General features: G+C 66.5%; 53 protein-coding genes and 3 tRNA genes (1 of these 56 running past the window's edge). 20 read left to right on the top strand and 36 right to left on the bottom strand.

The window, feature by feature from the left end; translation table 11 throughout:
- Both NFC73_RS14530 and NFC73_RS14525 read right to left on the bottom strand, forming a co-directional pair.
- Positions 1-132 carry the beginning of an ankyrin repeat domain-containing protein gene (locus NFC73_RS14530; RefSeq protein WP_254751325.1) on the bottom strand. It extends 582 nt beyond the left edge of the window, so only the first 132 of its 714 coding nucleotides appear in the window; it begins with the start codon at positions 130-132; the stop codon falls past the left edge of the window.
- Between the two features lie 10 nt (positions 133-142).
- Positions 143-727 carry a GlcG/HbpS family heme-binding protein gene (locus tag NFC73_RS14525; protein WP_254751323.1) on the bottom strand — a complete coding sequence of 195 codons (585 nt, stop codon included), beginning with the start codon at positions 725-727 and terminating at the stop codon, positions 143-145.
- Between the two features lie 265 nt (positions 728-992).
- Between NFC73_RS14525 and NFC73_RS14520 the strand changes: the two genes are divergently transcribed.
- From NFC73_RS14520 to NFC73_RS14510, 3 genes are all read left to right on the top strand, one after another.
- Complete coding sequence (locus tag NFC73_RS14520) at positions 993-2,255, top strand: sensor histidine kinase (protein ID WP_254751321.1); 1,263 nt, start codon at positions 993-995, stop codon at positions 2,253-2,255.
- Positions 2,252-2,878, top strand: coding sequence for a response regulator (locus NFC73_RS14515; protein ID WP_254751319.1), 627 nt, complete (start codon positions 2,252-2,254; stop codon positions 2,876-2,878). The genes NFC73_RS14520 and NFC73_RS14515 overlap by 4 nt, the downstream gene beginning before the upstream one ends.
- Positions 2,879-3,048: 170 nt before the next feature.
- Positions 3,049-3,252 (top strand): cold-shock protein, encoded by a 204-nt coding sequence (locus tag NFC73_RS14510; RefSeq protein WP_013599688.1) that lies wholly within the window; start codon positions 3,049-3,051, stop codon positions 3,250-3,252.
- 77 nt (positions 3,253-3,329) lie between these two features.
- Here the strand turns inward: NFC73_RS14510 and NFC73_RS14505 are convergent, their stop codons facing one another.
- Positions 3,330-4,463 (bottom strand): acyl-CoA dehydrogenase family protein, encoded by a 1,134-nt coding sequence (locus NFC73_RS14505; protein ID WP_254751427.1) that lies wholly within the window; start codon positions 4,461-4,463, stop codon positions 3,330-3,332.
- A gap of 163 nt (positions 4,464-4,626) precedes the next feature.
- On the opposite strand from NFC73_RS14505, the gene NFC73_RS14500 reads away from it, so the two are divergent.
- Both NFC73_RS14500 and NFC73_RS14495 read left to right on the top strand, forming a co-directional pair.
- Positions 4,627-6,354, top strand: a complete 1,728-nt coding sequence (locus tag NFC73_RS14500; RefSeq protein ID WP_254751317.1) for an AMP-binding protein — start codon at positions 4,627-4,629, stop codon at positions 6,352-6,354.
- Positions 6,355-6,356: 2 nt separating this feature from the next.
- On the top strand, positions 6,357-6,863 hold the full coding sequence (locus tag NFC73_RS14495) for a MarR family winged helix-turn-helix transcriptional regulator (protein ID WP_104063182.1): 507 nt from the start codon (positions 6,357-6,359) through the stop codon (positions 6,861-6,863).
- Positions 6,864-6,896: 33 nt separating this feature from the next.
- Here the strand turns inward: NFC73_RS14495 and NFC73_RS14490 are convergent, their stop codons facing one another.
- Positions 6,897-7,475: a helix-turn-helix domain-containing protein gene (locus NFC73_RS14490; protein ID WP_254751315.1), complete on the bottom strand. Its 579-nt coding sequence runs from the start codon at positions 7,473-7,475 to the stop codon at positions 6,897-6,899.
- Positions 7,476-7,541: 66 nt separating this feature from the next.
- Between NFC73_RS14490 and NFC73_RS14485 the strand changes: the two genes are divergently transcribed.
- The gene (locus NFC73_RS14485; protein ID WP_254751313.1) at positions 7,542-8,516 is read left to right on the top strand and encodes an NAD(P)/FAD-dependent oxidoreductase; all 975 of its coding nucleotides are present in this window, start codon (positions 7,542-7,544) and stop codon (positions 8,514-8,516) included.
- A 7-nt stretch (positions 8,517-8,523) separates the two neighbouring features.
- Here NFC73_RS14485 and NFC73_RS14480 read toward each other — a convergent pair whose 3' ends face one another.
- The 4 genes from NFC73_RS14480 to NFC73_RS14465 all read right to left on the bottom strand — a co-directional run bounded on the left by NFC73_RS14480 (position 8,524) and on the right by NFC73_RS14465 (position 12,854).
- Positions 8,524-9,300, bottom strand: a complete 777-nt coding sequence (locus tag NFC73_RS14480) for an enoyl-CoA hydratase (RefSeq protein ID WP_254751312.1) — start codon at positions 9,298-9,300, stop codon at positions 8,524-8,526.
- Between the two features lie 65 nt (positions 9,301-9,365).
- Complete coding sequence (mmsB, locus tag NFC73_RS14475) at positions 9,366-10,280, bottom strand: 3-hydroxyisobutyrate dehydrogenase (protein ID WP_254751310.1); 915 nt, start codon at positions 10,278-10,280, stop codon at positions 9,366-9,368.
- Entirely contained in the window at positions 10,273-11,355 is a 1,083-nt protein-coding gene (locus NFC73_RS14470) for an enoyl-CoA hydratase/isomerase family protein (RefSeq protein WP_254751308.1), read from the bottom strand. Before NFC73_RS14470 ends, mmsB begins: the two co-directional genes overlap by 8 nt.
- On the bottom strand, positions 11,355-12,854 hold the full coding sequence (locus NFC73_RS14465; protein ID WP_254751306.1) for a CoA-acylating methylmalonate-semialdehyde dehydrogenase: 1,500 nt from the start codon (positions 12,852-12,854) through the stop codon (positions 11,355-11,357). Before NFC73_RS14465 ends, NFC73_RS14470 begins: the two co-directional genes overlap by 1 nt.
- Positions 12,855-13,128: 274 nt before the next feature.
- On the opposite strand from NFC73_RS14465, the gene NFC73_RS14460 reads away from it, so the two are divergent.
- A complete protein-coding gene (locus tag NFC73_RS14460; RefSeq protein WP_254751305.1) occupies positions 13,129-13,935 on the top strand; it encodes an exodeoxyribonuclease III in 807 nt (268 codons plus the stop codon).
- A gap of 34 nt (positions 13,936-13,969) precedes the next feature.
- A complete protein-coding gene (locus tag NFC73_RS14455; protein WP_254751303.1) occupies positions 13,970-14,974 on the top strand; it encodes a DUF8083 family protein in 1,005 nt (334 codons plus the stop codon).
- Positions 14,975-15,037: 63 nt separating this feature from the next.
- On the opposite strand, the gene NFC73_RS14450 is transcribed toward NFC73_RS14455, so the two are convergent.
- The 15 genes from NFC73_RS14450 to NFC73_RS14380 all read right to left on the bottom strand — a co-directional run bounded on the left by NFC73_RS14450 (position 15,038) and on the right by NFC73_RS14380 (position 27,599).
- On the bottom strand, positions 15,038-16,090 hold the full coding sequence (locus NFC73_RS14450) for a LacI family DNA-binding transcriptional regulator (RefSeq protein ID WP_254751301.1): 1,053 nt from the start codon (positions 16,088-16,090) through the stop codon (positions 15,038-15,040).
- Between the two features lie 115 nt (positions 16,091-16,205).
- Positions 16,206-17,183, bottom strand: a complete 978-nt coding sequence (locus tag NFC73_RS14445) for a carbohydrate ABC transporter permease (protein ID WP_254751299.1) — start codon at positions 17,181-17,183, stop codon at positions 16,206-16,208.
- A complete protein-coding gene (locus NFC73_RS14440) occupies positions 17,180-18,145 on the bottom strand; it encodes a carbohydrate ABC transporter permease (RefSeq protein ID WP_254751297.1) in 966 nt (321 codons plus the stop codon). Before NFC73_RS14440 ends, NFC73_RS14445 begins: the two co-directional genes overlap by 4 nt.
- 93 nt (positions 18,146-18,238) lie before the next feature.
- Positions 18,239-19,576: an ABC transporter substrate-binding protein gene (locus NFC73_RS14435; RefSeq protein ID WP_254751295.1), complete on the bottom strand. Its 1,338-nt coding sequence runs from the start codon at positions 19,574-19,576 to the stop codon at positions 18,239-18,241.
- A 306-nt stretch (positions 19,577-19,882) separates the two neighbouring features.
- Positions 19,883-20,155, bottom strand: coding sequence for a hypothetical protein (locus NFC73_RS14430; RefSeq protein WP_254751293.1), 273 nt, complete (start codon positions 20,153-20,155; stop codon positions 19,883-19,885).
- A 105-nt stretch (positions 20,156-20,260) separates the two neighbouring features.
- Positions 20,261-20,872 carry a hypothetical protein gene (locus tag NFC73_RS14425; RefSeq protein WP_254751291.1) on the bottom strand — a complete coding sequence of 204 codons (612 nt, stop codon included), beginning with the start codon at positions 20,870-20,872 and terminating at the stop codon, positions 20,261-20,263.
- On the bottom strand, positions 20,869-21,438 hold the full coding sequence (locus NFC73_RS14420; protein WP_254751426.1) for a DUF6286 domain-containing protein: 570 nt from the start codon (positions 21,436-21,438) through the stop codon (positions 20,869-20,871). Before NFC73_RS14420 ends, NFC73_RS14425 begins: the two co-directional genes overlap by 4 nt.
- 74 nt (positions 21,439-21,512) lie before the next feature.
- Entirely contained in the window at positions 21,513-21,890 is a 378-nt protein-coding gene (locus NFC73_RS14415) for a hypothetical protein (RefSeq protein ID WP_254751289.1), read from the bottom strand.
- Complete coding sequence (locus NFC73_RS14410) at positions 21,887-22,078, bottom strand: hypothetical protein (RefSeq protein WP_111907359.1); 192 nt, start codon at positions 22,076-22,078, stop codon at positions 21,887-21,889. The genes NFC73_RS14415 and NFC73_RS14410 overlap by 4 nt, the downstream gene beginning before the upstream one ends.
- Positions 22,075-22,566, bottom strand: coding sequence for an Asp23/Gls24 family envelope stress response protein (locus NFC73_RS14405; protein ID WP_254751287.1), 492 nt, complete (start codon positions 22,564-22,566; stop codon positions 22,075-22,077). Before NFC73_RS14405 ends, NFC73_RS14410 begins: the two co-directional genes overlap by 4 nt.
- A gap of 71 nt (positions 22,567-22,637) precedes the next feature.
- The gene (locus NFC73_RS14400) at positions 22,638-24,314 is read right to left on the bottom strand and encodes a glycoside hydrolase family 32 protein (protein WP_254751285.1); all 1,677 of its coding nucleotides are present in this window, start codon (positions 24,312-24,314) and stop codon (positions 22,638-22,640) included.
- A gap of 120 nt (positions 24,315-24,434) precedes the next feature.
- Positions 24,435-26,030: a glycoside hydrolase family 68 protein gene (locus NFC73_RS14395; protein ID WP_254751283.1), complete on the bottom strand. Its 1,596-nt coding sequence runs from the start codon at positions 26,028-26,030 to the stop codon at positions 24,435-24,437.
- Positions 26,031-27,238: 1,208 nt separating this feature from the next.
- Positions 27,239-27,314, bottom strand: a tRNA-Phe gene (locus tag NFC73_RS14390).
- A gap of 48 nt (positions 27,315-27,362) precedes the next feature.
- Positions 27,363-27,436 (bottom strand) — tRNA-Asp (locus NFC73_RS14385).
- A 90-nt stretch (positions 27,437-27,526) separates the two neighbouring features.
- A tRNA-Glu gene (locus NFC73_RS14380) sits at positions 27,527-27,599 on the bottom strand.
- 167 nt (positions 27,600-27,766) lie between these two features.
- On the opposite strand from NFC73_RS14380, the gene NFC73_RS14375 reads away from it, so the two are divergent.
- Both NFC73_RS14375 and NFC73_RS14370 read left to right on the top strand, forming a co-directional pair.
- Complete coding sequence (locus NFC73_RS14375) at positions 27,767-28,813, top strand: PHP domain-containing protein (RefSeq protein ID WP_254751281.1); 1,047 nt, start codon at positions 27,767-27,769, stop codon at positions 28,811-28,813.
- Positions 28,814-28,866: 53 nt separating this feature from the next.
- The gene (locus tag NFC73_RS14370; protein ID WP_248763038.1) at positions 28,867-29,811 is read left to right on the top strand and encodes a DMT family transporter; all 945 of its coding nucleotides are present in this window, start codon (positions 28,867-28,869) and stop codon (positions 29,809-29,811) included.
- A 6-nt stretch (positions 29,812-29,817) separates the two neighbouring features.
- Here the strand turns inward: NFC73_RS14370 and NFC73_RS14365 are convergent, their stop codons facing one another.
- A complete protein-coding gene (locus tag NFC73_RS14365) occupies positions 29,818-30,444 on the bottom strand; it encodes a class I SAM-dependent methyltransferase (protein WP_254751279.1) in 627 nt (208 codons plus the stop codon).
- Between the two features lie 72 nt (positions 30,445-30,516).
- Between NFC73_RS14365 and NFC73_RS14360 the strand changes: the two genes are divergently transcribed.
- From NFC73_RS14360 to NFC73_RS14350, 3 genes are all read left to right on the top strand, one after another.
- The gene (locus NFC73_RS14360; protein WP_056348808.1) at positions 30,517-30,945 is read left to right on the top strand and encodes a metallopeptidase family protein; all 429 of its coding nucleotides are present in this window, start codon (positions 30,517-30,519) and stop codon (positions 30,943-30,945) included.
- A 10-nt stretch (positions 30,946-30,955) separates the two neighbouring features.
- Positions 30,956-31,876, top strand: coding sequence for a cation diffusion facilitator family transporter (locus NFC73_RS14355; protein WP_254751278.1), 921 nt, complete (start codon positions 30,956-30,958; stop codon positions 31,874-31,876).
- 213 nt (positions 31,877-32,089) lie between these two features.
- On the top strand, positions 32,090-33,505 hold the full coding sequence (locus NFC73_RS14350; RefSeq protein ID WP_254751276.1) for a C40 family peptidase: 1,416 nt from the start codon (positions 32,090-32,092) through the stop codon (positions 33,503-33,505).
- A gap of 62 nt (positions 33,506-33,567) precedes the next feature.
- Here NFC73_RS14350 and NFC73_RS14345 read toward each other — a convergent pair whose 3' ends face one another.
- The 5 genes from NFC73_RS14345 to NFC73_RS14325 all read right to left on the bottom strand — a co-directional run bounded on the left by NFC73_RS14345 (position 33,568) and on the right by NFC73_RS14325 (position 40,846).
- Positions 33,568-34,410 (bottom strand): ABC transporter permease, encoded by an 843-nt coding sequence (locus NFC73_RS14345; RefSeq protein WP_254751274.1) that lies wholly within the window; start codon positions 34,408-34,410, stop codon positions 33,568-33,570.
- Between the two features lie 79 nt (positions 34,411-34,489).
- On the bottom strand, positions 34,490-35,446 hold the full coding sequence (locus tag NFC73_RS14340) for an ABC transporter ATP-binding protein (protein ID WP_254751425.1): 957 nt from the start codon (positions 35,444-35,446) through the stop codon (positions 34,490-34,492).
- Positions 35,447-35,520: 74 nt separating this feature from the next.
- The gene (locus NFC73_RS14335) at positions 35,521-36,924 is read right to left on the bottom strand and encodes a LolA family protein (protein ID WP_254751273.1); all 1,404 of its coding nucleotides are present in this window, start codon (positions 36,922-36,924) and stop codon (positions 35,521-35,523) included.
- A 100-nt stretch (positions 36,925-37,024) separates the two neighbouring features.
- Positions 37,025-39,784, bottom strand: coding sequence for a PEP/pyruvate-binding domain-containing protein (locus tag NFC73_RS14330; protein WP_254751272.1), 2,760 nt, complete (start codon positions 39,782-39,784; stop codon positions 37,025-37,027).
- 24 nt (positions 39,785-39,808) lie between these two features.
- A complete protein-coding gene (locus tag NFC73_RS14325) occupies positions 39,809-40,846 on the bottom strand; it encodes a universal stress protein (RefSeq protein WP_254751271.1) in 1,038 nt (345 codons plus the stop codon).
- A gap of 416 nt (positions 40,847-41,262) precedes the next feature.
- Between NFC73_RS14325 and NFC73_RS14320 the strand changes: the two genes are divergently transcribed.
- Complete coding sequence (locus NFC73_RS14320) at positions 41,263-41,895, top strand: NAD(P)/FAD-dependent oxidoreductase (RefSeq protein WP_254751423.1); 633 nt, start codon at positions 41,263-41,265, stop codon at positions 41,893-41,895.
- On the opposite strand, the gene NFC73_RS14315 is transcribed toward NFC73_RS14320, so the two are convergent.
- Both NFC73_RS14315 and NFC73_RS14310 read right to left on the bottom strand, forming a co-directional pair.
- The gene (locus tag NFC73_RS14315) at positions 41,892-42,521 is read right to left on the bottom strand and encodes a copper resistance CopC family protein (RefSeq protein WP_254751270.1); all 630 of its coding nucleotides are present in this window, start codon (positions 42,519-42,521) and stop codon (positions 41,892-41,894) included. The genes NFC73_RS14320 and NFC73_RS14315 overlap by 4 nt on opposite strands.
- Before the next feature lie 114 nt (positions 42,522-42,635).
- Positions 42,636-45,029, bottom strand: coding sequence for an ATP-binding cassette domain-containing protein (locus NFC73_RS14310; protein WP_254751269.1), 2,394 nt, complete (start codon positions 45,027-45,029; stop codon positions 42,636-42,638).
- A gap of 119 nt (positions 45,030-45,148) precedes the next feature.
- Here NFC73_RS14310 and NFC73_RS14305 point away from each other — a divergent pair, with 119 nt between their 5' ends.
- A complete protein-coding gene (locus NFC73_RS14305) occupies positions 45,149-46,591 on the top strand; it encodes an NCS2 family permease (RefSeq protein WP_254751267.1) in 1,443 nt (480 codons plus the stop codon).
- Here the strand turns inward: NFC73_RS14305 and NFC73_RS14300 are convergent.
- Positions 46,588-47,253, bottom strand: a complete 666-nt coding sequence (locus NFC73_RS14300; RefSeq protein ID WP_254751265.1) for a response regulator — start codon at positions 47,251-47,253, stop codon at positions 46,588-46,590. The two genes, NFC73_RS14305 and NFC73_RS14300, sit on opposite strands and share 4 nt — an antisense overlap.
- Positions 47,250-48,827, bottom strand: a complete 1,578-nt coding sequence (locus tag NFC73_RS14295) for a sensor histidine kinase (RefSeq protein ID WP_254751422.1) — start codon at positions 48,825-48,827, stop codon at positions 47,250-47,252. The genes NFC73_RS14300 and NFC73_RS14295 overlap by 4 nt, the downstream gene beginning before the upstream one ends.
- A 239-nt stretch (positions 48,828-49,066) precedes the next feature.
- Here NFC73_RS14295 and NFC73_RS14290 point away from each other — a divergent pair, with 239 nt between their 5' ends.
- From NFC73_RS14290 to NFC73_RS14270, 5 genes are all read left to right on the top strand, one after another.
- Positions 49,067-50,077, top strand: coding sequence for a Bug family tripartite tricarboxylate transporter substrate binding protein (locus NFC73_RS14290; RefSeq protein WP_254751263.1), 1,011 nt, complete (start codon positions 49,067-49,069; stop codon positions 50,075-50,077).
- Positions 50,074-50,586, top strand: coding sequence for a tripartite tricarboxylate transporter TctB family protein (locus NFC73_RS14285; RefSeq protein WP_254751261.1), 513 nt, complete (start codon positions 50,074-50,076; stop codon positions 50,584-50,586). The genes NFC73_RS14290 and NFC73_RS14285 overlap by 4 nt, the downstream gene beginning before the upstream one ends.
- Positions 50,586-52,205: a tripartite tricarboxylate transporter permease gene (locus tag NFC73_RS14280; RefSeq protein WP_254751259.1), complete on the top strand. Its 1,620-nt coding sequence runs from the start codon at positions 50,586-50,588 to the stop codon at positions 52,203-52,205. The genes NFC73_RS14285 and NFC73_RS14280 overlap by 1 nt, the downstream gene beginning before the upstream one ends.
- Positions 52,202-52,603, top strand: coding sequence for a universal stress protein (locus NFC73_RS14275; RefSeq protein ID WP_254751257.1), 402 nt, complete (start codon positions 52,202-52,204; stop codon positions 52,601-52,603). Before NFC73_RS14280 ends, NFC73_RS14275 begins: the two co-directional genes overlap by 4 nt.
- 157 nt (positions 52,604-52,760) lie before the next feature.
- A complete protein-coding gene (locus tag NFC73_RS14270; RefSeq protein WP_254751255.1) occupies positions 52,761-53,018 on the top strand; it encodes a hypothetical protein in 258 nt (85 codons plus the stop codon).
- Between the two features lie 80 nt (positions 53,019-53,098).
- Here the strand turns inward: NFC73_RS14270 and NFC73_RS14265 are convergent, their stop codons facing one another.
- From NFC73_RS14265 to NFC73_RS14255, 3 genes are all read right to left on the bottom strand, one after another.
- Positions 53,099-53,335, bottom strand: coding sequence for a hypothetical protein (locus NFC73_RS14265; RefSeq protein ID WP_254751253.1), 237 nt, complete (start codon positions 53,333-53,335; stop codon positions 53,099-53,101).
- Between the two features lie 161 nt (positions 53,336-53,496).
- Positions 53,497-55,086, bottom strand: a complete 1,590-nt coding sequence (hutH, locus tag NFC73_RS14260; RefSeq protein ID WP_254751421.1) for a histidine ammonia-lyase — start codon at positions 55,084-55,086, stop codon at positions 53,497-53,499.
- A gap of 53 nt (positions 55,087-55,139) precedes the next feature.
- The coding region (locus tag NFC73_RS14255; RefSeq protein WP_254751419.1) for a urocanase-related protein at positions 55,140-55,277 on the bottom strand (138 nt) is incomplete at its 5' end.

Below are 55,277 nucleotides of genomic sequence, written 5' to 3'. Positions count from 1 at the left end.
CGGCGGCGACTCCTGCCGTTGCGGCTCGCCGGGACCCGCCTGGCAGGCGGCCAGGCAAGCTGATACACCGCCCGCCAGAAAGAGGATTGCCGCCGCCCTGCGTGCCCGGCGCCAGGTCCTGAACCGCCTCATGGAGCCGAGCCTACTTGCCTGAGCCGGCAGCTGCAGCGGCGATGGCCTCGGCGCCGGCGGTGGCGCAGGCCTCGTCCAGGTTGCCGTCGGGGGCACCGCCCACGCCGATGCCTGCCACGGACACACCATTGACCTTGAGCGGGACGCCGCCGGGCAGGAACAGGGTGCCGGGGAGGTCCGCGATGCTGGGCCCGTTGCCGTTGATGCGCTTGGCCAGCTCGCTCGTTGGTGCACCGAACGCGGCCGCGGTGTAGGCCTTCTGCTGGGCTGCTTCGATCGTGTGCTCGGCGGCGTTGTCCCCGCGCAGGAGCGCCTGGACGGTGCCGAACCTGTCCACCAGGGCCACGGTTACAAACGGCAGCTTGTCAGCCTGGCATTTCGCAAGGGCTGCCCGGACCGCATCGGCCGAGGCACCCGCGGTGATGCGGTTCTGCGCCACCACGGTCTCCGCCGCCTGCGGGATATCGACGGCGGGTACCACGGCGGGAGCGGCCACCTGGCTGGTCCCGGCGTTGGCTGCAGCGGTCAGCCCTCCCGTCAGCAGCAAAGCTCCTGCGGCAGCAACGGCGGCGGCAATCTTGTTGGACTTCTTCACGGTATTTCTCCTTGGGTTGATGGACTCGCGTTGCCGGACCCAGCTTGATGGGGCCGGCTCACGTTGGCGGGGCTCACGTTGGCGGAATCCATTGGAACGGGCTTCCTCCATCCATCCTGTCCGGCCCCGCAGCGGCAAGCATCGGGCCTTTGGCTGCGCCCTGCTCCCCCGGATGGCCAGCAGCATCAGCCAAAAGGCGGAGAGACCAGCAACGGCGCGGGCAATAGCATGGGATAGGAACGCCCCTGACCTGAACCGGACCCCAATGCCCTCCCCAGCCACTCCCCGTAAAACCCTGACACTCGGATCCCCGCTGACCACCGGACGCGCCCGGCCTCGTGGACCGGCCGCCGCCCCTGGCCGGTTCGGCCGGATCGACACCGCCGTCCACCTTGGCTTTGCTGTCCTGCTCGTCGCTTCGGCCGTCCGCTATGCCATGCGGCACAGCCTGCAGGACAACCTGCTGGTCCTCGGCCTGGCTGGAACGGTGTGCGCGCTCTACGCCGTCATCGCCGCACTTGCCGGGCAGAGACGCCCATGGGCGGTCTGGATGCTCGTGTTTGTAGCCGTCTGGGCAGCCCTTGTCATCGCCGCACCCAGTTTCGCCTGGTGTTCCTTTGCGATCCTCTTCCTGTGCCGGACAGCCTTTAAGGGCGCCGTGGGTTACGTGGCGGCAGGCGCGACGGCGGCCGCCACCGCCGTCGGGCTGTTCCGGCTCAGCGACGGGACAGACCTGGCGATGCTGCTGGGGCCCCTCGCGGTCGGCGTGATGCTGACGCTGGTCTATGACCGAATCGAGCACGACGCCGCGGAGCAGCGCCGTCTCCATGCGGAGGTATCGCTGGCACACGGGCAGCTGGCGGCCAGCGAGCGCCTGGCCGGCACCATCGCCGAACGCGAGCGCGTATCGCGGGAGATCCACGACACCGTGACGCAGGGCCTGGCCAGCAGCCTGCTGCTCCTGGAGGCCGCTGACCGTTCGTGGCCAGGCCAGGCTTCGCGCCAGGAGCTCAAGCAGGCTACGGAACTGTTGCGCCGCAATCTCTCCGAGACGCGCAATCTGGTCCACGAGCTCGCCTCCCCGGGCCTGGACGCATCGCCGCTTCCTGAAGCCCTGCACCAGGCGGCCGCACAGTACGTCCCGCACGCCCGGCTCCTGGTCACCGGCGAACCGAGGGACGTCCCGGCGGACGTCCGGCACGCCCTGCTGCGGGTGGTCCAGAGCGCGGCCGCAAACATCCAGCAGCACGCAAACGCCACCACCACAACCCTGACACTGGGGTTCCTTCCCGGCTCGGTCACCCTTGACATCTACGACGACGGCACGGGCTTTGACCCGTCGGCGGCAGCACCGCCGTCGGACGCCGGAGGCTACGGGCTGCGGGCCATGCGCCAGCGCGTGGAGCAGCTGGGCGGCGTACTCTCGGTGGAAAGTTCCCCCGGCGAAGGGACCATCGTGGCCGCACAGGTGCCGGCCCGGGCGCAGTCAGTCCCACCTGGCCAGCAGATAACACCGGAGGACGCGTGACTACCATCACTGTCCTCCTGGTGGACGACCACCTGGTGGTCCGGAGCGGACTCAAGGCGCTGCTGGGTACGCAGCCTGACTTTGACGTGGTGGCCGAGGCCGCCTCCGGCGAGGAAGCGCTGGAGCTGGTGGAACACCACTCCCCAGCCGTTGTGGTGATGGATCTGGCCATGGGCGCCGGAATGGACGGGATCGAGGCCATCAGGCAGCTGCGGCAGCGCAACAGCCGGCAGGCCATCCTGGTGTTCACCACCTACGATTCCGACGCGGACATCGTCCGGGCGGTCGACGCGGGCGCCATGGGCTACCTCCTCAAGGACGCCGCCCCGGACGAAATCTTCGCCGCCATCCGTGGTGCCGTGCAGGGGAAGAGCGTCATGAGTGCCCCCGTGGCCTCCCGGCTCTTCCAGCAGCTGCGCAATCCCGACGAGGTCCTGACGCCCCGGGAGGCGGAGCTGCTGAGCCTCCTGACCGAGGGGCTCAGCAACCGGGAACTGGGCCAGCGGCTCTTCATCTCCGAGGCCACCGTCAAGACCCATCTGGCGCATATCTACGCCAAGCTCGGGGTGGAGACCCGCGCCGCGGCGATCGCCACGGCCATCCGCCGGGAGGGCATGCGCTAGCCTGCAGCGGTCAATTCCCGTGTACCACTTCTGTAACAGCGGTGACACTTGATGACTGCAGCTATTGCACGCCCACCGCGGAGCCCCTAGGTTTGAGACAGCGGACTACAGACTCCGCGTCTGCCTGCCGTCCGAGCAGGACCAGAAAAGGGTTACAAAGGAAGTTAGCAATGGCAACAGGCACAGTTAAATGGTTCAACGCTGAAAAGGGCTTTGGTTTCATCGCTCCGGACGACGGATCCGCCGATGTTTTCGCGCACTATTCCGCAATCGCCAGCAGCGGCTACCGCTCGCTGGATGAGAACCAGAAAGTCGAATTCGATGTGACCCAGGGCCCCAAGGGCCCGCAGGCAGAGAATATTCGCCCGCTCTAAGGTTCTGATCAACTGCCCTGACCGTGCTGTAAAGCATGGCCAGGGCAGTTTTTTGTTAAGTTCTTTCCCGTGAACTGCTAGACGAAGGCCGATTTTCCGGTAACGGCCCGGCCAACAATCAGCGAATTGATTTCGTAGCTGCCCTCATAGGTATAGAGGATTTCGGCATCACCAAACAGCTTGCCCATTTCAAAGTCCGAACTGATCCCGTTGCCGCCCAGCAGCGACCGTCCCATCGCCACCGATGCGCGGGCCAGCCGGGTGCACGTGGACTTTGCCATGGCCGCCTGCGCCATCTCCAGCTTGCCGTCCGCCTGGATCCGGGCGAGCTGGGCCATCAGCGCCAGTGACGCGGAGGCGTTGCCCAGGATCTCCGCCAGCTGCTGCTGGACCAGCTGGAAGCATGCCAGTTCCTTGCCGAACTGCCTGCGTTCCAGGGAGTAGGAACGGGCGACGTCGAAGGCGGCCAGCTGGATCCCGGCACCTTGCCAGCCAACCCAGGCGCGCGAATCCCGCAGGAGGTCGTTGGCTTTGGAGAAGTCCGTGGCGCCCGGCAGCATGTTGGATGCCGGAATCCTGACGTTGTCCAGCACGATGTCCGCATTCTGCATGATCCGCAGGCCGATCTTGTTGGCAATCTTGGATGCCCGGTAGCCGGCGCGGTCCGTCTCCACAATAAAGCCCTTGATGTGCCCGTCCGCAGCGTCGCGCGCCCACACCAGGGCAAAGTCCGCGATGGTCCCGGAGCCGATCCAGCGCTTCGCGCCGTTGATCACCCACTCGCCGCCCTCCAGCCGGGCGGATGTTTCCAGCCCGCCGGCGATGTCCGAGCCGTGCTCCGGTTCGGTCAGGGCGAAGGCGCCCAGCTGGGTAAAGTTCTTCAGGCCAGGCAGCCACCGCTGCTTCTGTTCCTCGGAACCGAGGGCGTCGATCATCCCCACGATCAGTTCGTTGTGGATCCCCACCAGGGCAGACAGCGAAACGTCCGCCCTGGCCACTTCGACGTACATCAAGCCCTTGAAGAGCTTGGACGTGCCGTCCGTCTGCAGCGTGCCAAGTCCGTGCTTTCCCATCTCCGCCAGCAGCCCGAACGGGAATTCCTCGCGGTTCCAGTAGTCAATGGAGGCCTGCCGCACGGTGGACTGCAGGAACGCCCGGATCTCCAGGTAGCGCTCTCGCTCCGCTGCGGGCAGGAGGTCCACGATGTGCATCAGGTCTGCCTCTGGAAACGGCGGGGCTTCGGTCACAACACGCTCACGTCCTTGTGGCTGCACGCTTCATATCCCTTCGGTCTTCCAAACCCTTGGATGTCCTAGTATATTGCACAGGGATGGATTCTTAGTGATGCGCATCACTGGAGGAAAGGTGTCCCCCATGTCAGTCACCGATGACTTCCGCGAGGCACGCGACCGCCTGCTGGCCCTGCATTCCGACTACCACCAGGCCAGGCGCGAGTTCGTGTGGCCGCGCTTCACGGAATTCAACTTTGCCCTCGACTGGTTCGACCAGATCGCCGCCGATCCTGAGAAGGCCGGCAAACCGGCCCTGGTCATCGTGGAGCAGGACGGATCGGCCACCCGCCGGAGTTTCGCGGACCTGGCCGCCCGTTCCAACCAAGTGGCCACCTGGCTGAGAAGCCAGGGCATGCGCCGCGGGGACCGCATGATCGTTATGCTGGGCAACCAGGTGGAGCTCTGGGAGCTGATGCTGGCCGGCATCAAGCTGGGCATCGTCCTGATCCCCACCACCACCCTGATGGGTCCGGAGGACCTGGCCGAACGCGTGGAGCGCGGCGAGGCGGGCTGGGCCGCCGTCGGACGTGCCAACATCCGCAAGTTTGCCGGCGTCCCCGGCGAATACCGCCTCATCGAAATCGGCGCCGCCGGCGGTTCAGCCGGCACCCCCGGCGCCCTCCAGTACACGGACTCGACGACGGCGGCGGTCACCTTCACAGCCGACGCCCCCACCCAGGCGGACGAGACGCTGCTGCTGTATTTCACCTCCGGAACCACGTCGAAGGCCAAGCTGGTGGAGCACACCCACACGTCGTACCCGGTGGGGCACCTCTCCACGATGTACTGGATCGGCCTGGAACCCGGCGACGTGCACCTGAACGTGGCATCGCCGGGCTGGGGCAAACACGCGTGGTCCAATTTCTTCGCGCCGTGGATCGCGGAGGCGTGCGTTTTCGTCTACAACTATGAACGGTTCGACGCCCGTGCCCTGATGAAGCAGATGGACCGGGAGCACGTCACCAGCTTCTGCGCCCCGCCCACGGTCTGGCGGATGCTCATCCAGGCGGACCTGAAAGTGCTGAAGACCCCGCCCACCAAGGTGGTCTCCGCGGGCGAACCGCTGAACGCCGAAGTGATCGAACAGGTCCAGCGCGCCTGGGGCCAGACCATCAGGGACGGCTTTGGCCAGACAGAAACCACGGTCCAGGTGGCCAACACGCCCAGCCAGCCGGTCACCATCGGCGCCATGGGGCGGCCGCTTCCCGGCTACGACGTGGTGCTGGTGGATCCGAACACGGGGGAAGAAGCCGAAGACGGCGAGCTGTGCCTCCGCCTGGACCCCCGGCCGGTGGGGCTGATGAAGGGCTACTACGGGGACGCGGAACGGACCGCCGAGGCTTTCCGCGGCGGCTATTACCACACGGGCGACATGGCCAGCCGGGACAAACACGGTGTCATCACCTACGTGGGCCGCGACGACGACGTCTTCAAATCCTCCGACTACCGGCTCTCGCCGTTCGAACTGGAGAGCGTGCTGCTGGAACACCCCGCCGTGGCCGAGGCGGCGGTGGTTCCGTCGCCGGATGCGGTCAAGCTTTCGGTCCCCAAGGCCTATGTTGTGCTGGTGTCCGGGCTGGAGCCGGGGCCGGAGCTGGCCGAGGACATCCTGCGGTACTGCCGCGAACACCTGGCGCCGTTCAAACGGATCCGGCGGCTGGAATTCGCGGCGCTGCCCAAGACCATCTCGGGCAAAATCCGCCGTGTGGAGTTGCGGCACAATGAGGTGCTCCGGCATGGCGGGGGCGCGCACCCGGACGGCTTCGGTGTGGAGTACTCCGAGGCGGATTTCCCGGGGCTGAAGGGCTGAGGATGGCCGCGCCACTGCCCCGGGACCCCATCGCGGACGCCCAACGGAACTGGGAGGAGCACGGCTGGGCCGATGTCGCCGCCCCCATGGCTGCGATCACCGCGATCATGCGCACGCAGCAGATCCTGCTGGCCCGGATCGAGGGCGCCCTGAAACCGTTCGGGCTGACCTTCGCCCGCTACGAACTGCTCGCGCTCCTCAGCTTCGCCCGCAGCGGCGCGCTGCCCATGAACAAGGCGAGCGCCCTGCTCCAGGTCCATCCCACCTCGGTGACGAACGCCGTCGACCGTTTGGAAGGCTCGGGACTGGTGACCCGTTCGCCGCATCCCACGGACGGCCGCACCACCCTGATCGAGCTCACCGCGGAGGGGCGGATCGTTGCCAAACGGGCGACGGCGGTGCTCAACACCGAGGTGTTTGGCCAGTCGGGGTTCGACGCCGCCGATGTTGACCAGCTGATCCGCATCCTGGGTACTTTCCGCCGGAACGCCGGGGACTTTGCGGACTAGCGGCGTCCCTTAGCGTTTGGCAGCCCAACGGGTCTAGGAGCGCGGCTTGGCTCTGACGTGCATGCGTTCGCCCTGGGTTCCGAAGAGGCTCAGGAACTCCACCGCTTCGGTGTCCGCCCGGCCGAACCAGTGGGGCACCCGGGTATCAAATTCGGCCGCTTCGCCGGGCCCCATCACCAGGTCCTGGCCGCCCAGGACCATCCTGAGTTTGCCGTTGAGCACATACAGCCATTCGTACCCCTCGTGGACCTGGGGGTCCGGCTGATCCGGCGCGCCGGCCGGCAGGATGTGCTTGTAGGCCTGGATCCCGCCGGGCCGCCTCGTCAACGGGATGATGGTCATGCCGCGGCGGACCATGGGGCGCAGGTGCAGGCGGGGATCGCCCGTGGCGGGAGCCCCCACCAGCTCGTCCAGCGGGACCCGGTGCGCTTTGGCCAGCGGCAGCAGCAGCTCCAGATTGGGGCGGCGCTGCCCGGATTCCAGCCGTGAAAGTGTGCTGACCGAAATCCCGGTGGCCTCGGCCAGGGCCGCCAGGGTGGTGTTGCTGTTGAGGCGGAGGGCCCTGAGCCGCGGCCCCACCGCTGCCAGCACGCCGTCGAATTCTTCATCCATGTGCCAAGTTTGCCATTCCAGCAACTTTTCTTGCCGCCCCGAGCAGGTGCCGCGGAGCATGGAGGCATGAGAACAGACAATTACAACACGCACGACGTCCTGGTCATCGGTGGAGGGGCCGCCGGCCTGAGTGCCGCGCAAATGTTGGGCCGGTCGCGCCGTTCCGTAGTGGTGGTTGATAGCGGCGAACCCCGCAACGCCCCCGCCCAGGGGGTCCACGGATTCCTGTCCCGCGATGGTGTCAGCCCCGCCGAGCTCCTGAGGATCGGGCGTGCCGAAGCCGAGCACTACGGCGCACGGATAGTGGAGGGTGAGGCTGTTGCCGCTGCGGGCAATGCGGCCGACGGTTTTTCCGTGACACTGGCGGACGGCAGCGTGATCCGAGGGCGCCGCCTGCTGATCACCACCGGGCTGGTGGACGAATTGCCGGGGATTGCCGGGCTCCGCGAGCGCTGGGGCAGGGATGTGCTGCACTGCCCGTTCTGCCACGGCTGGGAGGTGCAGGACCAGGCCATCGGCATCCTGGGCAACGGGCCTTGGTCCGTGCACCAGGCCCTGCTCTTCCGGCAGTGGAGCGGCAACATCACCCTGTTCCTGAACGACCTGACCCTGCCCACCGACGACGAGCTGGAGCAGCTGGCCGCCCGGGGCATCAGGGTGGTGGCGGGCGCCGTTGAATCATTGCGGGTGGGGCAGGACGTCCTGCGCGGTGTCGCCTTGGCCGGCGGACCCGAGATCGCCGTGGACGCGGTAGTGGTGGGACCCCAGGTGCGCGCACGGCTGGGCGCCTTCGCCGGGCTTGGCCTCGAGCCGGCACCGCATCCGATGGGGATAGGGGACGTCCTGGAGACCGATGCCGACGGCGCCACCGCTGTCCCCGGGGTGTGGGCGGCGGGCAACGTGACGGACATGCGTGCGCAGGTTCTGGCCTCCGCGGCGGCTGGTGCGTGGACCGCCGTCGTGATCAACAACCATCTGATGGCGGAGGAACTGGCCGCAGACGTTGCCGCCCACCGGGAAGCCCTGTCGGTTGCCCGGTAATTACCGGTCAGCGGTGGGTGAACTCGGGCTGCCGTTTTTCCGTAAAGGCGGCCATGCCTTCCTTCTGGTCCTCGCTGGCAAAGAGGGAGTGGAAGATCCGGCGTTCGAACAGGACACCCTGGGCGAGTCCGGTTTCAAAGGCCGCGTTGACGGCTTCCTTCGCAAGCATGGCCACGGGCTTGGACTTGGACGCGATGACCTCCGCAGCCTTCAGCGCCTCCTCCACCACATTCTCCGCGGGCACCACACGCGAGACGAGTCCCGAGCGTTCGGCCTCCTCGGCACCGATGAAGCGCCCGGTGAGGATCATGTCCATGGCCTTGGCCTTGCCCACGGCGCGCGTGAGCCGCTGCGAACCGCCCATGCCCGGCAGCACACCGAGGTTGATCTCCGGCTGGCCGAACTTGGCGTTGTCCCCGGCGATGATGAAATCGCACATCATGGCCAGCTCGCAGCCGCCGCCCAGGGCGAAGCCGGACACGGCAGCGATGACAGGGATCCGCAGCCGGGTGAAGTCCTCCCAGCCCCGGAACCAGTCGGCGGCGTACATGTCCATGTAGCCCTGCGAGGCCATTTCCTTGATGTCGGCACCCGCGGCGAACGCCTTGGCCGAGCCGGTGATCACCACCGCGCCCACGCCGGGGTCTTCGTCCATGGCCGTGACGGCTGCCACGAGCTGGTCCATGGTGGCCTTGTCCAGGGCGTTGAGCGCCTCCGGCCGGTTGAGCGTGACCAGCCCTACCCGGCCGCGCCGCTCCACCAGGATGTTCGTGTACTCCGTCATGCCTGACCTTTCAGCTGTTTTTGCGTGTTGCCGGTGCTGCAGAGCTGCCAGCGCTGCAGGTGCTGCTAGTGCTGTGATTTGTCGCGGATATCGGTGATGATTCCGGAGAAGTCCCGGCCGGCTCCGCCTTCAGCGGCAAACGTATCGTAGATTTCCGAGGCGAGCGGTCCCAGCCGGGCCGCCACCCCGGTACTTTCCAGCGCATTCAGCGCCAGCCGCAGGTCCTTCGCCATCAGCGCCCCCGCGAAGCCCGGCTGGTAGTCGCGGTTGGCGGGGCTGGTGGGGACCGGTCCGGGCACGGGGCAGTTGGTGGTCAGGGCCCAGCATTGCCCGGAGGCGTTGGAGGCGACGTCGAACAGCGCCTGGTGCGTCAGGCCCAGCTTCTCGCCCAGCACAAAGGCTTCGCTGACCGCGATCATGGAGACCCCCAGGATGAGGTTGTTACAGATCTTCGCGGCCTGGCCGCCGCCGTGCCCGCCGCAGTGGACCACCCGTTTTCCCATCACCTCAAGCAGCGGCCGGACCGCCTCGAAGTCCTCTGTTTCGCCGCCCACCATAAAGGTCAGCGTGCCGGCTTCCGCACCCACCACACCGCCGGAGACCGGGGCGTCCACGGCACGGTGGCCGGCCGCAATGGCGAGCGCGGAGGCTTCCCGCGCCTCGTCAACGTTGATGGTGGAGCAGTCCAGGAACATGGTCCCCGGCGTGGCCTCGGCCAGCAGGCCCGGCTGTCCCTCCGCGCCGCGGTAAGCGTCCAGCACGTGCTGTCCGCTGGGGAACATGGTCAGCACCACGTCGGCACCGGCGATGGCGTCCAGCGGGCTGGCCACCGTGGGGACGCCGTGTGTTTGGGCGGCTTCCAAGGCGGCGGGGACCACGTCGAAGCCCGCCACGGTGTAGCCGGCACGGACCAGGTTCACTGCCATGGGCCCACCCATGTGGCCCAGGCCCAGGAAAGCGACGGTGGTTTGTTCAGGCATTGTCCGGCTCCTTTGTGTGCAGGTTGAGTTCCCGGTCCCCCAGCGGCGCGAAGAACCGTTCTACGTCTGCCGCGTGCACCTCGTGCAGCGTGGCCGGCTTCCAGTGCGGATCGCGGTCCTTGTCCACCACCTGTGCCCGGATCCCTTCGCGGAAGTCGGGCGCCACCAGGAACCGAAGCCCCACGCGGTACTCCTGCGCCAGCGCCTCGTCCAACGTCAGTCCCTTGGCCCGGCGGAGGGACTCCAGGGCCACCTTCACAGCCGTAGGCGACTTCGCCTCGATGGTGCCGGCAGCCTCCGCCGCTACGGCCGCAGGCTCCCCGCCCGACGCGCCGGCCGAGACCTCATCCAGCGTCCGCAGCCGCCGGACAATGTCCTCCACATCATCGCTGGCATAGGAGGCATCGATCCAGTCGCGCTGCGCCTCCAGCCCGGAGGGCGGCGGGCTCTGGGCAAAACGTACGACGGCGGCTTCCGCACTTTCGTGTTCGAGCGCGGCCGCCAGCTCCGGCAGGCTCCCCGACGGGACAAAGTGGTCCGCGAGGCCCAGGAACAGCGCATCCGCCCCGGTCAGGTGGGCTCCGGTCAGCGCGGCATGGGTGCCGGTCTCCCCGGGTGACCTCGCCAGCAGCCAGGTCCCGCCGACGTCGGGCACAAACCCGATGGTGGTCTCCGGCATTCCCGTCCGGGTCCGTTCGGTGACCACCCGCACGGAGCCGTGCGCGGAGATTCCCACGCCGCCGCCCAGCACCAGGCCGTCCATAAAGGCCACATAGGGCTTGGGGTAGGCGGCAATCAGGGCGTTCAGCCGGTATTCGTTCTGCCAGAAGTCAGCAGTTTCCGCACCGCCGCCGAGGATGTCCCGGTAGATCGCAACAATGTCGCCCCCGGCGCAGAGGCCACGCTCACCGGCGCCGCGCACCAGGACGGTGGCCACGCCGTCGTCGTCCGCCCAGGCGGTGAGCTGCGCCAGCATGGCGTCCACCATGCCGGCGTTCAGGGCGTTGACGGCCTTGGGCCGGTTGAGCGTGATGACGCCCAGGTGTCCGCGCTTCTCGAACAGAACCTCCGTCATCAGCTGCCTTCCGGCATGATGAAGCTGGCGCCCTGGCGGATCCCGGACGGCCAGCGCGTGGTGACCGTTTTGGTCTTGGTGTAGAAACGGAACGCATCGGCGCCGTGCTGGTTCAGGTCGCCGAAGCCGGACGCTTTCCAGCCGCCAAACGTGTAGTACGCAATCGGAACCGGAATGGGGACGTTGATGCCCACCATGCCCACCTCCACCCGGCTGGCGAAGTCCCGGGCGGCGTCGCCGTCGCGGGTGAAGATGGCCACGCCGTTGCCGAATTCGTGCTCGGAGCACAGCCGGAGGGCTTCGTCGTAATCGGCGGCGCGGAGCACGCTGAGGACGGGGCCGAAGATTTCCTCCTGGTAGATCTTCATGTCTTTGGTGACGTGGTCGAAGAGCGTGGGGCCTACCCAGAAGCCGTCGTTATAGCCTTCCACCGTGAGGCCGCGCCCGTCGGCCAGCAGGGTGGCACCCTCGTCCACGCCGGACTGGATGTAGCCCTCGATCCGTTCCTTGGCACTCGCCGCCACCACGGGCCCGAAGTCCGAGTCCTTGTCCAGGCTGTGGCCCACCCGCAGGTGCTTCACGCGCTCTGTCAGCTTGGATACCAATGCGTCCGCAGTTTTCTCCCCCACCGGGACGGCCACGGAAATGGCCATGCAGCGCTCGCCCGCGGAACCGAATCCGGCGCCGATCAGGGCATCGGCGGCCATGTCCAGATCCGCGTCCGGCATGATCACCATGTGGTTCTTGGCCCCGCCAAAGCACTGGGCGCGCTTTCCGTGGGCGGCCGCGGTGGCGTAGATGTACCGGGCGATGGGCGTTGAACCCACAAAGCCGATGGCCTTCACGCGGGGATCTTCCAGCAGCGCGTCAACGGCTTCCTTATCCCCGTTGACCACGTTGAACACACCGTCCGGCAACCCGGCCTCGGTGAACAGTTCGGCCAGGCGCAGCGGAACCGAGGGGTCCCGCTCGGAGGGCTTGAGGATGAAGGCGTTGCCGGCGGCGAGGGCCGGGCCGGACTTCCACAGGGGGATCATGGCCGGGAAATTGAACGGGGTGATGCCCGCGACCACCCCGAGTGGCTGGCGCAGCGAGTGGACGTCGATGCCTGCACCGGCGTCGTCGGAGAACTCGCCTTTGAGCAGGTGGGGGGCGCCCGCCGCGAACTCCACCACTTCAATGCCGCGCTGGATATCGCCCTTGGAATCGGCGAAGGTCTTCCCGTGTTCGGAGGAGAGCAGCGTGGCCAGTTCGTCCATATTCTCGTTGACGAGGTCAACAAACTTCAGCAGGATCCGGCCGCGGCGCTGCGGGTTCATGGCACCCCACTGGACCTGCGCCTTCTCGGCGGCGGCCACCACGTTCCGGACCTCCTCCCCGCTGGCCAGGGGCAGGCGCGCCTGCACTTGGCCCGTGCAGGGGTCAAAAACGTCACTGAAGCGGCCGGAGGTCCCGGTCACCCGCTGGCCGTCTACGTAATGGGATAGTTCGCGCACCATGATGGAATGCTCCTTCGCATGTGATCCAGGTCATCTCTGCAAGCGAATATACTCGGACTTCCTACTAAATTCCAGACTGCCCCAAAACCCTCGTGGCACACGCTGCCGCCGTGGCCGGTATTGGTTGCGGCACACCGTCCCGGGCCACTTTGACGTCGATCTGGACCCTCGAAACGCGATTCGACGGCGTGTCCGCGCCATAGTGCCCCGTCTTCGCAGGCACGTTCCGGCCACGGCAACGCCTCCGGGCAACAAGTTCGGTAAGTTAGGGACTGTGAAGATTGCTACCTGGAATGTGAACTCCCTCCGTGCCCGCGCCGACCGTGTGGAGGCCTGGCTGCAGCGCAGCGATTGCGACGTCCTGGCCATCCAGGAGACCAAATGCAAGGACGAAAACTTCCCCTGGGAACTGTTCGAACGCATGGGCTATGAGGTGGCCCACTTCGGTGTGAACCAGTGGAACGGCGTGGCCATCGCATCCCGGGTAGGCCTGGAAGACGTCGAGCGCACCTTTCTGGACCAGCCTCCGTTCGGGAAAGAAGGCAAGGACCCCGTCCAGGAAGCCCGCGCCATGGCCGCGACCTGCGGCGGCGTCCGGGTCTGGAGCCTCTACGTGCCCAACGGCCGCTCCCTGGACGACGAACACATGCCGTACAAGATCAAGTGGCTTGAATCCCTGAAGACCCACGCCCAGGGCCTGGTGACCGCCGACCCGACAGCTCAGGTAGCCCTCATGGGCGACTGGAACATTGCGCCGTTCGACGAGGACGTCTGGGACATCGACCTTTTCGTCAATAACAGGTACACCCATGTCAGCCCGCCGGAACGCGCTGCGTTCCACGCCTTTGAAGAGGCCGGATTCAAGGACGTGGCACGCGAGTACACGCCCGGTCCCGGCGTGTACACGTACTGGGATTACACCCAGCTGCGCTTCCCCAAGAAGGAGGGCATGCGCATTGACTTTGTCCTTGGCTCCCCCGCGTTGGCGGCCCGCGTCACGGGCGCGTCGATCGACCGCGAGGAACGCAAGGGCAAGGGCGCCTCGGACCACGCCCCCGTTCTGGTGGAACTGGCTGACTGATGGCTGCGGCCGGGGCCCAGGAAGGGAGACTGTAATGACGGGAAACCTCTACCGGGGTCAGGCCGGGCTGCCGTTCTCCTCCACCCTGCGCGTCTACGAACCGCTGGAAGCCTTCCCGGAAGGACAGCGGGAGGCCATCAGGACCGCCGGTGCCCGTACAGCCTCGCGGGCCGCCGTCGAAAACGCCGAACTGCTGGCCTCGCTGGGCCGGATCACCCGCTCCGGCGGGGACCCCTTCCCCACCGGGCGGACGGACCTGGTCCGGGTCACCAGCATTCCCGGTGTACCCCCCGGGCGGACCCCGCAGCCAGGAACGTCCGACGCCGGTGCTGCCGCTGGCCCGGGTGACGCTGCCGAGCCAGGCTTGGGTACCGGGACAGGCACCGGTTCCGGCCTTGGGCCTGACGCAGGGGTCGACAGTGGGCGTGACGCTGGGTCCGGGCGCGTCCTGCTGTACTGCCCCAGCCAGCTGGTCCTGCGGGCCGGCCTCGCAGCCAATGCCCTCATGGAAGGCATCCACGGCCCGCTGGCCGAAATGCTGATTCCGGAAGAGCAGCGGGACAAGCACCAGGAACGCATTGACCAGGTCAAAGCCCGTGACGGCGCCATCCGTGTGCATACCCGCGCCTCCACGTGGGGCATCCCCTTCAGCTGGTTCTCACTTTTTATGGAAGGCGACCACAAGGACGTGGTGGAATCGGGCGGGCGCATCCTCACCGTCAGGGTGTGGGCTCCCATCACCGAAGCCATGGAGCGGGCACGGTACGCCGTGGCCCACCTGGCGCTGGCGGCCCCGGACCTGGACATGCTGGACGACCTCGCGCAGCTGACCGAATGGCTGGAGCTGTTCCACGTCAATTCCATGGTGGAACTCGACTACGGCGCCGTGGCGGACAAGGTGTACCCGGACGAGTCGCCCATGGACATCCGGCTGGGCATCGAATGCCTGGCGGAGGGCGACATGACGGGCGCCGCGGCGGCCTACCGCAGGCTGGCTTCCCGCTGGATTCCCATCCGGCAGCTCGCCCGCGCATCCTGAACCCGGCGTCCTGAACCCGGCGTCCTAGCCGCGGCATCCCGGCCCATGCCACGCCGCGACGCCTCAGGAAGGAGGCGGCGCCGTCGTACGCCTGATGATGAGCTGGTGGGGCGCGACGGCGGATCGGACCGCCCCGACCGTGCCGTCCAGTTCGTCGATGAGCATCTTGGTAGCCAGCTCGGCCTGTTCGTCGGGACGTTGTCCCACGGTGGTCAGGCCCATCGCGTCGGCGAAATCGTGGTCATCGATCCCCACCACCGAGAGGTCCTCAGGGACCCGTACGCCCACGCGTGCTGCTTCGAAGATGACTCCCATGGCCATTTCGTCGGAGGCGCAAAAGATGGCGGTCGGCTTCGGGCCGGGCTGGGCCCAGAGGCGCCGGAATGCCTCTTGGCCGCTGCGGACCGTGAAATCGCCCCATTCGTCCCACTCGGGGCGGGTGGGCAGCCCCGCTCCTGCCATAACGTCCTTGAAAGCCAGGATCCGCACGCGGGGAACGTCGAAGTTAAGGTCCGTTTCGTCGTCGCCGTGCAGGAGGGCAATGTCCCGGTGGCCGAGGTCGATCAGGTGCCGTACGGCGGTGGACGCTGCGGCGTAGTCGTCGATGCCGACGTACGCGCATTCTTCCACGTGGCCGCCCACCACGATCAGCGGTATATCAATCTTTTGGAGATGGTCCAGTTCCTCATGGCTGAGCGCCATACAAAGGACAAGCAGGGCGTCAATCTGTTTGTAAACCATGGTCTTGCTGAACAGGCGTTCCCGGTTGCTGCCGTGTCCGCCCAGGTTGAAGAGGGAAAGATTGTAGTGGCGGGCGTGAAGTTCTCGGTCCGCGCCCTCGATGGCCTTGGAGAAGAACCAGCGGCTCACGAACGGTGCCAGGACGCCAATGGTCTTGGTGCGGCCGGTGGCCAAACCTGACGCCGACGACGACGCCACATAACCCAAAGCACCCGCCACCTCGAGGATCTTCTCCCTGGTGGCGGGCGAAACCCTGGGAAGCCCGCGCACGGCCCGGGAAACGGTGGCGGTGGAGACGCCCGCCGCTGCTGCCACGTCCTCAATGCTGACGCCGCTGTGGCCACCCCGTTGAGACCTCTCAGCCATGCGTGCCACCGTTTCCCCTCATGGGTTCAAACCTAATTTCCGCTATGCAGTTGCCCCCAAGCCATGCTAGGTTGCGGGCCGCCCGACGTCACAGTGTTACCTGCCTGCCTCCCCTTGCGTGCGGTCAGCCCTTGAGGCCGCCGGCCAGGAGGCCACGGACAAAGTAGCGCTGCAGGCCGAAGAACACAGCCAGCGGCACAATGATCGACACGAACGCGGCCGCAGGGTTCAGGTAGTCCCTGTTGCCACGGGTACCCGAGATCTCAGCGAGCCGTTGGGTGATGGGCGCTACGTCCGCTGTTCCACCGGAGAACACCAGGGCCACGAGCAGGTCATTCCAGACCCACAGGAACTGGAAGATGGCCAGCGACGCCAAAGCCGGCACCGACAACGGCAGGATGATCCGCCAGAAAATGGTGGTGTGGCCCGCCCCGTCCACCTTCGCGGCCTCGATGACTTCGCCCGGGATCTCCGAGATGAAGTTATGCAGCAGGAAGATACCCAACGGGAGCCCGAACATCGTGTGGGCGATCCAGAGCTGGGTATAGGACCCCGGCGGAATCTGAAGCACCTGGGTGAACAGCGTCAGCAGCGGAATGAGGGCCATCTGCAGCGGGATGATCTGCAGCGCGAACACAATGATGAACGCCCATTCGCGCCCCCTGAAGTTGCCCCATGCGAACATGTAGGCCGCCATGGAAGCGAGCACCAGGACAAAGACGGTTACCGGGATAACGATCGCCAGGGAGTTAACGAAGTATTGCGAAAGGTTTGCCGACTGCGATCCCGCCGCTGCCGTGACGTCGACGTAATTCTTGAAGGTGAAATCCCAGTCCGTAAAAAAGTTCCACCAGCCATCCGAACGCGGGCCCACCTGCTTGGCCGCCGGACGGATCGAGGACACCAGCAGACCGAACGTGGGCACTGTCCAGATCGTCGCAATGATCACGGCGGCCGCGGTGGCCCATCGTGAGGTCAGCTTGGTCTTGACCCGCCGCATGATCGGCTCGGACTCCTCCGGCGTCGCGGGACGGCCCTTGTCTTTGCGTGACTGGGTCCGGGAAGTGTTGGCCGCCTCATCCGGCGCTGGCATGACGGTCATCGGATTTCCCTTTGCTGACGGAGTACGCGGGCGTTGTAGACCACGATTGGCAGGACGAGGAGGAACAGGATGAGGGCAAGTGCTGCGCCCCTGCCCGGTTCGCCGGCGCGGAAGGCCTGCGTATACATCTCGTTGGCGACCACTGAGGTGTCGTAGTTGCCCGCCGTCATGGTGCGGACAATGTCGAAGACCTTGAGCGTCGCGATGGTGATCGTTGTCAGCACCACCACCAAGGCCCCCCGAATGCCTGGAACGGTCACGTTTCGGAACTGCTCCCAGGCATTGGCGCCATCGAGGCGCGCTGCCTCAACCAGTTCCATCGGAACGCCCTTGATGGCAGCAGAGAGGATCACCATGGCAAAGCCTGTTTGGATCCAAACCATCACGATGATGAGGAAGATAGTGTTTTCCGGGGCATCCAGGAGGAACTGCTTGGGATCCATTCCCAGCATGACGCGCACGGCGTTGATAACGCCTGTTTGTTCGATGCCGGGGCCGCGGTAGTCGTAGACGAGCTTCCAGATAATACCGGCGCCCACGAATGAGATGGCCATTGGCATAAAGACCAGGGCCTTAAGCACTTTTTCGCCACGGGCCTTGTCAATGAATACAGCGTAAGCGAGGCCGAAACCGGTGGAGAGGAACGGTACCAGCACCGTCCAAATAACGGTGTTGCGCAGCGTCACCAGCGCCTCGGGCTGCGTGAACATCCAGACGAAGTTATCGACTCCGTTTGGTTGTCCGGAGGCATTCGTGAATGCCAGGATCGACGTCTGCACGGCTGGATACACCAGGCCGACCAGCATCAGGATTGCCGCCGGCGCCAAAAAGCCAGCGATCGTCAGTTTGTCTTTAACTGATTTGGGAGCCCTGTCCACAATCAGCATAATCAGCCCAATTAGCGCGGCAAAAACCGCCAAAGCGATAAAAACTTGAAGAAACTTTCCTCCAAGAAACTCCATTGCCCAACCTCCGTGGTGTGCGTGGATCAATTCGTTCGGGATCGACACCGCGCCCTTGGGACTTTAAGTCCCAAGGGCGCGGTGCGAAGGAGGTCAGCTCTTGGGCCAGCTGCCTTCGATGCTGTCGGCAACCTGCTGGGCAGGGGTGCCATTGATCCAGGCGACAATGCCCTTCCAGAAGGAGTTCGAGCCTACTGCGCCCGGCATCAGGTCAGAGCCGTCGAAGCGGAAGACCGTCTTGGGATCCTGCAGCAGGGCGATCGACTGCTTGTCGAGTTCCGTCTGGGCGCTGGCCGGGTCCAGTCCCTTGTTGGCGCTGATCGCCCCACCGAGCTTGACGCGGTTGTTCGCGAAGTCGGCACTGGCCATGTAGGTCAGGAAAGCCTGGACCTCCGGGGTGTCCTTGTAAGCGCCCACCATCTCGCCGCCGCCGGTGATGGCTTGGCCCTTGCTGGCGTCAATGGGCGGTGCCATGAAGGCCCACACATCGCCGTCAGGGGCAACAGCGGTGCCTTCCGGCCAGTTGGCTGCCTGGAAGTTGGCCTGGTGGTGCATGGCGCACTGGCCATCCAGGACAGGCTGGCCTGCCTGAGCGAAGCCCGTGGTCAGGATTGAACGAACGTCGCCAAATCCGCCGTTGACATACTTGGAGTCAAGGAGGATCTCGCCGGTCTTGTTAAACGCATCCACGATCTTGGGATCATTGAATGGAATGGCGTGCGTGACCCACTGGTCATAGACTTCGGGGCCCTGGGCGCGAAGGACTACGTCCTCCACCCAGTCAGTGCCCGGCCAGCCGGTGGCCTCGCCGGACTCAAAGCCCGCACACCACGGTTTCATGGCGCCGTCATCTGCGATCTTCTTGGATAGCGTCATCATCTCATCCCAGGTCTTGGGAACTTGCCAGCCCTTGTCCTTGAACGTCTTCGGGGCGTACCAGATGTAGCCCTTGACGTTTGCCAGCATCGGCGCGGTGTAGAAAACGCCATCAACCGTGCCGTACTTCTTCCAGTCAACGGACCAGTTCTTGTCCACCAGGTCCGAGACCGCCTTGGGCGCCGGCTTCAGGTTCCCGGCCTTGGCCTGATCGGCCATAAGTCCCGGCTGGGGGAAGATCGCGACGTCCGGGGCGTTTCCGGCCTTCGCCCTGACGCCGATCTGGGTCTCGAATTCCTTGCTGCCCTCGTACTTGATGGTGGCTCCGGTGCAGTCCTCAAAGGGCTTGAACGCGGTTTCCAGGTTCGTGGCTTCCGTGTCCACGATGGTGGAGTAGACGGAGACGGTCTTCCCGTCGAGCTTGCCGTAGCTCGAGTAGGCGGAGCAATCGCTAGTGGTGGTGGTGCCGCCCCCGCCGCCGGAACTGCATGCAGCCAGTGACAGGGCCAGAATTCCGGTGGCAGCAACCGGAAGCAGGTATTTGCGGTTTTTCATGCTGAGGACTCCTCGGTGAGTTACAGAACTTCAACAGGTGAGACTAAGGTGACCGACATCTTCACGTGGTATGAATCACACACTAATCAGGCCCCGGCAAGGAATGCAAGCGTTTACACGCGGTTGTGTCCGAAAGGATATCTTGGCCCTGTCAACAGGAGTTTGGACGCTTCAGTGATGTTTCCGGGACCGTGAGACGGCTTCGACATGCGACTATGCCCACAAAGGGCACACAAGAGAAGGGCGCCGCGCTCCCCGGGGAGCGCGGCGCCCTTTAGGCATCGTGGGGCATACCCATGGTTGGGCCTACTTGCCGCCCTTGAACAGACCGGCGATCTTCGCCCCGAAGCCCTTCACGTTCTCGGTCACGCTGCCTGCCAGTTCCTTGGCGTTTTCAGCAACATTGCCAGCGAGTTCCTTGGCATTCTCAGCCACGTCGCCGTCGAGGAACTCCTTGACGTTTTCTGCAGCTTCGCCCGCGAATTCCTTCACGTTCTCCACAGCGTCGCCAGCGAATTCCTTGGCCTTTTCTGCCGCGCCTTCGTTTACCGCTCCGCTGCCAGTTACTTGCTCGCTCATGGTGTTCCCCTTGATTCCCCGGATATTCGATCCGGACAGTGGTGGTGGCCCGTTGCCAGGCGATGTCCGCCGGCATCGGCACGAACAGATGTCCCCCGGATCACACTAACGGACACGCTCAGCCCGGCTGAACCGTGTCCTGGCCCCGGCACCAATGTGAATCAGAACGGGTGTCTGTTTTCCCACCACTTGGTCCAAGGCGTCCACCAGGGCGGAGACCTCGGCCGCAAGGAGATGCGGCGCCACGCCCTGGCGCGGCTGGAGCCGGATTTTCAGGGCAGGACTGCCCTGGACATCGTATGTTGCCACCGTCGCACCCGCCAGATCGGGCCGTTCAGCCAAGGCGTGCTTCAACGCCTGTTCCGCTACTCCACCGCTGATCCGGACATCCCCGGCTACTGTCCCGGGATCGTACTCGGCCACCAGCAAATTGGTCCGGCCTTTGCCCTGCTGCGCGATCCAGGCGACCATCAGGCCGATCAGAACCACCAGTGCAAGCGCCATCACAATCCAGAGCCAGCTTTCCGGACGTCCCGGAAAGCGGGTATTGTCGAAGGCCTGGTTAACGCTGCGCCAGGCCGATCCGGACCAGCCATGCCACCAGGTTCCCACGGGCGGAACCGTGGCCAGCAGGACGAGCAGGATGCCCACGGCGAGCAGCTTGAGTCCGAGGATGCCCAGCAGGATCCTGTTCAGGAGCGAGGGTGTGGCCGTCATGCTCCAATCACTCCTACGGTGGAAATGTTGACGCGGACGTCAGGCAGCGGGACCAGTGACATCCCGCTGAGTTCGTCCTGGACCGCGGCCAGCACTGCCGCTTCGGCCACGGGAACCCCTGAGGTGGGGCGCACGTTAACGATGATCTGCCGCCGGGACACCACCACCATGACCTGTTCCGGGGTGACATTGGCGGCGAGCCGGGCGCTGCGCGCCAGGGCGGAGGCGATGACCTCGTCATCGACCACCACTGCGGACGAAGCTCCGGTGCCGCTCAGCACGTGCCGGGCGCGTCTTCCCGGCAGGATCGCGTTGAGCAGGAAAAACAGTCCCACCATCGCTACCACGGCGCCGCTGGCACCGAGCAGCAACGGCGGGATACCCGCCGGAAGTGCCACGATGCGCTCCGCCGCCAACTGTGGTTCGATCAGCCAAGCCGGCTGTCCGATGGCGTGCACGGCCGCTTCGAGAAGACCGTAGCCGGCCAGTCCCATTACCAGGACGGCCGCCACTGTTGCCACCGCTGCCCGGGTGGAATGGGTTTCCCGGTAAAGGACCCTGCGCATGTCAGGTTGCGGTTGGGCCCGGGCGCGGCTTGTTGGCCTCGAATCCGCCAGGTCCCCGTCCACTGTTCCGCGGCTCACTGGACCCTGCCTCCCTCGATCGGCTTAACGCCGCTGATACGGATATCCACCCTGCTCAGACGGGCACCGCTGAGGGCCGTGACCGTCGAAAGGATCCTGGCTTTGGCATCAACCGTCCGGTCCCAAATGGAACCGCCGAATGCGGCGACCCGGCCTGCGTCCCTGAGCACGGTGGCCAGCGGGGGGATCCTGATAGGTGACACCAGCGACAAAGCCAGCAGGCCGTCGTCGTCCGTCCAGTCCGCCCGGACATCATGGGGATCCACACCGAGGGCTTCCGCGGCCGCCGTCCTGGCAAGGCTGGTCAGGGCCTGCGTACTGATGCGGTTGTGGCCGCTCAGGACCCTGCCCTGGATCGGTGCCGCTGACGTCATGACGAGGAGCGCCGGCCGATGATGGCGTCCAGGACGCCGCGCAGGTCCAGTTTTCCTTCCGCAGCGCGGCCCAGGAGGGCGCCGATGGCCATAAAGAGGAGCGAGACCAGGAAGCCCCACAGCCCGAACTGGAAGGACATAAACGCCACGAAGGCGCCCATGGCGATACCCACAACGGTCAGATTCACAGCAGTGCCTCCCTCTCGGCGACGGCAGGGGCTCCGACCTTCGCCGGCGGCGCCACGTAGACATCGGTTATTTCGACGTTCACTTCAATGACCTGCAGGCCGACGAGTTCCTCGACCGCGCGGTAAACGGCTGATCTGACCTGATCGGCCAGCGAATGCAGGGGCGTGCCGTAGGAGGCCACCAGGCTGATGTCCACTGCCACCTGCGTCTCGCCGACCTCGGCGCGGACACCGGCCGCATGGTCCGAACTGCCGACGGCGTCCCGGATGGCTCCCAGCGCACGCGACGGAGCCGAGCCCAAGGAATAGACACCGGGCACGGCACGGGCAGCGATGCCGGCAACTTTTGCCACGGCGGTCTCAGCGATCACGGTGCGGCCATGCCCGGGTACGGGCGCCGGGCTGGCGGCGTGGTGGCTGGCAGCAGGCTGGCCGGCAGCATGCTGGCGCTCGACGCCCGCATCGGGTTGTGGGTTCTGGTATTCCATCAGACACTTCCCCTTCTGTTGTTCCCAACCCTATCCCCTGCGTGTGGGAACGCACGGGAATCCGTGGCGAGTCAGGCCAGCTTCCGGCCAGTCAGCGTGAATCCGGTCTTTCCGCCTTCGCTGAACACCGACGTGTCAGTGTTGGACCAGTCGGGCAGGAAGAGGTCTGTGACAACAGTGCCGCTTCCGGGGGCGAACACTTCCACCGAGGAGGTATCAAGCAGGATCCGCAGCTTCAGTTTTCCGTCCACGAGTGGCACCCTCACCTGGTGGTAGGGGCTGAACTTGTCCGAAAAGTTTGAGGTCCCTGCCGCGGACCGGTCAACCGTCAGCGTGCCTGACTGCGCCTGGTAAAGGATCTTGAGCCCGCGCAGGTTGATTCCGGCATCCGCAGCACCGTCCGGCGTCAGTTCCACGTCCAGGAGTTGGGACCTCGAGGAGAAGTCCTCCCCCAGCGGCTTGCTGCCATCGGCGACGGTGAGCTGGCGCTCGGCGGCAGCTCCACCGGACAAAACTGCAGCGGGGGCAGCGGCGATGGACGAGCGCAAGGCGGGCCTGCCGCCGTCGTCGTTACCGTTGCTGCTGCCACCGGAGAGCGTCAGTTCGCGGGGAATTGCCATGGCACCGCGCCACGGGGTGGTGGGCATTTTCTGGGCGTAGTCCCAGTTCCCCATCCAACCGAAGAGGACGGGCTTGCCGCCGGGGGCTCCGGAAATGGTGGTGGCGGCGTAGAAGTCCGCTCCGTAATCCACCCATTGATGGTCCTGCAGCGGAGCGTCCGGACCGGCGGCACCCTCGGCACGGAACGTCACGCCGTCGAACTCTCCCGTGAAGTACTGCATCCCTGAGCCGCCGGCTATGCCGCCTGGGTTGATGCTGAGGAGCATGACCCAGCGCCGTTCGTTGGTCCCCTCCACGGGAACCTCCAGGAGTTCAGGCATTTCCCACAGTCCGCCCTGGGCGCCGACACCGGAGAAGTCGCTGAGGAAGTCCCAGTGCAGCAGGTCCTTGGATTTATACAGCTTCACCACGTGGTCATCGGCCACGACGGTGGTCATGACCCAGTATTGTCCCGGCTCGTACCACGTGACTTTGGGATCGCGGAAGTTCAGCGAAGAGGGTTGCAGATCCACCACCGGATTGTCCTGGTACTTCGTCCAGGTGCGGCCGTGGTCAAGGCTGTACGCGACGGACTGGGCCTGGGAGCCCTTGGGCAGCGGGGCATTTTCCTTGTAGGCACTCGTATATAGGGCAACCATGGCCGGCCGGTCCTTGCTGCCCAGCCCCGAGGTGTTGTCCGTGTCCACCACGATCGAGCCGGAGAAGATTTCCTCGGTCTCCGTGGCCTCCATGGCCACCGGTTCTTCCGCCCAGTGCACCAGGTCAGTGCTGGTGGAATGGCCCCAGGACATGTTGCCCCAGTCGTTGCCCTTCGGGTTGTACTGGTAGAACGCGTGGTAGGTGCCGTCTTCGTACACCAGGCCGTTGGGATCATTCATCCAGTTCTTTGACGGCGTCAGGTGCGCCGCAGGACGCCAGGGATCAGCGGCCGACGGCGTGGCGGCACCTTGCGAGGAACCATCAGGAGGGTGGCTCCCGGCGTCGGGATTCACGTTCTGCGAATCAGGGGTGCAGCCGGCGGCTGTCACCGCCACGAGCAGGGCGACGACGGCGGAAAGGGCCGGTCTGCTGGACCTGCGTCTGTCCGGGCTGCTCAGGTGCGGCCGGGAAGCGGTGAAGAAAAGCATGGGGATCCTAAAATTTGAGGCGGGGACGCCCGTGAATGTCACGGACGTCCCCGTTTACTGATTTCGCCCCGGTCAGGGGAGGTGTTGGCTACTGCTGGTGCCGGTCACCGGTAATGCCGGTCACTTGTAGTGGCCGGCACCGCCGACGTTGAGGTTGGTGGGCAGGTAGCCGAACGGACCAAGGCCGTTCTGGCCGAAGGTGCGGTCAACCTGTGAAATCCCGTCGCGGAAGTTGATCTTCACGGTGGGTGACAGGGATCCGCCGCGGACACCGTTCACGTTGTCGATGAAGGACTGCACGAGGCCGCCCGGCTGCACGTAGTGCGAATAGGCCTGGAACTGCCGGCCATTCTGGCTGGGGGTTGGCCTTTCCGGGGATTCGGACGGCAGGTTCAGGTCCGTCGGCGAGGCCAGGGCCAGGCCGCTGTTGTTCATCGGCTGGTAGTCGGAGCGCACACCGTCACCAACGAAGCCATAAACGCCGTCGGGGCCGCGCATTCCGGCCGCGTAGGTGAACTGGTGGCTGATGGTGAACAGGTAGTACTTGTTCTTGCCGCCTTCGTTCTGGATGAAGATCTGCGGGCGTTCCGTCTGGTCGTTGACGCAGTTCGCGGACAGGATGGGCGGCAGGAAGGACCACTTGGTCAGGTCCTTGTTGTCCGCCACTGCCAGGCCTACGTTGGCGGTCTGGTAGTAGGCGCCGGAGCTGTTGACCTCGTTGAGGTTCTCGGCGTTGGGATCTCCCGGCTGGTAGCCGAGGTCCTCGGCCTTGCACTCGTATTCTCCACGGGTGCCGCCGGTGTTGCCTTCGAAGACCATGTAGGTCTTGCCGGGGTGTGCCGGGTCCTCGAACGTGTACGGATCGCGGAAGGCGAAGCCGGGGTTCTGGGCCTTGTTCTGGTACATCTCGCCATCGGGCTCAAGGAGCTTGGTGTGCGTGAAACCGTCGAAGGTGACGCCGTTTTGGTCGGCGTGGATGTTGCCGAGCGCCTTGGCGATGGCAGCGTCAGGGGCGATGCCGCCGCCGCCGGCGTTCCGCTCGGCCACATCGTAGAACGTGGTGGCCGTGTAGAAGACGTTGACGTGGTTGCCCTGCATCAGGCGGGTGGAACCGGACCATTCGGTGTTGCCGATGGAGGCGCCGTCAGCAAAGACGTGTCCGCCGTAGTTCCACTTGTCCGTGGCCGGGTCCGCGTTGGTCTTGCGGAAGAAGTAGCCGATCCGGGCGTTCCAGTGGCGCTGGTCAAAGCCGTAGCCCGCGTCACGGTCGGCCACGAGGGAGAAGATGACGTCCCAGCCCTTGTAGCTGATCTGGTTCGCGTTTTCGTCCGTGAGGGACCAGGTGTCCCAGACCCAGACGTCGTCATTCATGGTGGGGAAGTCTTCGGGGATCTCCGGCATGGTGACGTCCGGGCTCATGGAGTTCACGCCGGGCGCCACTGTGGAGTCGCTTTGGGCCATGATCTGCTTGGCGTCCGCGCGGGTCCACTTCGAGGTGAAGTCCGACGCCGGGTCATAGGCCTGCTGGCTGTGCGTGCTGGGCAGGGGGAAGCCCGGGGTGGGAGCCGGCATCTGCTGCGCGGCCGGCGGATCAGCCGGCTCGTTGGCCTGCGCCGAGGGAACGGCCAGGAAGACCGACGCCACTACGGCTGCAGCCAGTGCCGCGGCGGCAGGGCGCCACCGCAGCATCCGGACAGGTTGGGGGTGCTTGTGCATGTTTTGCTCTTCTCGCGGAGTTGAAACTATTCGTGGAAGACGGGCAGGTGCCCTGTTCCCCGAAACTCCGGCAGCTCCGACGACGCAACAGGCGTCATCGAGGACGCCGTTGTGTCGAGGTGAACGGGGCTTGGGTAGGGCCCCGTTTCAAGGCCAGGAACGATATCTCTTCCCTGGCCCGCCTCTACGCTAGGCACCCGGCGAGGGCCTGCCAAACCGTGTTTCACGACCGAAATGCCACATGTCAGACATTTAATGCAAGCGCTTACATTTCTGATTGCGCGCGCGTGACACATTGGTTTGCCAGCGTCAAATGTTTCGGTTCGAATCTCTTTTGGTGAGAAGATTCACGTGCCGTTTGCCTGCTTTTCCCCATCAGTTGCTCCGTAACGGCCGTTGTGAAGCCCCAAAAGGGCTGTGGGCCCACGCCGGCCGGGTTCCCTGGCCGAACTTGTGAGGCGAGGGATCCTGTGGGGAGCAAGCGATGGGGTGCCGGGCGGGTCAGGGGCTTGCCGTTGGCGAAAATCTCGACGGCGGAGCGGTCCACGGGGGCCCGAAGGTGGAGTTTGCAGCCGGGAAGCTTTGCGGTCCGGACCGCCCCTCCGCGTCCACAGAATGGTCCAGGCTGCTGCCCGAGCGGTCCAGCCGCAGCCAGGATTCCCCGGCTGCTTCCGGCGGCGCGGCCCACCTCGATGTCCGTCTCCTCGGTGGGGCTCCGTCGAGTTCCGGGGCGGAGCGCAAGGTCCGTTCCCCTTCGTAGTCGCGGGTCGCCCCGCGCGGCAGGATCATCACGCAGGACCACCCTGCGTCCCGCAATCCAGCTGGCGCAGCTGGCGCGGCGTGTACGAATCTCCCGCGTACCGCCCGCTCCGGTACAGCGGGTGCCGGGGTCGCCGTCGTCCCACGTGGAGAAAACGAGCACATCGTCTGAAGAACTTTCAGAACGCCGCGTGCTCGGCCCGGCGGTCAGGCGGCCTCGTGCGGGCTTCCGCTATGACGCGCAAATTCGCCACCGACTCGCAAGAACCATGACGACACTCGAATATGCGCGTCGAAGGAGCATTTGCGCGTCGCGGGGCCGCTTGCGCGTCGCGGGGCCGCTTGCGCGTCGCAGGCGAGAGTGCGCGTCGCAGGCCGGAGGCAGCCTCGTCATCGATGATGCGGTTAAAGAAGAAAAGCACCAGTTCCGAAGAACTGATGCTTCCCAGTGGTGGCTCCGACCGGCGTCGATCCGGTGACCTTTCGATTTTCAGTCGAACGCTCTACCAACTGAGCTACAGAGCCTTGGTGACATGTCACCTTGACCGCCGGAATTTCTTCCGGCAATCAGAGCGACCCTGACGGGACTTGAACCCGCGACCTCCGCCGTGACAGGGCGGCGCGCTAACCAACTGCGCTACAGGGCCTTGATTTTCTTGCTTCGCGGCATCGCTACCGCTTTTTTCAAGGCTTCCAGCTTACCAGACCTTTTCAGCCTGCCAGACCAGTTCCTTGCGTACCCCCAACGGGATTCGAACCCGTGCCGCCGCCGTGAAAGGGCGGTGTCCTAGGCCGCTAGACGATGGGGGCCAGAACCCGTTCGGCACAAAATAAAAGGCTTCGAGCCTCGGCTCTCAGTCTTGTCTTTTGCAGTTGCTCCGAACTGGACTCTAAAACTATAGGGCCTCGGCGGGAATAACTCAAAATCGGCCTGCAGACCCCTGACCGAAGTGGCCGATACAGGCGAAGATGGACAGATGGATGCCGTCGCCGCACTCAATGAAATTGCTTTCTGGTTGGAACGCGAACGCGCTGCCTCCTTCAAGGTCCAGGCTTTCCGGAAGGCGGCAGGGATCATCGCCGGACTTGATCCATCCGAGGTGGCGTCCCGGGCCCGGGACGGCAGGCTCAAAAGCATGAAGGGCATCGGCGACAGGACCTACCAGGTGGTCCGGCAGGCCGTGGACGGCGAGGTGCCCGAGTACCTTGAGGACCTGCGCCAGCGCAGCGCGGCGCCCCTGGCGGACGGCGGGGCCGAACTCCACGCAGCACTCCGCGGCGACCTCCACAGCCACAGCGACTGGTCCGACGGCGGCTCCCCCATCCAGCTCATGGCAGACGCCGCGCGACTGCTGGGCCGCGAGTACCTGGCGCTGACGGACCACTCCCCCAACCTGACCGTCGCCAACGGGCTCAGCGCCGAACGCCTGACCGAACAGCTCGACGTTGTGGACGCCATCAACGCCGCCGCAATTGACGGCAAAAAGGACGGCTTCCGGCTCCTGACCGGCATCGAGGTGGACATCCTGGAAACCGGCGAACTGGACCAGTCGCCGGACATGCTGGAGCGGCTGGATATTGTGGTGGCCAGTGTCCATTCGAAACTTCGGGCAGACCGTGACACCATGACCCGGCGGATGCTCCAGGGTATCCAGAACCCCCGGACCAACGTGCTGGGCCACTGCACCGGACGCCTGGTGGAAGGCTCCCGCGGCACGCGGCCGCAATCGGACTTCGATGCCCGCAAGGTCTTCGCGGCGTGCGCAGAATCCAACGTGGCGGTGGAAATCAACTCCCGCCCCGAGCGGCAGGACCCTCCGGATGACCTGATCCAGCTGGCCCTCGACGCCGGCTGCCTGTTCTCGATTGACAGCGACGCCCACGCTCCGGGCCAGCTCGACTTCCTCCAGTACGGGGCGGCCCGCGCCGCGCACAACAACGTTCCCGCGGAGCGCATTGTGACCACCTGGCCCCTGGAGCGGCTCCTGGAGTGGGCGGCCGGGGATTGGCAGAAACTCGACTAGACGTGACCGATTCCCGCCAGCTGCCGGGGTCGCCGCGGGGATAGATTGGCAGCATGGCTTCAAGCACCCCTCCCCGCGCCGCAACAACAACGCCGCTTCGCCCACCACCTGGCCGAACAAATGCGCTCGGCGTCGCCGCCGTGGTGGTCACCGTGGTGCTCTGGGCTTCGGCGTTCGTGGGGATCCGGGCCATCGGCCCCACCTTCTCCCCCGGATCCCTGACCCTGGGCAGGCTGGCGGTTGCCGCCGTCGTGCTCGGTGCACTGGTGCTGCCGCAGCTGGCCAAGAGCAGAGTGCTGCCGCAAGGCCGCGAATGGTGGCCCATCCTGGGGTACGGCGTGATGTGGTTCGGCGGCTACAACGTGGCCCTGAACGCGGCGGAACACCTGCTGGACGCCGGGACCGCCGCGCTGCTGATCAACGTCAACCCCATCCTCGTTGCCATCATGGCCGGCTTCTTCCTGAAGGAGGGCTTCCCGCGCTGGCTGATTATCGGGAGCCTCGTGGCGTTCGGCGGGGTGGCGCTGATCGCCCTCGGATCCGGCTCAGGTTCCGGGGAACGTTCGACGGCGGATGTGGCGGGCGTGCTGCTCTGCCTCCTTGCCGCCGTGCTCGCCGCCGTCAGCGTCATCATCCAGAAGCCGGTGTTGCGGAAGTTCCCGGCGGGCCAGGCCACCTGGTTCGGCATCATGGTGGGGGCGGTCTGCTGCCTGCCCTTCAGCGGCCAGCTGGTGTCCGAGCTGCAGTCGGCCCCGCTGCCGGCAACACTGGGCCTGGTGTATCTGGGCGTCTTCCCCACCGCCATCGCCTTCACTACCTGGGCCTACGCACTGTCCCTGATTGACGCCGGAAAACTGGCGGCCACCACCTACCTGGTGCCGGGCACCACCATCCTGATCTCCTGGCTGGTCCTCAGCGAAGTCCCCGCCGTGCTGGGCCTCGTGGGCGGGGTGGTCTGCCTGGTGGGTGTGGGCCTGACGCGCCGCAGGTCCCGGTAGGGGCCCTCAGCGTTCCGATCGCTTCACTGCCGTACCCGCGATGATCGGCGTGGCCAGGGCAACAGCCGGGGCCTCCAACCTGCTGACTTCCGTGAAATCAAACCCGGCCTCGCCGATGGATGCCACCGTGTTCCGGTTGATGTGGCACCCGGGCGCCACGCAGCGGCCCCACAGACCGTCCAGCCTGTCTTGCCAGCGGGCCGCCCGGCCCTGTCCGCGGACATGCTCCAGCATCGCGAGGGTACCTCCGGGTTTGAGCACCCTGCGCGCCTCCATCAGGGCAAGCCGCTGATCCGGCACCGAGCACAGCACCAGGGTGAACACCACGGTGTCCGCCGCGCCGTCCGGCAGCGGCAGGTGCTCCGCATCGGCGTCGGAAACCTCCACCGGAACGGGCGACTCCCAAAGGCGTGCCCGCAATCTGGCCCGCATGTAGGGGTCCGGTTCCACGAGGATGACCCGGTCAGCGTGGCGGAAGTGCCGCAGGTTGGCCCCGGTGCCAGCGCCGACGTCCACCACGGTTCCGTCCAGCGCGGAGAGCAGCCGCGCCCGGCGCGGAGCCAGTTCCCGGCGCTCCAGAGAGGCCGACAATGTGTCGTACATGGCGGCAAAAAGGCGATGGCGGAGTGACATCCGGCTCCTTACAGGCGGTCAGGGACGGGTATCAGTATGCGCGCCAACCCGGCGGCGGACTAGAGTCTGCATATGCCCGTCAACCTGCCGCCCGGCCTGCCCATCATCCCGGATGGCCCGCAAGAGTCCGGTCCGTTCGAGATGTCCGCTGACGATTTCGAAGCCGCCGTCACGGATGCCCTGGGCCTGATCCCCGCCAAGCTTGCGGCCGCCATGGACAACGTGGCGGTGTTTGTCGAGGACGACTACGTGCCCGGCCCGGGCGAGGACCCGGACACCGTTCTGCTGGGCCTATATGAGGGCGTTCCCTTGACTGAACGGGATTCATGGTGGGATGCCGGTTCGCTGCCGGACCGGATCACCATCTTCCGCCAGCCCATACTGGACATCTGCGGGTCCCGGGACGAGGTGATCCAGGAGGTGGCTGTGACGGTGGTGCACGAGATCGCCCACCACTTCGGCATCGACGACCGGCGGCTGCACGAGCTCGGCTGGGACTAGCCTTGTAGGCATGGGACACGACCACAGCCACACACACGGGATCACGGCAACGGGCCGGCACCGCAAACGGCTCATCGCCGTCCTGACCATCACCCTTGCGGTGGTGGTGGTCCAGGTCATCGGCGCGGTACTGTCCGGATCATTGGCCCTGCTGGCTGATGCCGGCCACATGCTCTCCGACGCGGCCGGCGTGACCATCGCGCTCCTGGCGGCCTGGATCGCCGGACGCCCGGCGAGTGACCTGCGGACCTACGGCTACCAGCGTGCCGAGGTCCTGGCCGCCCTGGCCAACGCGTTGATCCTGGTTGTCATCTCGGTGGTCATCTTCACCGAGGCCATCCGCAGGATCGGCTCCGCGCCCGAGGTCCACACCGACATCATGCTCTTCGCCGCCGTCCTGGGCGCGGTGGCAAACCTGGTCTCGCTGCTGATTTTACGCGGCGCACACCAGGACAGCCTGAACGTCCGGGGTGCCTACCTTGAGGTGCTGGGTGACCTGCTGGGGTCAGTCGCCGTCATCGTGGCTGCCCTGGTCATCATGTTCACCGGCTACCAGGCCGCCGATACGATCGCCTCCGTGCTCATCGCCCTGATGATCCTGCCCCGGGCCTGGAGCCTGCTGCGGGATGTGGTGGACGTCCTGTTGGAGGCAACCCCCAAAGGCGTGGAAGTGCAGATGATCCGCGAACACATCCTCAGCGTTGAAGGAGTGGTTGACGTCCATGACATCCACATCTGGACCATCACGTCCGGCGTGCCGGTGTTTTCGGCCCATGTGGTGGTGGAGGACGGCGTCCTGAATGCCCGCGGCGCCGACCAGCTCCTGGACAAGCTCACCACCTGCCTGGGCTCCCACTTTGACACCGAGCACTGCACTTTCCAGCTGGAACCCGCCAGCCACTCGGAGCACGAATCGCGCCAGCACGCCTAGTAAGCAGGGCCCTGGGGACCGGAGCCGATTCCGCGACACGCCGGTCCGGATGTGCCGGAATCGTACTCTTGTTGATTATGTTATTGATGTGACCAGTGTTGCCAAAGTGCACACGCTCACGTAGCCTCGGACTGCTGGGAGATCAGCAGAGGGGCTCCTTGTGCCGCCACCAGACCTCGCTCCCCCAGCCTTACCGTGTGCGAGGTTCTGCGAATGGGTTTGACCGGATCCGGCCTGAAGGCCGCCGTACTGTGCACCGCCGTCGTACTTTTCGGCACCATGACCCTCCCCGCCCAGGCAGCGCCGCTACCGCAGGCTCCAACAGTTCAGCGTCCGGCGTCGCCGGAACTTCCCACCCCGGAGGACATCGCCACAGCCAAGGCGAGTGAACGCGCGACGGCGGATCAGGTCGCCGTCATCGAGCGCCTCCTGGCCGACGCCACCAGCGCCCGGCAAGCCACGTTTGCCTTATCACTGCAAGCCAACAACGCCTACGGCGACGCCCTGGTGGAACTGCAGGACCGCAGGACGGCTGCGGACGTGGCCACGGCCACGGCCACCGCTGCGAAGGACGAGCAGGACAGGACCCGGAAGCAGGTAGGCCAGCTCGCCGGCGACCTCTACCGCAACGGCGGGCTGAACCCGACGCTGGGCACCTTCGTCAGCGGCAATGCCGAAGCTTTGCACCAGGCCGCAACGCTCGAAGCCATTTCGGCCAGCCGGAGCCGCGCCTTCGAAGCAGCCGCCTCCGCAGCGTCCGCGGCTCAGTCCCTGACGGCGGCCGCCGACGACGCCAACCGGGCCGCTGACGACGCCGCCCAGAAGGCACAAGCCCGCAAGGAAGAGGCCGAACAGGCCAACGCCACCCAGGCCAAGGCCGTAGCCGACGCCGCGGCGCAGCGGACAATCCTCGTGGATCAGCTCGCCCAGCTGCGGAACACCACAGTGGCCCTCGAATCGGCACGCATTGACGCCTTGGACAGGCAGCGCGAAGAGGCCAGGCTCGCCGAACTGACCGCGGCTGCTGATCAGGCTGCGGCCCAAGCAGCGCCAGGCCGGACCGCAGCCGGACCGGCCGCCGGCGGGACCCTGCCGGCGGCACCCGCTCCAGTTCCAGCACCGGCGCCAGCTCCCGCCCCGGCACCAGCCCCTGCACCAGCCCCGGCTCCAGCACCCGCACCCGCGCCTGCGCCTGCGCCGGCCCCAGCGCCATCACCAGCGCCTGCACCAACCCCGGCCCCGGCCCCAGCGCCGGGCGGTTCCAACGAGACTGCCATCTCCGTGGCGACGTCCAAGGTGGGGGCACCATACTTCTACGAGTACGGCGGCACCGGCCCCAACGGCTTTGACTGCTCCGGCCTCGTGCAAACGGCGTTCGCCGCCGCGGGCAAGTACCTGCCGCGCACCGCCGCGCAGCAGTACGCGGCAGCTCCCGTTCACGTACCGATCTCCCAGGCACGGCGCGGCGATCTGCTGGTCTGGGGCTCAGCACCGGGCTTTTATCACGTGGCAATCTACCTGGGAAACGGCCAAGTGGTGCAGGCGCTGAATCCGGACGAGGGCATCGGCGTGACCCAGTTGAGCTGGATGGCAGGGATGCAGCTCCACCCTTACGCAGCCCGCTACTGACCGGGGCGGGGCTCCGGCCCGGGATTCCAGGCGCAGGGCATTCAGGCTCAGGGCATTCAGGCTCAGGACAGAACGTCCTTGGTGACGAACCGGCCATAGGCGAGCGCCCCGAACACGGCGATGTAGCCCGCTTGCAGCAGCGCGTTGCTGGCAAAAGAGTCCCACAGCACTGGCTGGCGCAGGACATCCGCGAAGCCGAACCAGTAATGCGTAAACAGCCAAGGGTGCAGCCATTCCAACTGCGGCAATTGGTCCAGGACCTGCGAGACCACTGACAGCACTACAGTGGCGGCCATGGCGCCCACCGGGACCACCGTCAGGGTGGACAGGAACAGGCCGATCGCCGAGAGTCCTGCCAGGGACACCGCAAGGTAGGCAGCAATCAGGACCAGCCGCAGTGCGGCCTCAGGGGGTTGGACAACGTCGCCGGACAGGAGCGTCACCGGCCCAACAGGGAACAGCGAAGCTCCGACCGCTGCCCCGGCCAGCGCAACGGTGACGGGGGCGGCCAGGCAGAACGCCAGCGCTCCCGCGTACTTCACCAGCAGCAGGCGCACGCGCCCGGCGGGCGCCACCAACAGGTACCGCAGTGTGCCCAGGCTGGCCTCGCCGGCGATGGTATCGCCCGCCACCACGCCAATGGTCAGGGGCAGGAACAGCGGCACCGAGACCAGCATCGCCGTGACCGCGACAAACAGCCCGTTCTGGCTGATCCGGTCCAGGAAGGCCGGCCCCCTTCCGGGAGGAACGGAGGACGAGAGCCGGACGGCGACGGCGATCAGCACCGGTATCGCGGCAAGTGCCAGCAGCATGGCCACGGTCCGGCGACGCCGGAACAGCGTCTTCAGCTCAGACGCCAGCAGGGACAGGCTCGACGACGGCGCACCTGGAGCGCTCCTGAGCACGGAGCCGCTGCTGGCCTCAGAACCACTGCGGGCATCAGGAACGCTGCTGGCTGAAGGGAAACTACCGGCGTCGGAAGCACTATTGGGCAATGTCGAACCCCTCCCCCGTCAGCGCCACAAAGCGCTCCTCCAGGCTCTCCCGCTCAACGGAAAAGCCCCGCACCCGCACCCCGGCCGCCACGAGCTCCGCCACAATGTCCTCCGGGGCCGCCAGCCGCGACGCAGCCGCGACGGCGGTCAGCACGTCCCCGTCCGGTTCAGGCGTTCCGGCCTCCGGGCTTCTCTCCGGGGACATGCCCAACCGCAGCAGGACCTCACTGGCCGTCCCGGCGTCGGGCGTTAGCAGGCGGATCCGGGTCTCACCGGCCTGGCGGAGCTCCGCCAGAGGCCCCTGGGCCACCAGCCGCCCGGCGCTCATGATGGCCGCGTGCGTGCAGATCTGTTCCACTTCTGCCAAAAGGTGGCTGGAGACGAAGACGGTGGCGCCGTCGGCGGCCAGCGACCGGACCAGGCTCCGCACTTCCCGCGTTCCCTGCGGGTCCAGCCCGTTGGTGGGCTCATCGAGCACCAGCAGTTCCCGCGGCGACAGCAACGCGTTGGCGATCCCCAGCCGCTGCTTCATGCCCAGGGAGTAGGCGTGGACCCGCTTGCCGGCGGCGTGTGAAAGGCCCACCCGCTCAAGCGCGGCAGCAACGCGGGCGGTCCGGGTAGCGGGCGCCGCATGCCGGCTGGCGGAATCCAGGCGGTGCAGGTTGGCGGTACCGGAAAGGAACGGATAAAACGCCGGCCCCTCCACCAGCGCACCGACGCGCGGCAGGACCTCATCCAGGCGCTGCGGCATCTGCAGGCCCAGGACGCTGACGGTTCCGGCCGACGCCGCGGCAAGGCCCAGCAGCATCCGGATGGTGGTGGTTTTGCCCGAGCCGTTGGGGCCCAGGAACCCGAACACGGCGCCGTGGGGAACTGCGAGGTCCACGTTGTCGACCGCCAGCTGGTGGCCGAAACGCTTGGTCAGGCCTTGGGTCTCGATGGTCAGCCCGGCTGTCCCATTCCCTGCGGAAGGGGTCCGGGCCGCGGCTATCCCGGCGGCAGCCGTCCCCCCGGCCACGGTCACGCCGCGCCGGCGGCGGCCTGCAGCCGCTCCGCCGGAACCATCCCTACAAAGATCCTGCCGTCGTCCGTCAGGAGGACGTTGACCAGTGCCGTGGACAGGAGCCGTCCGCCGGGAACGACGACGGCGGCCTGGGACAAGAGCGGATCCTTCAGCAAGGATTCAGTCCAGGCAGCCCCTTGCCCGCCGGGTGCCGCGGGGAACCCGATCACCGTTTCCCAGCCCTTGCCGATCACTGTTGGCCGGGGTGCATCACGGTGCCGCAGGCTGGCGTCGCTGCCGGGAACCTTATCCGGGGCGGGAAGCTGCTTCGGCGGGGCTGGGAGCTGTTCCGGCGGAACCGCATCCGAAGGAACCTCGTCCGGCGCGGTGGGCTGGTCCGGGCCGCTGTCTGGAACAACGCCGGGCGTCGTCCCACCGGGACTGGGCGGGAGGGGTGGCCTGCCGGGCATATACGGGACCGGCGGCACCGGCAGCTCTTTGACCGTGGCGCCCGGCGGGGCAACAAACGTAAACACGGAATCGTCCGGAGCCGCCAGGGACAGGCTGGTGAAGCCGGCCTCAAAGGCCGGTTCCGCCTGGCCGCGTGCCATCACAGTTACGCGCAGCGGCATTCCTGTCTCGCCGTCGACGGCGATGACAACCTTCTCAAGCAGTGTTCCCTGCGTCCTTGGCGCCAGTGTCAGGCTGTAAGCGGACCGGCCGGCGACTTGGGCATCAGCGCCCACCGTGACCTCGGTGGAACTGTCCACGACGGCGAGGAATTTCCTGGCCAGCTCCTCGGGCGTCGGCATTACGGGCGGGCCCGGCAGGTTCTCGCCGGGCAGGATTGGCATAGGCAGAACGGGCGCGGGCAGGTCCCGGCCCGGCAGGGCGGGAGGTTCAGGCAGTGCGGGAGGTTCAGGCTGGGCGGGAGGTTCAGGCAGGGCGGGAACTCCGGGCACAGGCAGCGGCAGGTCGCTGGCGAACGCCGGCAGGGCCAGGTGGGAGGCGCTGTTGTCCTTGGAGTTGTAGAACCACACGTCGTTGTCGCGCCGGATGACATCGCGTTCAGCGAGCCGGTCCATCACTTGGACCCGCATCCTGGTTGGCCCGTCCATAAAGATCCGGGCGGTGTGCTCGCCGGTCAGGAACTCCAGGACCGACGCGGCCCCGCCGGCCGACACCGGTCCGGAGCTGGGACCGGCGGCCGGCAGCTCGGGCAGGCCCAGCTCGGCGGACTGCCGGACTGTTCCGGAGAATGACCTGGAATTGTGCTGGCCCAGGAGGGTCAGCACCTCAGCCGGAGACTTTTGTGGCAGCGGATCGCCGGCCCGCGCCGGAATGGATCCCACCAGCACACCGGCGGCGATCACTGCAGGTACAGCTGCGGCAGGCACCCAGCGCAGCCATGCGCGGTTCATGCCAGCCCCGCTTCATCCTTGGAGCCCATACTTCAGGTTACGCCTGGGGACCGCCGCCGCACACGTCCCCTTCGGGAAGTCATGGCGAGGGGCACTCCGGCTACGACGGCACCACGGTTCCGGCGCCGCCGTCGACCGTTATTTCCTGCCCGGTGAAGAGCCGGAGCGTGGCGTCCGGGACGCCCACCACCGCCGGGATGCCGTACTCCCGCGCCACCACGGCCCCGTGCGAATTTGGTCCGCCCATCTCCATCACCAGTCCGCCCGCGGTGAGGAACAACGGCGTCCAGCCGGGGTCCGTTGACGGCGCCACCAGGATTTCTCCCGGTTCCAGATGCGCACCCACCGGGTCCAGGATCACACGGGCGGCCGCTGTGACAACACCGGCCGACGCCGGGCTCCCGCTCAGTGCCCCCGGCACCTTGGATGCCGCCGCAGCGCCGGCCACGGGAATGGCTTCCGGCTCCGTGCCGTCCGACAGCAGCACCCGGGGTATGTGGCGCCGTTCAAGTTCCACGGCGTAGTCCGCACGCCGCTGCGCCACCAGGTCCCGGAGGTCAGCTTTTCCGGCGGGGCGGGCTGCTCCCGAATCGAGGCCGGCCCTGGCTTCATCCAGGTCCAGGAAGAAGACGTCATCCGCGTCGGCTACCACCCCTGCCGCAGCCAGCGCCGCGCCGGCCAAGGCCAGTTGCTTCCGCACTTCGGCGAGGCCCACCACCAGCTGGTACTTGGGCAGCTCGCGCAGCCCGGCGAACAGCCTGGCCCGACGCAGTGCGGCCCGGACCACCGTTCCGCGCAGCCGGCCGCGGCTCCGCGCCTCCGCGACGAGGCGGTCAACGCAGGCGTCCGCTTCCTCGGCGGCGTTGCTGAACTGGACATCCGGCGCCAGCGCGGAACCCTGGAGCCGGAGAAAGTTGGCCAGGACACCCAGGATGTGGGTGGGATCATCAGACCAGCGCGGCATGCCAACATCGATCTCGGCCACCGCCCGGTGACCGTACCGGCCCATAAACCGCGCCAGCCCGGACTGCAGCACCGCGGGCAGCCGGCCCGCGCGGAAGTCTTCGGCCAGCTCGGCGGGTGTCCGGTCCGTCACGGCGGCGCGGGAACCGCCGTCGTTCTTAATCACCTGGGCGAGCCGCCACAGCTCCAGGTCCATTTCCGTGGTGACGTTGTTGGGCAGCCCGCGGAGCACCACCTGCAGGTCATCCCACCGGCCGCCGCCGAGCAGTTTTCCGGCGAGCGCCAGGGAGGCGAAACCGAGCGCCGGGAGCGGCAGGATGGACGGCACTACCGAGAAGATGCGCGTACCGAGTACGTGTTCGGCGTGGTCCAGGCGCTGCAGCGGGGTGAGGCCCGCGGGCGGTTCGAGGGAGTCGGCGAACTCGCGCGCCCGGCGGTTGGTCCTGCGGAGGGCTGCGTCCGGGCGGAAAACGGCCCGAAGCAGCGTCTCCGGCACCCTGGCATGCACCGCCGCCGGGACCACGTGCCGCAGCAAGCCCAGCGGCGTCCTGCGCGTCACGGAAAACCGCGGGTCCTCGAAAACCCTGCGCAGCACCGTGGCCGAGCGGGCTTCCATCACGTCAAAGACGCGCGGGATGATCCGCCGGCCGGTGGTGCTGCGGGCTACGGCGGTCAGGTCGAGGTAGATGCGTTGCCCCGCCGCTGCGTAAGGGGACGGACCCCTGCGCGGCTCGGGCACATCGAACTGCGCCGCGCGGGCCACCGAGGAGGCAATAAGCCGGAAGGCTGCCAGGCCCATGGGCGTGATGGGTCGGGTCAGGCCCTGCGCCAGGCTGAAGCAAAGGTAAACGCGCGTGCCCTCCCCGCCGGCGGCAGTGCCCACCCCGGCGGCGCGCTGCGGGACGGGGAACAGCGTGGTGATGGGCCGCGATTGGGTCAGCCAGAAATGACCATCGCCGGCAATGGCCCATTCAATGTCCTGCGGCGAGCCAAAGTGGCCCTCCACCCGGTGGCCTAGGGCTGCAAGTTCGGCGGCCTGCTTGTCCGTCAGGCACGCCGCGGCGCCGCCGTTGCTGATGGCCAGAGTCCGCGTGCCGCCACCGGGAATGGGCCGGACCGCGATCCGCTTGTCCCCAAGCCGGCGTTCCAACACGCGCCCTGTGAGTGGGTCAACGACGAAATGGTCCGGGTTCACAGCCCCGGACACCACCGCTTCCCCCAAGCCCCGGCTGGCATCGATCACGGCCTGCTTCCGGCGGCCGGTCAGCGGCTTCGCGGTGAAAAGCACACCGGCGGCGGTGGCGTCCACCATCCGCTGGACCACCACGGCCAGCGCCACCACGGCCGGGTCGATCCCCCGGCTTGCCCGGTAGCTGACCGCCCGGTCCGACCAGAGCGAGGCCCAGCATTTGCGCACGGCTTCCACGACGGCGGCAGCGCCCACCACGTTCAGATAAGTGTCCTGCTGGCCGGCGAAACTCGCCGACGGAAGGTCCTCCGCAGTGGCTGAGGACCGGACGGCCACCGGAACGTTGTCCCCCAGGGCTGCATAGGCCTGTTCGACGGCGGAGGCCACCTCGGTGGGGACCGGAGCGGTTTGGATGATACCCCGGGCCCGGGACGCCAGCGCAGCCAGGGCGGGGAGGTCGCCGTCGGGCGTTGCCTGAAGAGCAGTGTGGACCTCGGCGAGCAGGCCGTCCGTTCGATGCGCGTGGCCCGCGGCCGTCGCCTCGCGGTACGCCTCCGTGGTGAGGCAGAATCCGTCGGGCACAGGCAGCCCGGCGGCGAGCAGCTCCCCCAGGTTGGCCGCTTTGCCACCCACCAGGGGAACCATTGCTGCGGTAACCGCCTCCAATCCGAGGATGGGAGACGAACTGCCGGTGTCAGGCGTTTTCATGCCTCCTGCTGCGAAGGTGATGGGTCAGGCTGCGCCGGGGATCGGTCCGAATTGCGCCCGGTCCGCCAGCCGCGGATCGTCGCGGTCCGGAACCACCAGGACCGGGCTCTTGGCGTGGTGGAGCACGCCGCCGGACGTGGAGCCCAGGAGCATGCCGGTGAACCCGCCACGGCCCCGGGTGCCCACAACCACCAGTTCTACGTGCCGGCTGGCCTCCACGAGAACATCCACGGCCGAACCGTCCAGCAGTTCCGACTCCATGGGAAGGTTGGGGTAGTGGCTTTTGAGCCAGGCCATCCCGGCGTTAAGTTGGACCCGGATGTCATCGAAGAGGGCTTTGCGGTCCATGGGGGCCGGAACCCAGGCCAGCGAGCCGCTGAACTGCGGCACCGCACAGATCACCCGCAGGGTTGCCCCGAGCCGTTCAGCCTGGTCCGCAGCCTCCAGCACGGCGATGCGCGCCTGTTCGGACCCGTCCACGCCCACCACGACAACATTCTCGACTTGCTTGTGCCCTGGCTTGGCCTGCTCGGCCCTGATGCGTTTATCTTCCGTGGTTTCGCCCAGCCGGTCCGAACACACCAGCGGCACCGTGACCGTGGGGCACTTGGCGTGAGCCGGCAGGGCGCTGCTCACCGAGCCCAGCAGGCGTCCCACAAATCCGCCGCGGCCGCGGGTGCCGAACACCAGCAGATCGGCTGTCTCGGACATTTCCAGGAGCACGCCTGAAGCGTCGCCGTTCTCCACGGAGCCGTCAACTTCAATGTTGTAGCCCGAAACCTTGTCCAGCGCCTGCTTGACGATCGCTTCAGCGCCCTCGCGGATCACCGAATCATCCACGGTGGCGTACCCGCCGTCCAGCCCGGACGCCGCAAAGATCGGCACTGAATACGCGGTGACAATATGCAACGGCCGACGGCGGCGCTCGGCTTCCCGGGCTGCCCACACCAAAGCGCACTGGCCGTGGTCGGAACCATCCACCCCCACAACTATCCCCACCGGAGCAGCCGAATTTCCGGCCCGGCCCTGGTCCGGATCCGGATGCATCTCTTGTGCGCCCATCGGGCCGCCTCCTCGCGATACTGCCTTATGTTGCGGCTATTCTGCCAGAAGCGGCGCCCTCCGCCCGCACCGGCCGCGATGTGGGCACCACCGGGCTGGAGAACCCTGCTTCCGCTTCTCACTATTCTCGGTCCGCAGACACTTAGCAAGCGGCTGCGGACCGCTGGATGGCGGGTTATCCACAGCCCATGGCAAACGGAGTGGCAACCGTATTCAACGTTAAGAAGAATGTTTGTGTTTGGGCTATCCACGGCCCTGAATGTTCTGTAGTCTTCGAGGCACTGCCGGTCCGCCGACGCCCATTCAGGTGCGTCCCGGGCCGGTGCTGCGGCCGGACTTTGGGGGTAACGGAACGCATGCGGGGCAACGCTGCCTGCATCCGAAGCCTTTGAAGGAGGAAAACTGTAGTGTCAAGCATGCCTCTGAATGGCGGGACCGAACGGACCACCACGGTGATCATCGGCACGGGGCTCTCAGGCCTGGCTGTTGGCGCAGAACTGCGCCGCCGCGGCGTGGACGCGATTGTGGTGGACGGGCTCGACATCCTCGGCGCCGGACAACCGGCCAACACTGCTTCACTGCAGCGCTGCGACGCAGCCGACTCCGACTCCCTCCGGGAGCGCAACGAGATCCTCCGCCACCTGCGCAACTACGCCGCCAGCCACCACATGGATGTCCGCAATACCACCCGGGCGGTTCAGCTGACCATGGTGGGCGGCGCACCAGGCGGAAATACTGCGGGAACAGCCGCGGGCTCCCCGTCCGGCAAGTGGGAAGTCCATACGCCCAACGGAATCCTGCTGGCTGACAACATTGTGCTGACCCGGTGCGCGCACAGCCAGCTGCGGCGCATGCTCAGCGACTTCGGCATCACGGTTGGCCGCAACCTGGTGGCAGCCATGCGGCAGATCGGCATCTACCTCGTAGGAGTGGGCGAGCTCATCACGCCCTCACCCAAGGAAGTCCTGCGTCAGGCGAAGACCGTGGGCCAAGCCATTTCAGCAACGGTCCAGGCCACGGTCCACCCGGAAAGCCCCGCCGCCGTCTAGGTCTGCTCGGTTTCGTCGTCGCTGCCTGCGTCGAGGCGGCGCTTCGCGAGGATACCGATGGCCACCAGCAGCCCGACGGCCACTGCGGCAAAGACCACCAGGCTCCAGGGGAACGGTTCGGACGTGTCTTCAGCCGGGGCCGGAGCTGCCACGGTTCCCGGCTGCGCGGTTCCCATCGTGGGAACAACTGCCGACGGCGATGCTCCCGCCGACAATGTTCCCGAGGGCGCGGCTCCCGCCGCCGCGGCGGTCGCCGTGAAGCCGAACGTCCCCTCGATCGGGTGGGAATCCGAGCTGACCACCCGCCAGGCCACCGTGTATGCCCCCGCCGGAGCGCCGGCCATGAGCTTTTGCGTGGCAGTGCTGTCCACGATCTGAACAGCGCCTTCCGCCCACTCGGCCCCGGCGGAATCCTTGACGGAGATCTGCGCGCCGATGCCCAGCGGGTTCTTGTTGAAGGTGACGGAGACCTGTTCCGGCGTTGTGGCCACCGTGGCGCCCTGTGCGGGGCTGCTGGACTCGGCGGCATCATGTGCCGACGCCGGGGCCGAAAACCCCAGCAGCGCGGCGGCGAGAACCAAGCTCCCGAGCACAACGCTCAGCAACCGGCGGCGGATGGATCGCATGGGTGTACTGCTCCCTTGGGTTGGCGTCCTCCAAGCCTAGGCGAACTTCCCCGGGCAGCGGCAGCGCGCGCTGCACGCGCACGCTTCCCGGGCACTCTTCCCGGGCACGGGCATTCAGCCGGCGACGTAAGCCGCGAGGTGCTTGCCGGTGAGCGTGGACTTCGCGGCCACAAGCTCTGCGGGCGTGCCCTCGAAAACGACCTTGCCGCCGTCGTGCCCTGCGCCGGGACCGAGGTCGATGATCCAGTCGGCGTGCGCCATGACCGCCTGGTGGTGCTCGATGACGATGACCGATTTGCCGGACTCAACAAGCCGGTCAAGGAGGCCCAGCAGGTTCTCGACGTCGGCGAGGTGGAGGCCCGTGGTGGGCTCATCGAGGACGTAGACGTCGCCCTTCTCGGCCATCTGCGTGGCCAGCTTGACGCGCTGCCGCTCGCCGCCGGACAGGGTGGTGAGCGGCTGGCCGAGCGTCAGGTAACCGAGCCCGACGTCGACGAGCCGGTCCAGGATCTTGTGGGCGGCGGGCGTGCGGGCCTCCCCCTCGCTGAAGAACACTTCAGCCTCTGTCATGGACATGGCCAGCACTTCGGAGATATTGCGGCCGCCCAACGAGTATTCCAGCACCGACGCCTGGAACCGCCGGCCCTCGCAGTCCTCGCACGTGGACTCGACGGTGGCCATCACGCCGAGCTCGGTGAAGATGACGCCCGCGCCGTTGCACGTGGGGCAGGCGCCTTCGGAGTTGGAGCTGAACAGCGCCGGCTTCACGCCGTTTGCCTTCGCGAACGCCTTGCGGATCGGCTCGAGCAGGCCGGTGTACGTGGCGGGGTTGCTGCGGCGGGAGCCCTTGATGGCGCCCTGGTCGATCACCACCACGCCGTCCCGTCCTGCCACGGAACCGTGGATCAGCGAGCTTTTGCCGGAACCGGCCACACCCGTCACCACGCAGAGCACGCCGAGCGGTACATCGACGTCCACGTTCTGCAGGTTGTGCGTGGAGGCGCCACGCACCTCAAGGACGCCGGACGGCTTGCGGACGGATGCCCTGACCTTGGCCCGGTCATCGAGGTGGCGGCCGGTGATGGTGTCGCTCCCCCGCAGCCCCTCCACGCTGCCCTCGAAGCAAACGTTGCCACCGGCGGTGCCGGCGCCGGGACCGAGGTCGACCACGTGGTCGGCGATGGCGATGGTCTCGGGCTTGTGCTCGACGACGAGCACGGTGTTGCCCTTGTCCCGCAACTGCAGCAGCAGCTGGTTCATCCGTTCGATGTCGTGCGGGTGCAGGCCGATGGTGGGTTCGTCGAAGACGTAGGTGACGTCGGTGAGGGACGACCCCAGGTGCCGGATCATCTTGGTGCGCTGCGCCTCGCCGCCGGAGAGGGTGCCGGCCGGGCGGTCGAGGGAGAGGTAGCCCAGCCCGATTTCGGCGAAGGAGTCAAGCAGGTGCCGCAGGCCCTTGAGGAGCGGCGCAACCGACGGCTCGTCGAACTCGCGGACCCACTCCGCCAGGTCGCTGATCTGCATCTCGCAGAGATCGGCGATGTTCTTGCCCTGGATCCTCGAGGACCTGGCCTCGGGGCTGAGCCGCGTGCCCTCGCACTCGGGGCAGGCCTGGAAGGTGATGGCGCTCTCCACGAAGCGCCGCACGTGTGGCTGCATCGCCTCGACGTCCTTGGACAGCATGGACTTCTGGATCTTCGGGATGATGCCCTCGAACGTGAGGTTGATGCCCTCGACCTTGATCTTGGTGGGCTCGGAGTACAGCATCGTCTCAAGCTGCTTCTTCGTGAACGTGGCAATCGGCTTGTCCATCGGGAGTCCCATGCCCTCGAACAGCCGGCCGTACCAGCCGTCCATGCTGTAACCGGGGACGGTCAGTGCACCGTCGCCGAGCGACTTGCTGTCGTCGTACAAGGCCGTGAGGTCGAAGTCGGAGACCGAGCCCATGCCCTCGCAGCGCGCACACATGCCGCCCAGATAGACAGCGTTCTGCACCACGGCCTTCTCCACCCGGCCTCCGGCCTTCTCGGTGCTCATCACACCGCTGGCCTTCCGCGTCGGGACGTTGAAGGAGAATGCGGTGGGCGGCCCGACGTACGGCGTGCCCAGCCGGCTGAAGAGGATCCGGAGCATGGCGTTGGCGTCCGTGGCAGTGCCCACCGTGGAGCGGGGGTTCGCGCCCATCCGCTCCTGGTCAACGATGATCGCCGTGGTCAGCCCGTCGAGGTGGTCCACGTCGGGCCGCGCCAGGTTAGGCATAAACCCCTGCACAAAGGCGCTGTACGTCTCGTTGATCATGCGCTGGGACTCCGCGGCGATCGTGGCAAACACCAATGAGCTCTTGCCCGATCCGGACACCCCGGTGAACACGGTCAGGCGCCGCTTGGGGATCTCGATGCTGATGTCCTTGAGATTGTTCTCCCGGGCGCCCTGCACACTGATCAGATCGTGGCTGTCGGCGATGTGTGCCGCGGGGAGCTGCTGGACTGTCGACGTGTCAGTAGTCATGGTGTCTCCAACATTGCTCGGCATTGTGAGGTTCCTGACAGACATTCTAGGCGCGCACACCAGGCGCGGTCCCTGCCCTCTAGGATCAAGTAACCCCATCAACACATCCCGGAGGACTAATGCTTAAGCAGGGCTCTGCCTTGGACCGGTACTTCAAGATCTCCGAGCGGGGGTCCAACCTCTCCCGCGAGATCCGCGGCGGCTTTGCCACGTTCTTCGCCATGAGCTACATCGTGGTGCTTAACCCCCTGATCCTCTCCGGTCCGGATTCAAGCGGCAACACACTCGGTTTTGCCGCAGTGGCCGCTGTGACGGCCTTTGTGGCGGGCATCCTCACTATCCTGATGGGCGCCTGGGGCAGGCACCCCTTTGCGCTGGCCGCAGGGCTGGGCGTGAACGCGTTTGTGGCCGTCACGGTCGCCACGAACCCGGGCCTGACGTGGCCGGACATGATGGGCCTGGTGGTCCTGTCCGGCGTGACCATGATGATCCTGGTCCTCACCGGCTTCCGGACCGCCGTCTTCAAGGCCGTCCCGGACGGGCTCAAGACCGCCATCGTGGTGGGAATCGGCCTGTTCATCGCCCTGATCGGGCTGGTGAATGCCGGCTTTGTGCGCCGCATCCCGGACGCTGCCGGCACCACGGTTCCCGTGGGCCTGGGCTTCGACGGCAAGCTGCTGGGCTGGCCCACCGCCGTCTTTGTGTTCGGCCTGATCCTCACGATCGCCCTGGTGGTCCGCAAGGTCAAGGGCGCCATCCTGATCGGAATCATCGCCTCCACCATCATTTCCGTCATTCTGGAACTGACCCTCCACATCGGCCCCAGCTTTGACGGCACCACCGCCAACCCGCAGGGCTGGTCCCTGGTGGCGCCGTCCTTTACGGGGTGGAGCGCCCCGGACCTGTCGCTGATCGGCAAGGCCAACCCCGTCGGCGCTTTTGAACACCTGGGCTTTGTGGCCGCCACGCTGCTGGCGTTCGTGATCCTGCTCAGCATCTTCTTCGACGCCATGGGCACCATGGTGGGCCTGGCCAACGAGGCCGGCACGGTGGACAAGGACGGCAACATCCCGGACGTGGACCGCGTGCTCCAGGTGGACGCGCTCGGCGCGATCGTGGGTGGCGGCGCGTCCGTCTCCTCGAACCAGATCTATGTTGAGGCCGGCGCCGGGATCGGCGAGGGTGCTCGGACGGGCGTGGCGTCCATCGTCACAGGCCTGCTCTTCCTGGTGGCCATGTTCTTCACCCCGCTGATCAACCTCGTTCCGTTCGAGGCGGTGGCCCCGGCCCTGGTGGTGGTGGGCTTCATGATGGTCTCCCAGGTGGGCAAGATCGACTGGCAGGACTGGGGAATCGCCATCCCGGCTTTCCTGACCATGACCCTGATGCCGTTCACGTACTCCATCGCCAACGGTCTCGGCGCGGGCTTCATCGCCTATGTCCTGATCCGGGCGTTCCAGGGCCGCATCAAGGACGTCCACCCGCTGATGTGGGCGGTGGCCGGCGCGTTCCTGCTGTTCTTCGCCGTCGGTCCCATCGAGGCCGCGCTGGGCATGCCCTAGCCCTTCAGCACATACCGCCGCTCGGGCCTGCCGACGCCGTACTTAAGCCGGACCTCCAGCACGCCTTCGTCGTTGAGGTACTCCAGATACCGGCGCGCACTGACCCGGGACGTGCCCAACTGGACGGCTACTTCGGCGGCGGAGAGGTCGCCGTCGGCCTCCTTCAGGGCAGCTTCCACGAGCTTCAGCGTTTCGATGCTGCAGCCCTTGGGCAGCGGCCGATCGGTCCGGTCCAGCCCGAACACCCGGTTCACGTCGGACTGCTCCGCCACATCCTTGGCCGAGTCGAGGCCCTGGTAGGCGCTGCGGTAGTGCTCCAGCCGTTCCTGCAGGTCAGTCTGCGAGAAGGGCTTGATGAGGTAGTGCACAATCCCACCGCGGAGGGCCTTGCGCACCGTGTCCACCTCGCGGGCGGCGCTGATCACCAGGACATCCAGTTCCGGGGCCACTTCGCGCAGTTTGTGCATCAGGTCCAGGCCGTTGATGTCCGGCAGGTGGATATCGAGCAGCACCAGGTCCGGTTGCAGCCGCCCCGTTTCGATGACGGCCTGGGCGCCGGTGTGGGCCACCCCGACGACGGCGAACCCGGGAGTGCGTTGGATGAACCCTGCGTGGACCTTGGCCACCATAAAGTCGTCATCGACGATCAGGACTTTGATCATTGCTGCATTCTCCGTGTTCGTTCCAGCCGGGCGGTGAAGACCGCCCCGTTGTTGTTGGTGACCGTGAGGTCGCCGCCGCTGCGCCGGCAGACCACCCGGGAGAGCGCCAGGCCGAAACCCCTGCTGCCGCCGGGGCCGGGGTCCTTGGTGGTGAAACCCTGCTGGAAGATCTCCCCCGGATCCCCGGCGACGCCGGGGCCGGAATCGCGGACGGTGACCGTCACGCCGTCGGCTGTGTCCTCCACGAGCACCCTGACCTCTGCTTCCGGACGCCCGGTGACGGCGTCGAACGCGTTGTCCACGAGGTTCCCGACGACCGTGGTCAGGTCCCGGGACAGCTCATCGTCAACGCGCTCCAGCCCGGATTCCGGGTCCAGCTGCAAGGTGACCCCGCGTTCGGTGGCGAGGCTCGACTTGGCGATCAGGAGCGCGGCGAGCGCCGGGTCCTGGATGCGGCTGGTGACCTCGTCGTTGAGCCGGGTCCTGTCCAGCGTGGCACCGTTGACGAACTGGACCACGGAATCGTATTCCCCGATCTGGATGAGGCCGGAAATCACGTGCAGCTGATTGGCGAATTCGTGGGCCTGGGCGCGGAGGGTGTCGGTGGCAGTCCGGGTGGTGCCAAGTTCCCGCTCGAGTGCGGACAGTTCCGTGCGGTCGCGCAGTGTGGTGACGGAGCCGATGTCGCGGCCACGGGACCTGATGGGGACACGGTTCAGCACCACCAGCCGGTCGCCAACGAGCACCAGCTGGTCCGGCTCAGGCTGCTCGCGGGTGAGGACTTCCTTGAGCGCCGGCTCCACCGGGAGGCTATGCAGGCGCTTGCCCACGCAGTCGGCGGGGAGGCCAAGCAGCGCGCGGGCGCTGTCGTTGGCCACGGTGATGCGCTCGTGCGGGTCCAGCGCCACGACGCCTTCCTTCAGGCCATGCAGCATGGCCTCCCGGTTTTCCACCAGGCCGGTGATTTCGCTCGGTTCCATGCCCAGGGTCTGCCGCTTGACCCGGCGGGAGAGCAGCAGCGAGCCGGCAACACCCAGCACGCTGGCCACGCCGAGATAGGTGAGGAGGTTGGGCACGGCATCCCCCAGCCGCTCCAGGACGGAGGGGTAGTTCCGGCTGATGGCCGCGATGCCGATGACTTTTCCGGCGTCGTCGAGGACCGGAACGTGCGCGGACAGCTCCTCCGTGCCGGATCCGTCCACCACGCCGGTCCACGCGCGGCCTTCGAGCACGCGGCTGGCGCCGAGTTCCAAGGGCTGCCCCAACAGGCTGGGATTGGAGGAGGCAACCACTGTGCGGTCGAGCTTCGCCAGCGCCACGTGCGAGGATCCCGAGACTGTCCGCACCGACTCGGCCACGGCGGGAAGGGCTGAGCCGCCGCGGGGTTCGGCCGCGGGCAGCAGCGCCCGGACGGTGGGATTGGCACCCAGGGCTTCGGCGGCGGACAGCGCCCGGCGGCCTTCTACCCGTTCAAACGCCGCGGCGGACTGGGCGAGGGAGATGGCCACCACGGCCACCAGGACGGCGAAAACGATGAGCAACTGCAGAACCAGGTACTGCCCCGCAAGGGACATGCCTCTTCGTCGAGTCACTGTGGATCTTTCCTCTGGTTGCGTGGTCTTTGATTGTCGGGTCTCTGGTGGTCAGGCTACCTGAACTATGGACGCTGCATGGCGCCGGTGGGCCACCGGAAACGTGAACGCAATGAACTTAACTTTCTCTGCGTACACAAGAGTGATGCCCGTCACTTCGGGGCCTAGCATCGGATCACCAGTCAGTTTCTTGCTGATCAGATTTAGAGAAGAGGAACACCATGCGCCAGATCCGCGCATTGCGAATTGCCGCCGTCGCCGCCGGCATCGCCCTGATGGCCACCGGCTGCGGTGCCACCGGTAAGAGCTCTACTGACGGAGCCAGCTCCGGCGCCCCCGCCGGCCCGCTGACCGGGCTCCAGATCATGGTCCCCAACACTGCAGGCGGCGGCTACGACACCACCGCCCGCGTGGCGGCCAAAGTCCTCGAAGACGAGAAAATCGCCACGAACCCCGAAGTCTTCAATCTCGCTGGCGCCGGCGGAACCGTGGGCCTTGCCCGCATCGTCAACGAAAAGGGCAACGGCGACCTCACCATGCTGATGGGCCTGGGCGTGGTGGGCGCGAGCTACACCAACAAGTCCGAGTCCAAGCTGACGGCCACCACTCCCCTGGCCCGGCTCATCGAAGAACCCGGCGCCATCATGGTCAACAAGGATTCGCCCTACAAAACCATCGATGACCTGGTCACCGCCTGGAAGGCCGACCCGGGTTCCATCAGCGTCGGCGGCGGTTCCTCCCCCGGCGGCCCTGACCATCTCCTGCCCATGCAGTTGGCCGGAGCCCTGGGTATCGACGCCACCAAGGTGAACTTCGTGTCCTACGACGGCGGCGGGGACCTCCTCCCGGCCATCCTGGGCAACAAGGTGGGCTTCGCGGCCTCCGGTGCAGGCGAATACCTCAAGCAGATCGAATCCGGTGCGGTCCGTGTGCTGGCCACCAGCGGCGAGAAGCGGCTCGACGGCGTGGACGCTCCCACGCTCAAGGAATCCAACATCGACCTGGTGTTCACCAACTGGCGCGGCATCGTGGCCCCTCCGGGCATCACCGACGCTGACAAGGCCAAGCTGATCGCGGCACTCGAAAAGATGCACGGCACGGCCGCCTGGAAGGAAGCCCTGAAGACCAACAGCTGGAGCGACGCCTTCATCACCGGTGCCACGTTCGAAAGCTTCCTGGCCGAGCAGGACAAGCGGGTGGCGGACGTCCTCACGAAGCTTGGCCTGGCGTGAGCTCTTCACCAACTTTGGCCTCACGGCTCAAAGGCCGCTCCGAGCTGGGGGTTGCCCTCCTGCTCGGGGCGGCCGGGGCCCTGGTCATCTGGGATGCAACCCGCATCGGTACCACGTACTCCCAGTCTGATCCCGTAGGACCTAAGACCTTGCCGTTCATCGTGGGCGGCCTGCTGCTGGTCTGCGCAGTGATGCTTGCCCTCAACGTACTCCGCGGTGGCAAAGGCGAGGCGGAAGGCGGCGAGGACGTGGACCTTTCCCACCCCGCCGACTGGAAGACGGTCCTGCCGCTGGCAGGCGCCTTCATCTTGAACATCCTGCTGATCGACTGGGCCGGCTGGGTCATCTCCGGCACCATCCTGTTCTGGGGCAGCGTCTGGGCACTGGGCGGCCGGAACTACATCCGCGACGGACTCATCTCGGTGGCCATGTCCCTCCTGACCTTTTACGGTTTCTACCTTGGCCTTGGCATTAACCTGCCCGCCGGCCTCCTGGAAGGGATTCTCTGATGGATGTCTTCTCCTCCCTGATGGACGGCTTTGCCACCGCCCTCACCCCCATGAATTTCCTCTACGCCGTGATCGGCGTCGTCCTGGGTACCGCCGTCGGCGTCCTCCCGGGCCTCGGCCCGGCCATGACCGTGGCGCTCCTGCTTCCGGTCACGTACGCCCTGGAACCCACCAGCGCGTTCATCATGTTCGCCGGCATCTACTACGGCGGCATGTACGGCGGCTCCACCACCTCCATCCTGCTTAATACGCCGGGTGAATCGTCGTCGGTGGTCACGGCCATCGAAGGCAACAAGATGGCGAAAGCCGGCAGGGCCGCGCAGGCGCTGGCGACGGCGGCCATCGGCTCGTTCGTGGCCGGCACCATCGGCACCGCCCTGTTGGCAGTCTGCGCGCCGGTGGTGGTGCAGTTCGCCGTCAGCCTGGGATCTCCCAGTTATTTTGCCATCATGGTCCTGGCCCTGCTGGCGGTCACCGCTGTCCTGGGCTCCTCGCGACTTCGGGGCTTCGCATCCCTTGGCCTTGGCCTCGCCATCGGCCTGGTAGGCCTGGACGTGGTCACTGGCCAGGCCCGGCTCACCTTCGGTGTGCCGCTCCTGGCGGACGGTCTTGACATCGTGGTGGTTGCGGTAGCCATCTTCGCCGTGGGCGAGGCACTATGGGTGGCCGCGCACCTGCGCCGCAACCCCCTGCAGGTCATTCCCGTGGGACGACCGTGGATGGGAAAGCAGGACTGGAAGCGGTCCTGGAAGCCCTGGCTCCGCGGCACCGCCTTCGGCTTCCCCTTCGGCGCACTTCCGGCCGGCGGAGCCGAGATCCCCACGTTCCTCTCCTATGTCACCGAGAAGAAGCTCAGCAAACACCCCGAAGAGTTCGGCAAGGGCGCCATCGAGGGTGTCGCCGGTCCGGAAGCAGCCAACAACGCCGCCGCAGCCGGAACACTGACGCCCATGCTGGCCTTGGGCCTGCCCACCAACGCCACGGCCGCGGTAATGCTGGCAGCGTTCACGCAGTACGGCATCCAGCCCGGGCCGCAGCTGTTCGAAAGCGAGGGACCGCTGGTATGGGCCCTCATCGCGAGCCTCTTCATCGGCAACTTCCTGCTTCTGATCATCAACCTGCCGCTGGCACCGATGTGGGCGAAGCTCCTGCAGATCCCGCGGCCCTACCTGTATGCGGGCATCCTGTTCTTCGCCACCCTGGGCGCCTACTCCGTGAACCTGCAGGCGTTCGACCTGGTGCTCCTGCTGGCGCTCGGCGCGCTTGGCTTCATGATGCGGCGGTTCGGACTTCCCGTCCTGCCGCTCATCCTCGGGGTCATCCTCGGACCGCGCATCGAAAAGCAGCTCCGCCAGACGCTGCAGCTCAGCGCCGGCGACCCTGCCGGCCTCTGGAGTGAGCCGATCGCCGTCGGCATCTACATCATCATCGCGATCATCCTCTTGTGGCCGCTGCTGTTCAAGCTGATCCGCCGGAACCGTCCGGCGGCAATGACCGCGGGGCTGCCGGTGGTATCCGAATCCACCGCTCCCCTGCCGGAACCGCAGCACCCCGGCAGCACTGACAACGCGGACCGCACTGACCGCACAGGCCGGACTCACAAGAAGGAGAAATCATGACCATCGTGGTGGGATACGTCCCGACGCCAGAGGGCGAAGCCGCCCTCACCCAGGCCATCGCCGAGGCCCGCAAGAGCAGCACCACCCTGGTGGTCATCAACTCGTCCAAGGGCGATGCCCTGGTGGACAACAGGTACGCCCAGGAGCCGGAGATCCAGAGCATCGAGGACCGCCTCGCTACCCAGGGAATAGACCACGTGATCAAGCAGCCGGTCCGTGGGCATGATGCGGCAGCGGAGGTCCTCGATGCCGCGGAGGAGCACAACGCCCAGCTGATTGTGATCGGTCTGCGCCGCCGCACCCCGGTGGGAAAACTGATCATGGGCAGCGTGTCCCAGCGCATCCTGCTGGAGGCAGACTGTCCCGTGCTGGCCGTCAAAGCGGGCATGGCGGGCTAACCCGGTCGACTCCGGGCGCCACCTTCTATCCGAAGTTTGTTCGTGAGACCCAGCCTCGACGGTGCGGTTCGGCGAACAAGCTTCGGATTTTTGGTGCCTGGGCGCGCGAGATAGCAGTCATCTGACATATTTTTGCCTGCCCCGTATAGTTGAAGCTATGACTACAGCAACATTGGAACGCCCCTTGGCCGCCGCTGCGGCCGACGAGGCCTCAGACGCCCGGTCCCTCGACCTGCAGTTTGCCACTGCCGAGGAGATGCACGAAGGACTGGACAACGCTGTTGCCACCCTGATCGAAACTGCCAAAGACGCAGCCTGCGGCATCCTCGTGACCCGCCTGCGCCCCGGCCGCTTTACCGTAGCCGTTGACGCGTCGGTTCCGTTCGGCGAGACCTACGAAGCCATCGCCGCCTGATTCAAACCGCCAACAAAAGAGTCCCTGCCTCCCGGTCAAACCGGAAGACAGGGACTCTTGTGCGTTGTGGTGTTGCGCCCCTAGGTCCTGCGAATTTCTACGCCATCGGACTTAAGGAAAAGTTCCTTCTCTGACGGATTGGCCGGCACGAGCCACAGCACGTTCCCGCTCTGCGATACTTCTTCCACTTCGCCCGCCGCAATAACGTGCGCGTGTTTGATGATTTCCACCCGGTCCCCGGCTTTGAGCGTTCCCCACTCCGAGATGGTGGCCGAGTGGACATTGCGCCTCGACAGGACAGCCCCACGTGCTTTCATTTGAACTACTACCCCTTTGTATACGTCCTGCGCCACAGCCTCTTTGATGTGACTTTCACTACACCTTCAGTTCTACTACACTTCCCGGCGCCGAATTGTTCGTGTTGCACCATATTTCGACATTGGCCGAATTTCTCGGCAGGACCGAAGGATATTCCCGCTCAGGCAAGAATTCCGACGGCGGATTCGGCGGCCTCTCTTACCTTGCCGGAGGCAACCAAACGGTCAGCCGCCTCCAGCTCAGGTGACAGGAACCGGTCGGTTCCAGGACCATCGACGACGGACCGCAACACCCCGATCACGGCAGCGCCTGCCGGGCCGGGGAGAAGCTCGCCGTCGGACAGCTGCGTCCGAATGTCGATGGCGCGGGCGCTCGTCACAAGTTCGATGGCCAGGACGCGGCGAAGGTTCTCCACGGCTTTGCGCAGCTTCCGGGCCGCGTGCCAGCCCATGGACACGTGATCCTCCTGCATGGCGGAGCTGGGAATGGAATCCACCGACGCCGGGACGGCCAGGCGCTTGTTCTCCGAGACCAGCCCGGCCTGCGTGTACTGGGCGATCATCAGGCCCGAGTCGACACCCGGATCCGCGGCCAGGAACGCCGGCAGCCCGTGCGAACGCGCCGGGTCCAGCATCCGGTCCGTCCGGCGCTCAGCGATGGAGCTGAGGTCCGCAACGGCAATGGCCAGGAAGTCCAGGACGTAGGCCACTGGTGCGCCGTGGAAGTTGCCGTTGGAGCTGACGCGCCCGTCCGGCAGGACCACCGGGTTGTCGATGGCCGCGGCGAGCTCGCGGGATGCCACCAGGGCGGCGTAGTCCACCGTGTCCCGCGCGGCCCCTGCCACCTGGGGTGCGCAGCGCAGCGAGTAGGCGTCCTGGACTTTGGAATCCCCCACGCGGTGCGAGGCCACGATCGGCGAGTTCGACAGCACACGCAGCATGTTGTCCGCGCTGGCGGCCTGGCCGGGGTGCGGACGCAAGGCCGCATGCAGCTCCGGCACAAAGACCTGGTCCGTACCCAGCAGCGCCTCGACGCTGAGCGCGGCGGTGATATCCGCCGTCGTCAGCAGTTGGCGAAGGTCCGCGATGGCCATCAGGAGCATGCCCAGCATGCCCTCGGTGCCGTTGACCAGCGCCAGGCCTTCCTTCTCGGCGAGGGTGACCGGTTCGATGCCGTGCCCGGCGAGCAGCTCGGCGACAGGCGCCTCACCTCGCCCGCCGTACGTCACGCCGTCGGGCCCTTCCGCTTCACCCTCGCCCATCAGCACCAGGGCGCAGTGGGACAGCGGGGCGAGGTCGCCGGAGCAGCCAAGCGAGCCGAATTCGCGGACCACCGGGGTGATGCCGGCGTTGAGCACGTCCACCATGGTCTGCAGGACGACGGGGCGGACGCCGGTGCGGCCGGAGGCCAGTGTCTTGGCGCGCAGGAACATAATGCCGCGGACCACCTCGCGTTCCACGGCCGGGCCCATGCCGGCGGCGTGGCTTCGGATCAGCGATTTCTGCAGCTGGGTGCGCAGCTCGCCGGGGATGTGCCGGTTGGCCAGCGCGCCGAAGCCGGTGGAGATGCCGTAGGCGGGGATCTCGCTGTGTGCGAGTTCGTCGATGTGCGCACGGACCTTCGCCACCGTGTCCAGCGCCTCCTGGGCGATGGCCACCCGGGCGTTGTGACGGGCGACGGCGACCACGTCCTCGGGCGTGACGCCGCTGGAGCCGAGGGTGACGGTGAGCGGTGAGCGGGTAGGGGCCACGCGGACAGGGTTCCCTGGCCGAGCCTGCGAGGTTAGGGAGTTCGTGGGGATGGTCACTTTGTGGTTCCTTCTTGCATGGGGATGCGGACGCCGCGTTCTTTGGCGACGTCGGTGGCGCGGTCGTAGCCGGCGTCGGCGTGGCGGATGACGCCCATGCCGGGGTCGTTGGTGAGGAGGCGTTCGAGTTTCTG

Origin of the sequence: Pseudarthrobacter humi (assembly GCF_024294965.1) — a bacterium.
Classification (GTDB): domain Bacteria; phylum Actinomycetota; class Actinomycetes; order Actinomycetales; family Micrococcaceae; genus Arthrobacter; species Arthrobacter humi.
The sequence above is the reverse complement of the archived record's forward strand: the minus strand, read 5'-3'. Positions and strand labels throughout refer to the sequence as shown.

Excerpts from the sequence above, each read along its gene's own strand:
- NFC73_RS14280 (WP_254751259.1), top strand. The coding sequence starts at position 50,586 with ATGGATGTCTTCTCCTCCCTGATGGACGGCTTTGCCACCGCCCTCACC.
- NFC73_RS14335 (WP_254751273.1), bottom strand. The coding sequence starts at position 36,924 with ATGAACCGCGCATGGCTGCGCTGGGTGCCTGCCGCAGCTGTACCTGCA.
- NFC73_RS14305 (WP_254751267.1), top strand. The coding sequence starts at position 45,149 with ATGCTTAAGCAGGGCTCTGCCTTGGACCGGTACTTCAAGATCTCCGAG.
- NFC73_RS14330 (WP_254751272.1), bottom strand. The coding sequence starts at position 39,784 with ATGAAAACGCCTGACACCGGCAGTTCGTCTCCCATCCTCGGATTGGAG.
- NFC73_RS14355 (WP_254751278.1), top strand. The coding sequence starts at position 30,956 with ATGGGACACGACCACAGCCACACACACGGGATCACGGCAACGGGCCGG.
- NFC73_RS14275 (WP_254751257.1), top strand. The coding sequence starts at position 52,202 with ATGACCATCGTGGTGGGATACGTCCCGACGCCAGAGGGCGAAGCCGCC.
- NFC73_RS14495 (WP_104063182.1), top strand. The coding sequence starts at position 6,357 with ATGGCCGCGCCACTGCCCCGGGACCCCATCGCGGACGCCCAACGGAAC.
- mmsB (WP_254751310.1), bottom strand. The coding sequence starts at position 10,280 with ATGCCTGAACAAACCACCGTCGCTTTCCTGGGCCTGGGCCACATGGGT.
- NFC73_RS14520 (WP_254751321.1), top strand. The coding sequence starts at position 993 with ATGCCCTCCCCAGCCACTCCCCGTAAAACCCTGACACTCGGATCCCCG.
- NFC73_RS14470 (WP_254751308.1), bottom strand. The coding sequence starts at position 11,355 with ATGACGGAGGTTCTGTTCGAGAAGCGCGGACACCTGGGCGTCATCACG.
- NFC73_RS14505 (WP_254751427.1), bottom strand. The coding sequence starts at position 4,463 with ATGCACATCGTGGACCTCCTGCCCGCAGCGGAGCGAGAGCGCTACCTG.
- NFC73_RS14395 (WP_254751283.1), bottom strand. The coding sequence starts at position 26,030 with ATGCACAAGCACCCCCAACCTGTCCGGATGCTGCGGTGGCGCCCTGCC.
- NFC73_RS14360 (WP_056348808.1), top strand. The coding sequence starts at position 30,517 with ATGCCCGTCAACCTGCCGCCCGGCCTGCCCATCATCCCGGATGGCCCG.
- NFC73_RS14400 (WP_254751285.1), bottom strand. The coding sequence starts at position 24,314 with ATGCTTTTCTTCACCGCTTCCCGGCCGCACCTGAGCAGCCCGGACAGA.
- NFC73_RS14445 (WP_254751299.1), bottom strand. The coding sequence starts at position 17,183 with ATGACCGTCATGCCAGCGCCGGATGAGGCGGCCAACACTTCCCGGACC.
- NFC73_RS14325 (WP_254751271.1), bottom strand. The coding sequence starts at position 40,846 with ATGGGCGCACAAGAGATGCATCCGGATCCGGACCAGGGCCGGGCCGGA.
- NFC73_RS14350 (WP_254751276.1), top strand. The coding sequence starts at position 32,090 with ATGGGTTTGACCGGATCCGGCCTGAAGGCCGCCGTACTGTGCACCGCC.
- NFC73_RS14465 (WP_254751306.1), bottom strand. The coding sequence starts at position 12,854 with ATGGTGCGCGAACTATCCCATTACGTAGACGGCCAGCGGGTGACCGGG.
- NFC73_RS14320 (WP_254751423.1), top strand. The coding sequence starts at position 41,263 with ATGCCTCTGAATGGCGGGACCGAACGGACCACCACGGTGATCATCGGC.
- NFC73_RS14405 (WP_254751287.1), bottom strand. The coding sequence starts at position 22,566 with ATGGAATACCAGAACCCACAACCCGATGCGGGCGTCGAGCGCCAGCAT.
- NFC73_RS14300 (WP_254751265.1), bottom strand. The coding sequence starts at position 47,253 with ATGATCAAAGTCCTGATCGTCGATGACGACTTTATGGTGGCCAAGGTC.
- NFC73_RS14440 (WP_254751297.1), bottom strand. The coding sequence starts at position 18,145 with ATGGAGTTTCTTGGAGGAAAGTTTCTTCAAGTTTTTATCGCTTTGGCG.
- NFC73_RS14415 (WP_254751289.1), bottom strand. The coding sequence starts at position 21,890 with ATGACGTCAGCGGCACCGATCCAGGGCAGGGTCCTGAGCGGCCACAAC.
- NFC73_RS14310 (WP_254751269.1), bottom strand. The coding sequence starts at position 45,029 with ATGACTACTGACACGTCGACAGTCCAGCAGCTCCCCGCGGCACACATC.
- NFC73_RS14510 (WP_013599688.1), top strand. The coding sequence starts at position 3,049 with ATGGCAACAGGCACAGTTAAATGGTTCAACGCTGAAAAGGGCTTTGGT.
- NFC73_RS14265 (WP_254751253.1), bottom strand. The coding sequence starts at position 53,335 with ATGAAAGCACGTGGGGCTGTCCTGTCGAGGCGCAATGTCCACTCGGCC.
- NFC73_RS14455 (WP_254751303.1), top strand. The coding sequence starts at position 13,970 with ATGACGGGAAACCTCTACCGGGGTCAGGCCGGGCTGCCGTTCTCCTCC.
- NFC73_RS14485 (WP_254751313.1), top strand. The coding sequence starts at position 7,542 with ATGAGAACAGACAATTACAACACGCACGACGTCCTGGTCATCGGTGGA.
- NFC73_RS14295 (WP_254751422.1), bottom strand. The coding sequence starts at position 48,827 with ATGTCCCTTGCGGGGCAGTACCTGGTTCTGCAGTTGCTCATCGTTTTC.
- NFC73_RS14490 (WP_254751315.1), bottom strand. The coding sequence starts at position 7,475 with ATGGATGAAGAATTCGACGGCGTGCTGGCAGCGGTGGGGCCGCGGCTC.
- NFC73_RS14430 (WP_254751293.1), bottom strand. The coding sequence starts at position 20,155 with ATGAGCGAGCAAGTAACTGGCAGCGGAGCGGTAAACGAAGGCGCGGCA.
- NFC73_RS14375 (WP_254751281.1), top strand. The coding sequence starts at position 27,767 with ATGGATGCCGTCGCCGCACTCAATGAAATTGCTTTCTGGTTGGAACGC.
- NFC73_RS14500 (WP_254751317.1), top strand. The coding sequence starts at position 4,627 with ATGTCAGTCACCGATGACTTCCGCGAGGCACGCGACCGCCTGCTGGCC.
- NFC73_RS14315 (WP_254751270.1), bottom strand. The coding sequence starts at position 42,521 with ATGCGATCCATCCGCCGCCGGTTGCTGAGCGTTGTGCTCGGGAGCTTG.
- NFC73_RS14365 (WP_254751279.1), bottom strand. The coding sequence starts at position 30,444 with ATGTCACTCCGCCATCGCCTTTTTGCCGCCATGTACGACACATTGTCG.
- NFC73_RS14270 (WP_254751255.1), top strand. The coding sequence starts at position 52,761 with ATGACTACAGCAACATTGGAACGCCCCTTGGCCGCCGCTGCGGCCGAC.
- NFC73_RS14435 (WP_254751295.1), bottom strand. The coding sequence starts at position 19,576 with ATGAAAAACCGCAAATACCTGCTTCCGGTTGCTGCCACCGGAATTCTG.
- NFC73_RS14425 (WP_254751291.1), bottom strand. The coding sequence starts at position 20,872 with ATGACGGCCACACCCTCGCTCCTGAACAGGATCCTGCTGGGCATCCTC.
- NFC73_RS14480 (WP_254751312.1), bottom strand. The coding sequence starts at position 9,300 with ATGACGGAGTACACGAACATCCTGGTGGAGCGGCGCGGCCGGGTAGGG.
- NFC73_RS14370 (WP_248763038.1), top strand. The coding sequence starts at position 28,867 with ATGGCTTCAAGCACCCCTCCCCGCGCCGCAACAACAACGCCGCTTCGC.
- NFC73_RS14290 (WP_254751263.1), top strand. The coding sequence starts at position 49,067 with ATGCGCCAGATCCGCGCATTGCGAATTGCCGCCGTCGCCGCCGGCATC.
- NFC73_RS14420 (WP_254751426.1), bottom strand. The coding sequence starts at position 21,438 with ATGCGCAGGGTCCTTTACCGGGAAACCCATTCCACCCGGGCAGCGGTG.